The sequence below is a fragment of the Modestobacter sp. SYSU DS0290 genome, assembly GCF_054050955.1.
This window is the reverse complement of sequence record NZ_JBJHAI010000021.1, coordinates 1-57,671: the sequence shown is the minus strand read 5'-3', so window position 1 is coordinate 57,671 and position 57,671 is coordinate 1. Positions and strand designations below refer to the sequence as shown.

At 75.0% G+C, this 57,671-nt stretch carries 53 protein-coding genes (1 of these 53 running past the window's edge); 17 read left to right on the top strand and 36 right to left on the bottom strand.

All coding sequences use genetic code 11. The annotated features are described in order from the left end of the window. The 3 genes from ACI795_RS16200 to ACI795_RS16190 all read left to right on the top strand — a co-directional run. On the top strand, positions 1–450 hold the 3' portion of the coding sequence (locus ACI795_RS16200) for an NUDIX domain-containing protein (protein ID WP_457076568.1). 30 nt of this gene lie to the left of the window's left edge; the window shows 450 of its 480 coding nt (coding positions 31–480); its start codon lies beyond the left edge, outside the window; it ends in the stop codon at positions 448–450. A 608-nt stretch (positions 451–1,058) separates the two neighbouring features. After that, positions 1,059–1,547: a hypothetical protein gene (locus ACI795_RS16195; RefSeq protein ID WP_457076567.1), complete on the top strand. Its 489-nt coding sequence runs from the start codon at positions 1,059–1,061 to the stop codon at positions 1,545–1,547. Continuing rightward, on the top strand, positions 1,544–2,479 hold the full coding sequence (locus ACI795_RS16190) for an MFS transporter permease (RefSeq protein WP_457076566.1): 936 nt from the start codon (positions 1,544–1,546) through the stop codon (positions 2,477–2,479). The genes ACI795_RS16195 and ACI795_RS16190 overlap by 4 nt, the downstream gene beginning before the upstream one ends. Before the next feature lie 29 nt (positions 2,480–2,508). Here ACI795_RS16190 and ACI795_RS16185 read toward each other — a convergent pair whose 3' ends face one another. Then, positions 2,509–2,802 (bottom strand): WXG100 family type VII secretion target, encoded by a 294-nt coding sequence (locus ACI795_RS16185; RefSeq protein ID WP_457076565.1) that lies wholly within the window; start codon positions 2,800–2,802, stop codon positions 2,509–2,511. Positions 2,803–2,954: 152 nt separating this feature from the next. On the opposite strand from ACI795_RS16185, the gene ACI795_RS16180 reads away from it, so the two are divergent. After that, entirely contained in the window at positions 2,955–7,106 is a 4,152-nt protein-coding gene (locus ACI795_RS16180; RefSeq protein ID WP_457076564.1) for an FtsK/SpoIIIE domain-containing protein, read from the top strand. A 33-nt stretch (positions 7,107–7,139) separates the two neighbouring features. Here ACI795_RS16180 and ACI795_RS16175 read toward each other — a convergent pair whose 3' ends face one another. The 4 genes from ACI795_RS16175 to ACI795_RS16160 form a co-directional block, all read right to left on the bottom strand. Continuing rightward, on the bottom strand, positions 7,140–7,652 hold the full coding sequence (locus ACI795_RS16175) for a DUF6912 family protein (RefSeq protein ID WP_457076563.1): 513 nt from the start codon (positions 7,650–7,652) through the stop codon (positions 7,140–7,142). Positions 7,653–7,745: 93 nt separating this feature from the next. Continuing rightward, entirely contained in the window at positions 7,746–9,143 is a 1,398-nt protein-coding gene (locus ACI795_RS16170) for a WS/DGAT/MGAT family O-acyltransferase (protein ID WP_457076562.1), read from the bottom strand. A gap of 96 nt (positions 9,144–9,239) precedes the next feature. Then, positions 9,240–10,517: an AAA family ATPase gene (locus tag ACI795_RS16165; RefSeq protein WP_457076561.1), complete on the bottom strand. Its 1,278-nt coding sequence runs from the start codon at positions 10,515–10,517 to the stop codon at positions 9,240–9,242. Further along, complete coding sequence (locus tag ACI795_RS16160; protein WP_457076560.1) at positions 10,517–11,239, bottom strand: SAF domain-containing protein; 723 nt, start codon at positions 11,237–11,239, stop codon at positions 10,517–10,519. Before ACI795_RS16160 ends, ACI795_RS16165 begins: the two co-directional genes overlap by 1 nt. 196 nt (positions 11,240–11,435) lie before the next feature. Between ACI795_RS16160 and ACI795_RS16155 the strand changes: the two genes are divergently transcribed. Next, positions 11,436–11,669 carry a helix-turn-helix domain-containing protein gene (locus tag ACI795_RS16155; protein WP_457076559.1) on the top strand — a complete coding sequence of 78 codons (234 nt, stop codon included), beginning with the start codon at positions 11,436–11,438 and terminating at the stop codon, positions 11,667–11,669. A 17-nt stretch (positions 11,670–11,686) separates the two neighbouring features. Here ACI795_RS16155 and ACI795_RS16150 read toward each other — a convergent pair whose 3' ends face one another. Beyond that, complete coding sequence (locus ACI795_RS16150; RefSeq protein ID WP_457076558.1) at positions 11,687–12,253, bottom strand: hypothetical protein; 567 nt, start codon at positions 12,251–12,253, stop codon at positions 11,687–11,689. An 86-nt stretch (positions 12,254–12,339) separates the two neighbouring features. On the opposite strand from ACI795_RS16150, the gene ACI795_RS16145 reads away from it, so the two are divergent. Continuing rightward, on the top strand, positions 12,340–13,074 hold the full coding sequence (locus ACI795_RS16145; protein WP_457076557.1) for a LysM peptidoglycan-binding domain-containing protein: 735 nt from the start codon (positions 12,340–12,342) through the stop codon (positions 13,072–13,074). Further along, positions 13,071–13,655 (top strand): Rv3235 family protein, encoded by a 585-nt coding sequence (locus ACI795_RS16140; protein WP_457076556.1) that lies wholly within the window; start codon positions 13,071–13,073, stop codon positions 13,653–13,655. Before ACI795_RS16145 ends, ACI795_RS16140 begins: the two co-directional genes overlap by 4 nt. A 102-nt stretch (positions 13,656–13,757) precedes the next feature. On the opposite strand, the gene secA is transcribed toward ACI795_RS16140, so the two are convergent. Next, positions 13,758–16,871, bottom strand: a complete 3,114-nt coding sequence (secA, locus tag ACI795_RS16135; RefSeq protein ID WP_457076555.1) for a preprotein translocase subunit SecA — start codon at positions 16,869–16,871, stop codon at positions 13,758–13,760. An 89-nt stretch (positions 16,872–16,960) separates the two neighbouring features. Between secA and ACI795_RS16130 the strand changes: the two genes are divergently transcribed. After that, complete coding sequence (locus ACI795_RS16130) at positions 16,961–17,368, top strand: pyridoxamine 5'-phosphate oxidase family protein (protein WP_457076554.1); 408 nt, start codon at positions 16,961–16,963, stop codon at positions 17,366–17,368. A 50-nt stretch (positions 17,369–17,418) separates the two neighbouring features. Next, a complete protein-coding gene (locus tag ACI795_RS16125) occupies positions 17,419–17,937 on the top strand; it encodes a GNAT family N-acetyltransferase (protein ID WP_457076553.1) in 519 nt (172 codons plus the stop codon). 105 nt (positions 17,938–18,042) lie between these two features. Here the strand turns inward: ACI795_RS16125 and hpf are convergent, their stop codons facing one another. The 12 genes from hpf to ACI795_RS16065 form a co-directional block, all read right to left on the bottom strand. Beyond that, positions 18,043–18,771, bottom strand: coding sequence for a ribosome hibernation-promoting factor, HPF/YfiA family (gene hpf / locus ACI795_RS16120; protein WP_457076552.1), 729 nt, complete (start codon positions 18,769–18,771; stop codon positions 18,043–18,045). A 91-nt stretch (positions 18,772–18,862) separates the two neighbouring features. Further along, positions 18,863–19,660: a ComF family protein gene (locus ACI795_RS16115; RefSeq protein ID WP_457076551.1), complete on the bottom strand. Its 798-nt coding sequence runs from the start codon at positions 19,658–19,660 to the stop codon at positions 18,863–18,865. Between the two features lie 96 nt (positions 19,661–19,756). Then, positions 19,757–21,487, bottom strand: coding sequence for an LpqB family beta-propeller domain-containing protein (locus ACI795_RS16110; protein ID WP_457076550.1), 1,731 nt, complete (start codon positions 21,485–21,487; stop codon positions 19,757–19,759). Continuing rightward, positions 21,484–23,211, bottom strand: a complete 1,728-nt coding sequence (mtrB, locus tag ACI795_RS16105; RefSeq protein ID WP_457076549.1) for an MtrAB system histidine kinase MtrB — start codon at positions 23,209–23,211, stop codon at positions 21,484–21,486. The genes ACI795_RS16110 and mtrB overlap by 4 nt, the downstream gene beginning before the upstream one ends. Positions 23,212–23,266: 55 nt before the next feature. After that, positions 23,267–23,974, bottom strand: a complete 708-nt coding sequence (gene mtrA / locus ACI795_RS16100) for an MtrAB system response regulator MtrA (protein WP_457076548.1) — start codon at positions 23,972–23,974, stop codon at positions 23,267–23,269. Between the two features lie 165 nt (positions 23,975–24,139). Continuing rightward, the gene (gene ahcY, locus ACI795_RS16095) at positions 24,140–25,624 is read right to left on the bottom strand and encodes an adenosylhomocysteinase (protein ID WP_457076547.1); all 1,485 of its coding nucleotides are present in this window, start codon (positions 25,622–25,624) and stop codon (positions 24,140–24,142) included. 139 nt (positions 25,625–25,763) lie between these two features. Next, positions 25,764–26,939, bottom strand: coding sequence for a mannose-6-phosphate isomerase, class I (gene manA, locus ACI795_RS16090; RefSeq protein WP_457076546.1), 1,176 nt, complete (start codon positions 26,937–26,939; stop codon positions 25,764–25,766). A gap of 53 nt (positions 26,940–26,992) precedes the next feature. Then, entirely contained in the window at positions 26,993–28,027 is a 1,035-nt protein-coding gene (locus ACI795_RS16085; protein ID WP_457076545.1) for a cation diffusion facilitator family transporter, read from the bottom strand. After that, positions 28,024–29,166 (bottom strand): SIS domain-containing protein, encoded by a 1,143-nt coding sequence (locus ACI795_RS16080; protein WP_457076544.1) that lies wholly within the window; start codon positions 29,164–29,166, stop codon positions 28,024–28,026. The genes ACI795_RS16085 and ACI795_RS16080 overlap by 4 nt, the downstream gene beginning before the upstream one ends. A 30-nt stretch (positions 29,167–29,196) precedes the next feature. Continuing rightward, positions 29,197–29,406, bottom strand: a complete 210-nt coding sequence (locus tag ACI795_RS16075; protein WP_457076543.1) for a Trm112 family protein — start codon at positions 29,404–29,406, stop codon at positions 29,197–29,199. Further along, positions 29,403–30,782: a phosphomannomutase/phosphoglucomutase gene (locus ACI795_RS16070; RefSeq protein WP_457076542.1), complete on the bottom strand. Its 1,380-nt coding sequence runs from the start codon at positions 30,780–30,782 to the stop codon at positions 29,403–29,405. The genes ACI795_RS16075 and ACI795_RS16070 overlap by 4 nt, the downstream gene beginning before the upstream one ends. Before the next feature lie 71 nt (positions 30,783–30,853). Next, a complete protein-coding gene (locus ACI795_RS16065; RefSeq protein WP_457076541.1) occupies positions 30,854–31,204 on the bottom strand; it encodes a DUF3499 domain-containing protein in 351 nt (116 codons plus the stop codon). 143 nt (positions 31,205–31,347) lie between these two features. Between ACI795_RS16065 and ACI795_RS16060 the strand changes: the two genes are divergently transcribed. Together ACI795_RS16060 and ACI795_RS16055 are read left to right on the top strand one after the other, a co-directional pair. Then, complete coding sequence (locus tag ACI795_RS16060; RefSeq protein ID WP_457076540.1) at positions 31,348–31,806, top strand: metallopeptidase family protein; 459 nt, start codon at positions 31,348–31,350, stop codon at positions 31,804–31,806. 44 nt (positions 31,807–31,850) lie between these two features. Beyond that, positions 31,851–33,320, top strand: coding sequence for a hypothetical protein (locus ACI795_RS16055; RefSeq protein WP_457076539.1), 1,470 nt, complete (start codon positions 31,851–31,853; stop codon positions 33,318–33,320). On the opposite strand, the gene ACI795_RS16050 is transcribed toward ACI795_RS16055, so the two are convergent. Continuing rightward, a complete protein-coding gene (locus ACI795_RS16050) occupies positions 33,295–34,161 on the bottom strand; it encodes a hypothetical protein (protein WP_457076538.1) in 867 nt (288 codons plus the stop codon). The two genes, ACI795_RS16055 and ACI795_RS16050, sit on opposite strands and share 26 nt — an antisense overlap. A gap of 160 nt (positions 34,162–34,321) precedes the next feature. Then, complete coding sequence (locus ACI795_RS16045; protein WP_457076537.1) at positions 34,322–34,651, bottom strand: WhiB family transcriptional regulator; 330 nt, start codon at positions 34,649–34,651, stop codon at positions 34,322–34,324. Positions 34,652–34,969: 318 nt separating this feature from the next. Between ACI795_RS16045 and cofD the strand changes: the two genes are divergently transcribed. The 3 genes from cofD to ACI795_RS16030 are packed head-to-tail and all read left to right on the top strand — an operon-like array spanning position 34,970 to position 37,614. Next, the gene (gene cofD, locus ACI795_RS16040; protein WP_457076536.1) at positions 34,970–35,926 is read left to right on the top strand and encodes a 2-phospho-L-lactate transferase; all 957 of its coding nucleotides are present in this window, start codon (positions 34,970–34,972) and stop codon (positions 35,924–35,926) included. Continuing rightward, entirely contained in the window at positions 35,923–37,005 is a 1,083-nt protein-coding gene (locus ACI795_RS16035; protein ID WP_457076535.1) for a coenzyme F420-0:L-glutamate ligase, read from the top strand. Before cofD ends, ACI795_RS16035 begins: the two co-directional genes overlap by 4 nt. 9 nt (positions 37,006–37,014) lie before the next feature. After that, positions 37,015–37,614 carry a dTDP-4-dehydrorhamnose 3,5-epimerase family protein gene (locus ACI795_RS16030; RefSeq protein WP_457076534.1) on the top strand — a complete coding sequence of 200 codons (600 nt, stop codon included), beginning with the start codon at positions 37,015–37,017 and terminating at the stop codon, positions 37,612–37,614. Between the two features lie 13 nt (positions 37,615–37,627). Here ACI795_RS16030 and rfbD read toward each other — a convergent pair whose 3' ends face one another. Then, positions 37,628–38,521 carry a dTDP-4-dehydrorhamnose reductase gene (gene rfbD, locus ACI795_RS16025; RefSeq protein ID WP_457076533.1) on the bottom strand — a complete coding sequence of 298 codons (894 nt, stop codon included), beginning with the start codon at positions 38,519–38,521 and terminating at the stop codon, positions 37,628–37,630. After that, complete coding sequence (gene rfbB / locus ACI795_RS16020) at positions 38,518–39,516, bottom strand: dTDP-glucose 4,6-dehydratase (RefSeq protein ID WP_457076532.1); 999 nt, start codon at positions 39,514–39,516, stop codon at positions 38,518–38,520. Before rfbB ends, rfbD begins: the two co-directional genes overlap by 4 nt. A gap of 103 nt (positions 39,517–39,619) precedes the next feature. On the opposite strand from rfbB, the gene rfbA reads away from it, so the two are divergent. Beyond that, positions 39,620–40,492 (top strand): glucose-1-phosphate thymidylyltransferase RfbA, encoded by an 873-nt coding sequence (gene rfbA / locus ACI795_RS16015; protein ID WP_457076531.1) that lies wholly within the window; start codon positions 39,620–39,622, stop codon positions 40,490–40,492. On the opposite strand, the gene ACI795_RS16010 is transcribed toward rfbA, so the two are convergent. The 8 genes from ACI795_RS16010 to gmd all read right to left on the bottom strand — a co-directional run bounded on the left by ACI795_RS16010 (position 40,477) and on the right by gmd (position 48,738). Then, entirely contained in the window at positions 40,477–41,364 is an 888-nt protein-coding gene (locus ACI795_RS16010) for a DNA-3-methyladenine glycosylase family protein (protein WP_457076530.1), read from the bottom strand. The genes rfbA and ACI795_RS16010 overlap by 16 nt on opposite strands. 38 nt (positions 41,365–41,402) lie before the next feature. Continuing rightward, the gene (locus tag ACI795_RS16005) at positions 41,403–42,176 is read right to left on the bottom strand and encodes an SDR family NAD(P)-dependent oxidoreductase (protein ID WP_457076529.1); all 774 of its coding nucleotides are present in this window, start codon (positions 42,174–42,176) and stop codon (positions 41,403–41,405) included. Beyond that, positions 42,173–43,585 (bottom strand): acyltransferase family protein, encoded by a 1,413-nt coding sequence (locus ACI795_RS16000; RefSeq protein ID WP_457076528.1) that lies wholly within the window; start codon positions 43,583–43,585, stop codon positions 42,173–42,175. Before ACI795_RS16000 ends, ACI795_RS16005 begins: the two co-directional genes overlap by 4 nt. 164 nt (positions 43,586–43,749) lie before the next feature. Beyond that, a complete protein-coding gene (locus ACI795_RS15995) occupies positions 43,750–44,850 on the bottom strand; it encodes a mannose-1-phosphate guanylyltransferase (RefSeq protein ID WP_457076527.1) in 1,101 nt (366 codons plus the stop codon). Between the two features lie 52 nt (positions 44,851–44,902). Further along, a complete protein-coding gene (locus ACI795_RS15990) occupies positions 44,903–45,886 on the bottom strand; it encodes a glycosyltransferase family 2 protein (protein WP_457076525.1) in 984 nt (327 codons plus the stop codon). Continuing rightward, positions 45,883–46,857 (bottom strand): glycosyltransferase family 2 protein, encoded by a 975-nt coding sequence (locus ACI795_RS15985; RefSeq protein WP_457076524.1) that lies wholly within the window; start codon positions 46,855–46,857, stop codon positions 45,883–45,885. Before ACI795_RS15985 ends, ACI795_RS15990 begins: the two co-directional genes overlap by 4 nt. After that, on the bottom strand, positions 46,785–47,756 hold the full coding sequence (locus ACI795_RS15980; protein ID WP_457076523.1) for a GDP-mannose 4,6-dehydratase: 972 nt from the start codon (positions 47,754–47,756) through the stop codon (positions 46,785–46,787). Before ACI795_RS15980 ends, ACI795_RS15985 begins: the two co-directional genes overlap by 73 nt. Before the next feature lies 1 nt (position 47,757). Continuing rightward, the gene (gene gmd, locus ACI795_RS15975) at positions 47,758–48,738 is read right to left on the bottom strand and encodes a GDP-mannose 4,6-dehydratase (RefSeq protein WP_457076522.1); all 981 of its coding nucleotides are present in this window, start codon (positions 48,736–48,738) and stop codon (positions 47,758–47,760) included. Positions 48,739–48,923: 185 nt separating this feature from the next. Here gmd and glf point away from each other — a divergent pair, with 185 nt between their 5' ends. Further along, positions 48,924–50,111 carry a UDP-galactopyranose mutase gene (glf, locus tag ACI795_RS15970; protein ID WP_457076521.1) on the top strand — a complete coding sequence of 396 codons (1,188 nt, stop codon included), beginning with the start codon at positions 48,924–48,926 and terminating at the stop codon, positions 50,109–50,111. Positions 50,112–50,118: 7 nt separating this feature from the next. After that, complete coding sequence (locus ACI795_RS15965; RefSeq protein ID WP_457076520.1) at positions 50,119–52,065, top strand: glycosyltransferase; 1,947 nt, start codon at positions 50,119–50,121, stop codon at positions 52,063–52,065. A 67-nt stretch (positions 52,066–52,132) separates the two neighbouring features. Here the strand turns inward: ACI795_RS15965 and glfT1 are convergent, their stop codons facing one another. From glfT1 to ACI795_RS15940, 5 genes are all read right to left on the bottom strand, one after another. Beyond that, the gene (glfT1, locus tag ACI795_RS15960) at positions 52,133–53,041 is read right to left on the bottom strand and encodes a galactofuranosyltransferase GlfT1 (RefSeq protein WP_457076519.1); all 909 of its coding nucleotides are present in this window, start codon (positions 53,039–53,041) and stop codon (positions 52,133–52,135) included. Next, positions 53,038–53,799, bottom strand: coding sequence for a galactan export ABC transporter ATP-binding subunit Wzt/RfbE (gene wzt / locus ACI795_RS15955; RefSeq protein WP_457076518.1), 762 nt, complete (start codon positions 53,797–53,799; stop codon positions 53,038–53,040). The genes glfT1 and wzt overlap by 4 nt, the downstream gene beginning before the upstream one ends. A 2-nt stretch (positions 53,800–53,801) precedes the next feature. Beyond that, positions 53,802–54,650 carry a galactan export ABC transporter permease subunit Wzm/RfbD gene (wzm, locus tag ACI795_RS15950; protein WP_457076517.1) on the bottom strand — a complete coding sequence of 283 codons (849 nt, stop codon included), beginning with the start codon at positions 54,648–54,650 and terminating at the stop codon, positions 53,802–53,804. 10 nt (positions 54,651–54,660) lie between these two features. Beyond that, positions 54,661–56,652, bottom strand: a complete 1,992-nt coding sequence (locus ACI795_RS15945; RefSeq protein WP_457076516.1) for a DUF6541 family protein — start codon at positions 56,650–56,652, stop codon at positions 54,661–54,663. 107 nt (positions 56,653–56,759) lie between these two features. After that, the gene (locus ACI795_RS15940) at positions 56,760–57,506 is read right to left on the bottom strand and encodes an LGFP repeat-containing protein (protein WP_457076515.1); all 747 of its coding nucleotides are present in this window, start codon (positions 57,504–57,506) and stop codon (positions 56,760–56,762) included. Positions 57,507–57,671: the final 165 nt, after the last annotated feature.

The following is a 57,671-nucleotide window of genomic DNA, read 5'->3' as shown; positions in this document are numbered from 1 at the left end:
GTGCCCTGCGCCGTCCCTGAGGAGCCCTGCGCCGTCCCTGAGGTGCCCTGCGTGGGCGCCGTGGTGCACGACGCCAGGGGTCGGCTGCTGCTGATCCGGCGGGGGCACGCCCCGAGCGCGGGACTGTGGTCGGTGCCGGGCGGGCGGGTGGAGCCCGGGGAGACCGAGCGCGACGCGGTGGTGCGGGAGACGCACGAGGAGACCGGGTTGCGGGTGCGCCCGGTCGCGGTCGCCGGGCGGGTGCGCGTCGCCGGGGACGGCGTGCTGTTCACCGTGACCGACTGGACCTGCGAGCTGACCGGCGGGGACCCGCTGCCGGTGGCCGGTGACGACGCCACCGAGGTGGCGTTCGTCGACGCCGCGGGCCTGGCCGGGCTGGCGGACGCCGGCCGGGTGGCACCCGGCGTGGTCGCGGCCCTGGCCGGCTGGGGACTGCTCCCCCGCGGGTGAGCGGTCAGCGGCTCGGGACGGCCGGGCCGCTCCCCGCCGCGCTGCTCCGCGGCCGCGCGCTCGGGCAGCATCACCTTCCGGCGGAAGACGCAGACCACCGTGCCGTCCTGCTCGTAGCCGGTGGTCCCCGCCTGGACCACGCCGCGGTCGTCCCGGGACCGGGACTCGGTCTGGTCCAGCACGGCGGTCCCGCCGCAGATCGTGTCGCCGTGGAAGGTGGGGGCGAGGTGCCGCAGCGACTCGACCTCCAGGTCGGCGATCGCCGTGCCGGAGACGTCGGGGAGCTCATGCCCAGCAGCAGCGAGTGGACGTGGTCGCCGACGCCGACGCCGACGTCCGCGCCGAAGTCGGTGGTCTCCGCCGCGAAGTGGGCGTCCAGGTGCAGCGGGTGGTGGTTCATGGCGAGCAGGCAGAGCAGGTGGTCCGTGGCCCCGACCTCGAACTCGTCGTAGCACCGGCCCAACTGCGCCTGCTCAGCTCCCGATCGTCGACTCGCTGCGACGGGACGCAGACGCCTCAGGCGCCCCCCGTTGCCCGTGCGGAACGGGAGCGGCCCGCGCGGGGCGACGATGCCCCGTCAGGACGGGCGCCGATCCTACGATGGGCCGGTGCCGCTGCAGTCCGCTCCCGACCTGCCCGCCGAGGGCGAGGTGGTGCGGCTGTCCCCGGCCGGACGACGCGCCCGGCTCGCCGCCGCGGTGGTGGTGCTGGCCCTGCTGCTGGCCGGCACCGTGTGGGGCAACGACGACGAGTTCCCCTTCGGCCCGTTCCGGATGTACTCGACCCGCGCGAACCCGGACACCCCGGTGATCTCCACCCGGGTGGTCGGGCTGACCCCGGCGGGTGCGGAGGTGCGGCTCTCCGGCGGTGAGGTGGGGCTGCGCCGAGCGGAGTTCGAGGGCCAGCTGCCGCGGATCGCCGAGGACCCGGCGCTGCTGGGCCTGCTCGCCGACTCCTACGCCGAACAGCACCCCGACGCCCCCGAGCTGACCGAGGTGCTGGTGGTACAGCGCCGCTTCGAGCTCGCCGGTGGGCAGCAGACCGGTGCCTTCGAGGACCGGGTGCTGGTCTCCTACGACCTGGAGGACGACGCGTGAGCACCCCCAGCTCCGGGCACGGCCCGGTCGAGACGCCGGAGACCTCGCCGACCACCGTGCCGGCGTCGCCGGCGCGGTCGTCCTGGTGGTTCCGGCCCGTGCCGCTGGCCCGGATCGCGGTGTTCCGGGTGATCGCCTACCTGTTCATCCCGGTCGACGTCTTCCTGACCACCGCCTGGGTGCGGGCGCACGCCGACGTGCCCACCGACTGGTACCAGCCGCTGCTGATCGGCCGGCTGCTGCACCTGCCCGCCCCGACCACCACGCTGGTCCTCGTCGTCCAGTGGGCGCTGGTGATCGCGGCGCTGGCCGCGGCCACCGGCCGCGCACCCCGGCTGCTGGGTTTCGCCGTCTTCCTCCTCTACTCGGAGTGGATGGTGATCGCGATGAGCTACGGGAAGGTCGACCACGACCGGATCGCCTTCCTCGTCGCCCTCGCCGTGCTGCCCACGATCGGGGTGGCCCGGTTCCGCGACCGCCGCTCCTCCGAGGCCGCCGGCTTCGCGATGGCCGCGGTGCTGGTGACCGTGATGCTCACCTACTTCCTGGCCGCCTGGGCGAAGATGCGCTTCGGCGGTCTGGACTGGGCGACCGGGTCGACGCTCACCCGCGCCGTGGTGCGCCGTGGCACCGACCTGTCGACGTGGACACTGGACTTCCCGTGGCTGCTGACCGCCGCCCAGTGGGCGATGCTCGTGTTCGAGTTCGCCGCCCCGCTGATGCTGCTGGTGCGCAGCGACCGGGCCCGCATCGGCCTGGTGCTGTTCCTGCTCGGCTTCCACGTGATGGTCTACGCCGGGGTCGGGATCATCTTCCTGCCGCACTGCATCGCGATCCTGTCGATCGTCCCGTGGGAGCGGCTGACCGCCCGCCGCCGGCACGACACCCTCAGCGAGCCCGTGCCACCCGCCCCGGCGGCCGTCCGCAGCTGACCGGCCCCGGCACCACCGGCCGCCGCGCGTCAGATCATGGCGCCGATGCGGGCGGCCATCTCCGCCTCGTGCTGCTGGTAGGCGGCGGCCACGTTGGTGAGCAGCTGGCCCATGCCGGTCAGCGCCTCGCTCAGCCCCTGGCTGGACAGCCGCCACTTCTCGTAGAGCTCGCTGAACTGCACCGCCGCCTGGCTGTCGGTCCACCCCTCGAGCACCGAGCTGTTGATGCCCGCGGACAACGCCGTGTGCCGGGCGGTGGTCTCCCCCGCCTCGGCCTGGCAGCGGCCGGCCATCCCCTGCAACGTCGCGATGTCGACCTTCACGGTTCCTCCTCCTGACCCGGGCACCTCCCGGTGGAGCAGGACGGTAGGTGGCCGGGCCGGCCCCCGTCGGCCGTCGTCCACAGGCCCCGCGGCTGTCCACAGGTCGCCCCGGCCGACCGCCACGGGCCGCTCGCGAGCGGCACGATCTGCCGGTGCCCACGTCAGCCGGCGCCCCGGGCGGGGCGCGGACCAGCAGCCGCAGCTGGACGCTGTGCACCGCCCGGGGGGTCGTCGACGTCGAGGTCTCCGCGCCCGGGGACGCGCTGCTGGACGACGTCCTGCCCGGCCTCGCCGCGGAGCTGGAGCTGCCGGCCGGCGGGCTCTGGTCCGGCTCCGCGGAGCTGCCCGGCGACACGCCGCTGTCGGCCTGCGCGCTGCACCACGGAGCCGTGCTGGGCTGGAGCCGGCCCGCTCCGCGGGACCCGGGCACGGACGGCTCGGGCGCGCTCGAGCTGCAGGTCGCCGGCGGACCGGACGCCGGTCGCAGCCTCCCGCTCGGGCGCGGACGCCTCGTCGTGGGCCGCAGCGCGGGGTGCGGACTGGTCCTCGACGACCCCGACGTGTCCCGTCGGCACGTCGCCGTCACGGTCGCCGAGGGGCGCGTGACCGTCGCCGACCTCGGCTCCTCCAACGGCACGGTGCTGACGACGCAGCAGGGCGCCGTACCGCTGGGCGCCGCCGAGACGACCTGGCCGGTGGGCGAGGCGATCCGGCTCGGCGCGACCACCCTCCGCCTGACCGGTCCCGCCGGCTCCCCGTTGGAGAGCTCCGGCACCGGCGCGGGACGGGTGGTGGTGCACCCGCTCGCGGTCACCCTCCCGCCGGCCGTCCCGGTCACCGTCGAGCGGCCCGCCCCGCCGGCCGAGCCGCCGAGCCGGCGCCTGGGGTGGGTGGCGGTGTCCCTCCCCGCCGTCGGTGGCGTCGCGATGGCCTGGCTCCTCGACACCCCGGCGTTCCTGTTCTTCGCCCTGCTCAGCCCCGCGGTGGCGGTCGCCGGCTGGTGGTCGGACCGGGTCACCGGGCGCCGCGCCGGCCGGCGGGCCCGCGCCGAGCACGCGGTCGCGCTGGCCCGGGCCGAACTCGAACTCGCCGCCGCGGTCACCGCCGACGTGGCCGGTCAGGAGGCACGCCACCCCGACCCGGCCCGGCTCTGCACCGCGGCACGGCGGCGGACCTCGCCCCTGTGGAGCCGGGACGCACACGACCCCGCCGGCTGGGTGGTGCGCCTGGGCAGCGGCCCCGGCCCCACGTCGGTGACCGTGACCGGCCCGGACGGCGGGCGGTCCGCAGCGCCGGCCGACGCCGTTCCGGTCACCCTGGACCTCGGCTCCTGCGCCGGCCTGGCGCTCAGCGGACCACGACCGGCCGTCCTGGGCACGGCGCGGGCGCTGGTGGGCCAGCTGGCCGCACTCTGCCCGCCCGGTGCACTCACCCTCCAGCTGGTCTGCGATCCGGGTCGGCTGGCCGACTGGGCGTGGGCCCGCTGGCTGCCGCACCTGGACACGGTCCTCCTGGCCGGGCGTGGCACGGACGACGGACCCGACGTCCTCCTGCCCGGCGGCGAGGGCCGGGTCCTCACCGTCGTCGACGGCCCGGTGCGCGCCGAGACACGGGCCGCGCTCGTGGCCGCCGCACCGCGAGTGGCCCTGCTCGAGCTCACCGAGCGGCCGGGGGCGGCGTCCGGTGCGCAGCTGACCGTCACCGGCGAGACCGGTACCGCCGGGCGGCTCGTGCTCCCCGGCACCCCCGGCCGTCCGGTCACCCTGGACGCGGTGCGGGAGTCCACCGCGGCGGCGCTGGCCCGCACGCTGGCCGCCCTCACCGCGCCGGCCGACGCGCACGGGGTGCCCGACGGCGCCCGGTTGCTCGACCTGTCCGGCGCACCCGGGGAGGCCGGCCACGAACCGGTGCCCGACTGGGAGCGGTCGCGCACCCGGCTGATGGCGACCGTGGGCGCCACGGCCCGCGGCCCGCTCACCCTGGACCTGGTGGCCCAGGGGCCGCACGCGCTCGTCGCGGGCACGACCGGGTCGGGGAAGTCCGAGCTGCTGCAGACGCTGGTCGCCAGCCTGGCCCTGCACCACCCGCCGGACCGGTGCAGCCTCCTGCTGGTCGACTACAAGGGCGGCGCCGCGTTCGCCGAGGCGGCCGCGCTGCCGCACACCGTCGGGGTGCTCACCGACCTCGACCCCGGATCGACCGCGCGGGCGCTGCGCTCCCTGGCCGCCGAGCTCACCCGGCGGGAGCGGCTGCTCGCGGCGCACGGCGTCCGGGACGTCGGCGAGCTGCCCGACGAGGTCGCGCTGGCCCGGCTGGTCATCGTGGTCGACGAGTTCGCCACCCTGGTCGAGGACCTGCCCGGCTTCGTCAGCGGCCTGGTGGGCATCGCGCAGCGCGGGCGCTCCCTGGGGGTGCACCTCGTCCTGGCGACCCAGCGTCCCTCCGGGGTGGTCAGCCCGGAGATCCGGGCCAACTGCTCGCTGCGCATCTGCCTGCGCACCACCGACGAGGCGGAGGCCCGCGACGTCCTGGGCAGCGCGCTGCCGGCCCAGCTGCCCGCCGACCGGCCCGGCCGCGCGTGGCTGCGGGCCGGTGGCGCGGCACCGGTCCTGCTCCAGGTCGCCCGGGTGTCCACGCCGGCACCGGCCGGGCCGGCGGTCCACGTCCGCCGGCGAGCCTGGCCGGCGCTGCCCGTACCGGCCTCGGGAGGCAGCTCCGCGGACGGCAGCGACCTGGCCCGGATCGCCACCTCCCTCCGACGGCGGACGACGACGGCGGGGCTGGAGCTCCCTCCGCGACCGTGGCTGCCACCGCTGCCGAGCCGGCTGACCGTCGCCGACCTGCGCACCGCCCGGGCCGCGGTCGCCCCGACGGTCCTCCGGATCGGCCTGCTCGACCTCCCCGACCGGCAGGTGCAGCCCCCGTTCGAGCTGGACCTCGCCACCGGTGGCGGCTGGCTCGCGGTGGGTGGGCCGCGCAGCGGGCGGAGCACCGCGCTGGAGACGGTGCTGGGCGAGGCGACTGCCCAGCTCTCCCCCGAGCAACTGCACGTCCACGTGCTCGACCACGGCGGCGGGGCGCTGGCCGCCCGGGCCGCCGGCCTGCCGCACACCGGCACCGTGGTGCGGCGCGGCGACCCCCACCGCAGCGGCCGGCTGCTGCACCGGCTGGCGGCGGAGCTCGACCGCCGCCGGGTGGGTGCCCCGGCGGACCAGCCACTCGTCCTGCTGCTGGTCGACGGCTACGACGGCCTCGCCGCCGAACTGGAGAGCGGCGACCCTGCGGGCGGCGCCGCCGACCTCATCCGCCTGTGCCGGGAGGGCGGGGCGGTCGGGCTGACCGTCGCGGTGACGGCCGACCGCGCGGTCCCCGGGAGCCGGCTGGCCGGTGCGGTGCGGGAGCGCCTCGTGCTGCCGCTGCCCGACCGCACCGACTACGCGGTCGCGGGGGTGCCCGCGCGAGCCGTGCCCGAGCACCGCCCTCCGGGCCGGGCGCTGGTGGGTGAGGGCGCCGTGGAGTGCCAGCTGGCGTTGCCCCGGGACACGGTGCGCTCCTGGCCGCCCCGGGCGGGCACCACCCACGCCCCGGTGCGGGTCACCGAGCTCCCGGCCGATCCCGAGCTGCCGCTGCCCTTCCCGGACGCCGGGCCCCGCTGGCTGCCGGTGGGCCCCGGCGGCGACGAGGGCGAGGTGACCGGGCTCGACCTCGGCGCGTGCGGCGGACTGCTCGTCGTGGGTCCGCCCGGGAGCGGCCGCAGCGAGGCGGTCCGCGCCTTCGGACGGCACTGCCGGGTCGCCGGTGCCCGGGTCCTCGACCTGGCGGCGGCGCCGGGCCGCGGCGACCATCCCGACCCCGAGCAGGACGCCGACGGGGTGCACGAGCTGGACCGGCGCGACGTTGCGGGGCTGCGGGCCTGGCTGGCCGCCCCCGCCCCCGGCACCAGGGTCGTGCTGGCCGACGACGTCACCTCGCTGCCCGACGCCGTGGCCGATGCGCTCGCGGCCGCCCTCGGTCCGCCCACGGCGGACCCCGCGGTCGACGCACCGGCGCCCGGCGAGGTGCTGGTGATCGCCGCCGGCGCCCCGACCGAGCTCGCCGGGAGCTTCCGCGGGCCGGTGGCCGCGCTGCGACGCTCACGCACGGCGCTGTTGCTGCGTCCTGGCCCCGGGGACGCCGAGCTGCTCGGGCTGCGCGTGCCGCGCACGCCCCTCCCGGCCCGACCCGGCTCCGGTTGGCTCCTCGTCCGTGGCGAGCCGGTCCGCGTGCAGGTCGCCCGGCGCCGGGGCCCGAGCCCGCTGCGGTGACCCGGTGCGGTGACCCGTGACCCGGTGCCGGGGTCAGAGCAGCTCGAGCGCCGGCCCGATCTCCTGCGTGGCGTACCAGGCGAGTTCGTGCCCCTCGGCCTGGTCGACGGTGAACTGCGCCTCGTCGCTGCCGAGGTCGGCCTCCAGGACGACGGAGACCGCGGCCCGGACGTCGTCCTCCGCCTCGGCCACGTCGAGGTGCGCACTGGCCACGTCCGCCAGCGTCACGTCGGCGGCGGTCCGGGCAGCGCCGGGGTCGGCGGCGGGGTCCTCGATCGGGGTGAGCGAGGAGTCGGGCACGTCGGCGGCCAGCACGACGCGGCGCCGGGCGGCGGCCGGGTCGACGTCGATCAGGCGGAGGCTGGCCCGGGCCGCGGCCAGCAGGGCGGCGTACTCCAGCTCCTCGTCGTCGCGGAGGCCGTCGCTGAGCTCGTAGTGGCTGCGCAGCTGCGGCGTGACGGCGAACACCGTGAGCGGTCCCTCCAGTCGGCCGTCGTCCAGCAGCCGTCGCAGGACGGTCGTCGTGGCCGGCACGTACACGCGCACCCGGGTCGCCTCCTCAGTCGTGGAACAGCGACCGTAACGTCGCCGGCGGCGCTGCCCGTTCCCCGGCAGGGAGATGAGGCCCCGCGCCACCGGTCAGCCGGCGGCCTCCCGGAGGTCGCCGACCTCCCGCTCGATGAGGTCGGCGAGCACCTCGACGTCGCTGATGCTGTCCCGGTCGGCGTTGAGGCCCACGTACACCGTGCCGTCGTAGCTGGTCAGGCCGATCGCCAGGCCCTGGCCGCGGACCAGCGGGACCACCGGGAAGACCTCGATCACCCGGGCCCCGCCGGCGTACAGGGGCACCTGGGGCCCGGGCACGTTGGTGACCACGAGGTTGAACAGCCGGCGGGACAGCCCGCTGGCGGCGCGGGCGCCGAGGGCGTGCAGCGTCGGCGGGGCGAACCCGGACAGCGCGCTGAGCGTGCCGGCGCCCACCGACTGACCGCGGGGCGCCAGCCCGCGCATGGCGTAGCTGATCCGGGCCAGCCGCACCCGCGGGTTCGGTTCGCCGACCGGCAGGTCCACCAGCAGCGAGGAGACGCGGTTGCCCCCGGCGTCGTCCTCGGTGCGCACCGATACCGGCACCAGGGCACGCACCACCGTGCTGCCCACGACCGGCTCGCCGCGCGACAGCAGCCACTCCCGCAGCGCCCCGGTGACCGTGCTGAGCAGCACGTCGTTGACGGTGCCACCGAGGGACCGGCGCACCTCCCGCAGTTCGGCCAGCGACACCCGGGCGACGGCGAACCGCCGCTGCCGGCCGATCGGCGCGTTCAGCGGGCTGGCCGGGGCCGGCGAGACGGCGGTCCGCGCGGCGGCGGCGAGCACGCCGCTGGCCACCCCGGCCCAGCGGGCGGCGGTGGCGCGCACGTCGCCGACCGCGGTCCGGGCGGTGTCCAGCACCGCCGAGGGCCGCTGCAGGTACTCCTCGACCGCCTCCCAGACCAGCGCGGCCGGCCCCGGCGGGCGCCGCGGCCGCCAGTCGTCGGGCACGGGCACCGTGCCGGCGCCGGCGTGCGGGCTCGGGTCGAGGATGACCTGACCGATGTCGATGGCGCCGAGCCCGTCGACCAGCGCCGGGTGCGTCTTGGTCACCACCGCCGTGCGGTCGCCGACCAGCCCCTCGACCAGGTACATCTCCCACAGCGGGCGGGTGCGGTCCAGCGGCCGGGCGGTGAGCCGGGCGACCAGCTCCAGCAGCTGCGCCTCGGTGCCCGGCCGGGGCAGCGCCGAGCGGCGCACGTGGTAGCTGATGTCGAAGTCCGGGTCGTCGACCCAGGCCGGGTTGGCCAGGTGCCCGGGCACCTCCAGCACCTTCTGCCGGTAGCGGGGCACGAGCGGGAGCCGGGTCCGCACCAGCTCGACGAGGGCCTCGTGGTCGAGCCCGCCGTCGGGGCACTCGAGCACGAGCACCCCACCCACGTGCATGGGCGTCGCCGGCTCCTCCAGGTAGAGGAAGGACGCGTCCAGCGCGGTGAGCCGTTGAACCACGGCGTGACCTCCCTCACTGACGGTCGTCCCAACCTACGCGGTGGCCCCGCCCCCGGCCGGGGTGCCCCCGTCGGCCGGCCCCGGCCGGCGGGCCGCTCAGCGGCGGGAGCGCCGGCGTCCCGCCGGGACCGGCGCACCGCTCAGCCCCGCCGCGAGGTCGCGCAGCGCGCCCCGCAGCGGCGACCCGGGCGCCACCTCGGCCAGGGTCCGGCCCGCGGCGAGGGCGGCGTCGGCCGCCCGCCGGTCGGCCGGCAGGAACCAGTCCACCTCCGCACCGGTGAAGCGGGTGAGCGCCGCGGCGATCTCCCGACGCGGGTCGCCGGCCACCGGGCCACGGCGGAGCTGGTTGACGACCACCCGTGGGCGGACGTCGGGCAGCACCTCCCGCAGCTCGCCCAGGGCCCGGATCGTCCGCTGCAGCGCCACCGGGTCGGCGCCGCTGACGCAGAGCACCTCGTCGGCCGCCTCGAGCACGGCCAGGGTCGCGCCGTTGCGCCGCGGCGCGGCCGTGTCGAAGGACAGCTCCTCGTCCTCCTCCAGGCAGAAGGCGCAGTCGACGACGGTCAACGCGGCCAGCCGCCGGGCCTCCTCCAGCACGACGGTGACCGACTGCGGCCGCAGCTCCGGCCAGCGGTCGGCCCGCGCCAGCCCGGTGAGCACGCGGAGCCGCGGCCCCACCGACCCGGCCAGCCGGGACAGCGCGGGGCCGTCGAGCGTGCCCGCGCCGGCCTGCCGGGCCGCGGCCGCCACGCCCGGCGACTCGTCCAGCAGACCCAGCACCTGCGCCACCACGCCGCCGTAGACGTCGGCGTCCACCAGCAGGGTGGTCACCTCCAGCCGGGCCGCCTCGTCGGCGAGGCCCACCGCGACCGTGGTCCGCCCCGGGGCGCCGGTCGGGCCCCAGACGGCGACCACCCGGCCGCGGCCCGCCGGGCGGGGTGGTTCCTCCTCGTCCGGCCCGGCCGGGCGGAGGGCCGCACGCGGGTCGGCGACGTCACGCCCGGCCGGTGCGCCCCCGGCCACCGCAGCACGCAGGGCCCGGGCGATCTCCTCCGGCGGCGCGTCGGCAGGCAGCACCCGCTCGACCCCGAGCTGGCGCAGCCGGTCACCGGCCCGCACGTCCCCGGGCTCGACCAGGCCGACGACCGCCACCCCGGCGGCGACCAGGCGGGTCACGGCCGCGACGTCCAGCCGCCGGAGCTCAGCGGAGAGCAGGGCGGCCTGGCCGGTGCCGGTGCTGGCGGCCGCCAGCAGATCGGCGACGTCGACACACCGACGGACCACGGTGACGCCGTGGTCCTCCCGGTCCAGAGCGCCGACCAGCTCGGACTCCCAGGCCGCTCCCGTGACAGCGGTGAAGACCTGCAGCGACATCAGCCGGTCGGCCCAGCGCCGGGGGCAGCGTCGGCAGTGGCGTCGACGGAGTTCCGGACGACCACGACCAGCCCGCGGCCACCGATGGCGGCCAGCACCTCCGGAGCCTCGTCGGCCGGGACCGTCACCACCACCTGCAGGGTGCTCGTGGACGCCGACAGCACACCGTCGGACCGGCCGGTCACCGCCTGGACGGGCGCGGCGCCGACCACCAGGTCCACGTCGCCGCCGGTCTCCAGCGACGCGCCCACGGCCGGGTCGGCCACCGCGTAGACGTCGACCAGCTGGCCACGGGCGAGCCCCGGCGGCACGAACCCGGCCTGGACGGGCAGCGCGAGCTGCACCTGCCCGGTCACCTCCTCCAGCGCCGACCGGGGCAGCAGCTCACCGGCGCGGACCGCCCGTGCCAGCACCCGCCCCTCGGGGCGGGTGCTCGCGGCCAGGTAGGAGCCGGCGACGTCGTCCAGCCGCACCGACACCGGCACCAGGTCCTCCGCGGTCAGCACGGTGCCGGCCGCGAGGTCGGCGTCGGCCGACCAGACGGGCACGGTCGCATCGGCGGCGGTGACCACCCGCGCACCGACCAGCACCGACCCGAGGACCAGCAGCACCCCGAGGACGAGGCGCAGGTCCAGCCAGCGCGGTGGGCGCACGCGCCGGACGACCGGGCCGGTCGACGGCGACTCGACGCCGGGGACCGCGGAGGTGGTCGGCGCGCTCATGGACGGGTCGTCCTCCCGGCTCCTCGGCCGTCCGGATCGCTGTCCGGGGCGGTACCGCACGGTGCGGCGGAGGCAGATCATGGCCGAGGGACCGCGGGCCGCGCAGCCGTTGTCCACACCTTCGGGTGGACGATGCGGCTGCAGGTCACCCGACTGACAGACTGACGACCACCTTCGACGGGAGAGCGACCACCTCATGGCGACCCAGCGGTTCTGGACCCTCGACGACGTCGCGGAGATCCTCAACGTCTCCTGGTCGCAGGCCTACGCACTGGTCCGCCGCAAGGAGCTGGGCGCCATCCAGATCGGCGGCCGGGGTCAGTGGCGGGTGGAGAAGGACGAGCTGGAGCGCTTCATCCAGCAGAAGTACGCCGAGGCCCGCGCGGTCGAGCCGGAGGCGGCTGAGACCGAGGTCGACTCGCCCTCCTGACCGGCTGGGCCGCCGGTTCAGACGACGGCCGGCGGCAGGGTCCGCACGGCGGCCACCGCGGACAGCACGACCGCCCGCACCCCGCTGACCGCACCCCGACGGCGCGGACGGTCCACCGCGTGCTCGGCCAGCTCCAGGTGGTCGGCGCCGACGCGGTCCACCGTGCCCGCGAAGACGCTGCCGTCGTCGAGCAGGCACTGCACCGTCGCGCGGTCGCGGGCCAGCCCACGCAGTGCCCGGCGCAGGTCCAGCCGCGACGGCGCCCCACCGGCGGCGACCTCGACGGTCAGCGTCGTCAGCCCGCCCACGGCCCGGACCGCGCGGGTGGCGACCAGCAGCTCCCGCTGCTGGACGTCGACGAGCAGCAGCCAGTCGACGCCGACCTCGACCAGCCGGCCGCCGAGCTCGCCGGCCCCGGCACAGGTCAGCAGCACCTCGGCACCGAGGGCACCGCGCAGCCGCTCGGCCAGCCGCACCTGCCCGACCGCCGCCCGTGACCGGGACGCCGCCTCGGCGTCGAGCTCGGCCACCTCCTGGTCAGCGGCCTGCGCCTCGAGGTCGGCGAACAGCTGCTCCCAGCGCATGGCGGGAGCGTAGCTCGTCCACAGATCCTTGCGTTTGGTTGCATTTGCTTGCAGTAGTGCTGTTTGGTGGACATCCAGGAGGTGTGATGTCCACTCGACGATGGCTGACGACGACGGCGGTGATGGCCGTCATCGCCTGGGCGCTGGCCGCCCTCGGGGCCGATCCGATCGCGCTGCGGGGTGCGCTGGCCGATCCGCAGGGATTCGTCGACGGCGCAGGCGCCGACGCGCTCGTGCTCGTCGGCGTCACCGCGGCGGCCTGGTCGTGCTGGGCCTGGGGCGCCGTCGGCCTGCTGCTCACCGCGCTCTCCACCGCACCGGGCGCGGCGGGATGGATCGCGGGATGGCTGCTCCACGCCCTGCTGCCGGCCGGCGCCCGGCGCGCGGCCGCGCTGGCCATCGGCCTGGGGCTGGTCACCGCGGCGCCCACGGTGGCGTGGCCCGCGCCGACCGACGTCGCGACCGCCGCCGATGCCTCCGACGTCGGGCCGGCGCTGTCCGTGGACTGGCCGCTCGGGCCGGACCCCGACTGGCCCCGGGCCGATGCCCGGCCCAGCACCCCACCCGACGAGCCCTCCGGCGCAGCCGAGCCCCACCGGGCCGCGACGCACGTGGTGCTGCGCGGGGACTGCCTCTGGGACATCGCAGCCGCCTGGCTGGCCCACACCTCCCCCGGCACGCCCGTCACCGACGCCGCCACCGCCTCCGCGGTCAGCGACTGGTGGCAGGCGAACGCCGACGTGATCGGCCCCGACCCCGACCTCCTGCTGCCCGGTCAGGTGCTGCAGGCACCGCCCCTGCCCTCCGAGGAGCTCCGATGAGCGCACCCCAGCACCAGCTGACCCCGCCGGCCCCCAGCGCGGGCGACCCGACCACCCGACCACGACTGCACCTGGCGGTGGTGCGCACGCCGGGGCCGGCGCTGGAGCCCGCAGAGCACCCGGTCCGGCTGCTCCTGCCCGGTCACCGGCACCGGCGGCCGGCTCCGCCGCCAGGTCCGCGCCCCCGCCTGGACCGGCGGCCCCAGCCCCAGCACGCCCCGGAGGAGGTCGAGTTCGGTCCCCGCTGGTCGGGACGGGCCGACCTGCCCGACGCGGTCTCCGCCGGACGTCGGCTGGTCACCCTCACCCTCGAGGCGTTCGCCGGCCGCCGGCCGATGGCGCAGCTGCAGCCCCTGGTGACCCCGGCGCTCTTCACCGCCCTGGCCCAGCGGCGCCGGCCCCGCTGGTGCACCGAGGGGACGGCGCCACTGCTGGTGGGCCGGGTGCACGTCTGCGAGCCGGTCGACGGCGTCGCCGAGGTCAGCGTGGTGGCCCGCCGGGGCGGGCGTGCCCACGCGGTCGCCGCTCGCCTGGAGGGCATCGACGGGCGCTGGCGGTGCACCGCGCTGCAGATCGGCTGACGGCCCCGTCCGGAGGCTCGCCCGAGCGTGCGAGGGTCAAGAGGGACGGGGTCCTTCGTGACGCCCCGCCGACCGGACGGTCAGCGGGGCGTCGTCGACGGATCAGCTGGTGGCGGCCGACCCGTGGCACTGCTTGAACTTCTTGCCCGAGCCGCAGGGGCACGGCGCGTTCCGCGGGGTCTCCTTGGTGCCGGTGACCGTCGCCGACTTGGCCGCCTTCGGCCGGCCGGCGTCCTTCGCCGAGGGGTCCAGGCTCGGGGCGCTGTAGCTCAGCTGCTCCTGCTTCGGCGCCTCCAGGCCCTTGACCGACAGCTCCGGTCCGGTGCTCGCCGCAGCCGGCGCCTCCGGCTCGGCCGGCGCCTCCGGCATCGCCGTGGCAGCCACCGGCGCGGCCTTCCGCACGCGCCGGGCGGAGCTCGTCGTCCCAGCGCCGTCGCCGGTGCCGTCACCGTTGCCGTTCGCGGTCGGCGCCGCACCGTCGCCGTTCCCGGTGGGAACGGCCACCGCACCGTCCCCGTCGGCCGGCCGCGACGCGGGGGTCTGCGCAGGCGGCGAGGTCCGGGCCGGTGCCGAGGCCTGCGCCGCCGTCGCGGTCGCGGCCTGGGCCGCCGCGGCGGCGGCCTGCCGGGCGAGGACCCGCTGGGTGCCGGCCTGGGCGCGGGCCAGCGCCTCGGCCTCGGACTGCGCCTGCTTGGCCCGGGCCTCGGCCTCCTGCTGCTCCTTGGTCTTGACCTCGAGGTTGAACAGGAAGCCGACGGACTCCTCCTTGATCCCGTCGAGCATCGCGTTGAACATGTCGTAGCCCTCGCGCTGGTACTCCACGACCGGGTCGCGGTTGGCCATCGCGCGCAGGTGGATGCCGGCCCGCAGGTAGTCCATCTCGTAGAGGTGCTCGCGCCACTTGCGGTCCAGCACCGAGAGCAGCACCCGCCGCTCCAGCTCGCGCATGACCTCCGCGCCGAGCCCGGACTCCCGCTCCTCGTAGGCGCGGTGCACGTCGGCGAGCAGCTCTTCCTTGAGCACGTCGGCGGTCAGCGCGGCCTGGTCACCGTCGGCCACCCGGTCCAGCAGCTCCTGCCGGTCCAGACCCACCGGGTAGAGCGCCTTGAGCCCGGTCCACAGCTGCTCGAGGTCCCAGTCCTCGGCGTAGCCGATCTCGGTGGCGCCGTCGACGTAGGCGGCGACGACGTCGTCGACCATGCCGCGCACCTGCACGTGCAGGTCCTCGCCGTCGAGCACCTTGCGGCGCTCGGCGTAGATGACGGTGCGCTGGCGGTTCAGCACCTCGTCGTACTTGAGGACGTCCTTGCGGACCTCGTAGTTCTGCTGCTCCAGCTGCGTCTGCGCCGAGCGGATGGCCCGGCTGACCATCTTGTGCTCGATCGGCTGGTCGTCCGGGACGCGCAGCGTGTTCATCATGTTCTCGAGCATCGGCCCGTTGAACCGACGCATCAGGTCATCGCCCAGCGACAGGTAGAACCGGGACTCCCCCGGGTCGCCCTGCCGGCCGGAGCGGCCGCGCAGCTGGTTGTCGATGCGGCGGCTCTCGTGCCGCTCGGTGCCCAGCACGTAGAGGCCCCCGGCCTCGGCGACCTGGTCGTGCTCGGCCTTGACCTGCGCCTTGGCCGCGGCGAGCGCGTCGTCCCAGGCGGCCTCGTACTCCTCCGGGGTGTCCGTCGGGTTGAGGCCCTTGGCCCGCAGCGTCTCGTCGGCGATGAACTCGGCGTTGCCGCCGAGCTGGATGTCGGTGCCGCGGCCGGCCATGTTGGTGGCCACGGTGACCGCGCCCAGCCGGCCGGCCATCGCGATGATCGCCGCCTCCCGGGCGTGGTTCTTCGCGTTGAGCACCTCGTGCGGGATGCCGCGGCGGAGCAGGAACTTCGCCAGCACCTCGGACTTCTCCACGCTGGCGGTGCCCACCAGCACCGGCTGGCCGGCCTCGTGCCGCTCGGCGATGTCGTCGACGACCGCCTCGAACTTCGCCTTCTCGGTCTTGTAGATCAGGTCGGCCTCGTCGGCCCGGATCATCGGCCGGTTCGTCGGGATCGGGACCACGCCCAGCCCGTAGGTCTGGTGCAGCTCCGCGGCCTCGGTCTGCGCCGTGCCGGTCATGCCGGAGAGCTTGGTGTAGAGCCGGAAGTAGTTCTGCAGGGTGATCGTGGCGAGGGTCTGGTTCTCGTCCTTGATCTGCACCCGCTCCTTGGCCTCGATGGCCTGGTGCATGCCCTCGTTGTAGCGGCGGCCGGCCAGCACGCGGCCGGTGAACTCGTCGACGATGAGCACCTCGCCGTTGCTGACGATGTACTGCTGGTCCTTCTTGAACAACTCCTTGGCCTTCAGGGCGTTGTTCAGGTAGCTGATCAGCGGGGTGTTGGCCGCCTCGTAGAGATTGTCGATGCCCAGCTGGTCCTCGACGAACTCCACGCCCTCCTCGGTGATGGCGACCGTCCGCTTGCTCTCCTCGACCTCGTAGTGCCGGTCGCGCTTCATCAGCGGGGCGATGCGGGCGAACTCGCCGTACCAGCGGGCACTGGACTCGGCCGGGCCGCTGATGATCAGCGGGGTGCGGGCCTCGTCGATGAGGATCGAGTCGACCTCGTCGACGATGGCGTAGGCGTGACCGCGCTGCACCAGGTCGTTCTTGGACCAGGCCATGTTGTCGCGCAGGTAGTCGAAGCCGAACTCGTTGTTCGTGCCGTGCGTGATGTCGGCCAGGTACTGCTCGCGGCGCACCGCCGGAGCCTGACCGGAGACGATCGTGCCGACGCTCAGGCCCAGGAACCGCTGCACGCGGCCCATCCACTCCGCGTCGCGGGTGGCGAGGTAGTCGTTGGTGGTGATGACGTGCACGCCCTCGCCGGAGAGCGCGTTCAGGTAGGCGGGCAGCACACCGGTGAGCGTCTTGCCCTCACCGGTCTTCATCTCGGCGATGTTGCCCAGGTGCAGCGCGGCACCACCCATGAGCTGGACCCGGTAGTGCCGCTGGCCCAGCGTGCGCTTGCTCGCCTCGCGGACCACCGCGAACGCCTCGGGCAGCAGCTGGTCGAGGGTCTCGCCATCGCCGTAGCGCGCCTTGAACTCGTCGGTCTTGGCCCGCAGCTCGGCGTCGGTCAGGTCGACGACGTCGACCTCGAGCGCCTCGACCGCATCGGCGATCTTCGACAGACGACGGACGATCTTGCCCTCACCGGCACGCAGGATCTTGGAGAACACCACGACCCCAGCGTAGGCGGCCCGGCCGAGGAGCGGTCCCGACGTGGCCGAACTCCCTACCCAGCACGGGTCCGGCCGTACCGTCTGCGAGCGTGTCCTCCCCCACCCCGCCGCCCCGGCCGCCGTCCTTCGGTCCCGGGCTGGTCGCCCTCCTCACCGAACGCCACCTGGCGACGCTCACCACGCTGCGCGCCGACGGCACGCCGCACGTGGTCCCGGTCGGGGTGACCCTCGACCCGGCCACCGGGACCGCACGGGTGATCACCTCGGGCACGTCGGTGAAGGCCCGGAACGTGCGCGGCGGGCAGGACCGGGTCGCCGTCTGCACCGTCGACGGACGGCGCTGGGCGACGCTGGAGGGGACGGCGGTGGTGCGGGAGGACGCTGCGTCGGTCGCCGACGCCGAGGCCCGCTACGCCCGCCGCTACCAGCAGCCGCGGCCCAACCCCGCGCGGGTGGTCATCGAGATCTCGGTGGACCGGGTGCTGGGCAACGCCTGAACACCTCGGCACGACAACTGGCCGGGGTCCTTTCGCTGACCACCGAGGTGGTGCGCACCGAACGGGTCGTGCTGCGGCCCTACCGGCCGGACGACGTCGACGCGGTGTTCGCTGCCTGCCAGGACCCGGACATCGGGCGCTGGATCCCGGCCGTGGGCCCGTCCTACGGCCGCGCGGACGCCGCGACGTGGGTCACCCGCGAGGCACCGGGTGAACGGCAGGCGGGCACCGGGCTGACCGTGGCGATCGAGGCCGACGGCGAGGTCGTCGGGTCGACCGGCGTGCACCGCATCAACCAGCACCCGCTGGGCCCGGAGGTCGGCTACTGGATCGCGGGGCACGCGCGTGGCCGGGGGTACGCGGCGGAGGCGGCGCACGCGATGGCGGAGTGGGCCATCGGGCTGGGCGCCCCGCGGGTGTACCTGGTCGCCGACGTGGCCAACACCGGCTCGCAGTCCGTCGCCCGCCGGGCGGGCTTCAGCCAGGAGGGCGTGCTGCGGGTCTACCTGCACTACGCCGACGGCAGCACCGCCGACGCGGCGCTGTTCGCCCGGCTGCCCGGCGACTGACGAAGGACGGCGGGCCGCCTCCCGGAGGGGAGACGGCCCGCCGTCGGCCTCCCTGCAGGGGCCCGCCGCGAGCTCGCGAGTGGCGGGGGGCAGGGAGGTCCTTCTTCAGACGGTGGCCGGCTGTCGGTCGGCGGTCGCGACGGTGTCCCCAGCGCTCTCCGCGTCCGCCCCGGCGGTCTCGCTCGCCGGCACCTGCGCGCCGAGCCGGATGAGCCCGTAGTCGAAGGCGTGCCGGCGGTAGACCACCGACGGCTGCCCGGTGTCAGCGCACAGGAACAGGAAGAAGTCGTGGCCCACGAGCTCCATCTCGTAGAGGGCCTGGTCGACGTGCATCGGCGTGGCCGAGTGCACCTTCTCGCGCACGATCCGGCCGGGCAGGTGCTCGTCCAGGTCGGTGACCGCCGGCTCCGCGCCCGCCTCGATGTCGGGTGCCCCGCCACCGAGGTCGGCCGTGTCCGCGGTCAGCAGCTCCTCCACCGGCGCGTCGGAGACGCCCTCGAGGCGCACGCTCGGCGGCGTCCGGCGGCCGTGGTGCACGCGGCGGCGGTCGTTGGCCCGCCGCAGCCGGTTCTCCAGCTTGTTCACCGCGAGTTCGAGCGCGGCGTAGAAGTCGGGGGCGCACGCCTCGGCGCGGGCGACGGGGCCCTTGCCCCGCAGGGTGATCTCCACGCGCTGGCAGTTGGCTGCCTGGCGCGGGTTCTTCTCGTGCAACAGCTCGACGTCGATGCGGATCAGCTTGCCGTCGAAGCGTTCGAGCTGGCCGACCTTGTCCTCGACGTGCGTGCGGAAGTGCTCGGGCACCTCGACGTTGCGTCCACGGACCACGATCTCCATGAGACCTCCCGGTGAGCGGGTGTGATCGAACCGACGCTAGCTGCCTCCCCGGGTTCCCGACACCGGAAACGGTGGTCACCGGGGTCCCAGGTCACCGACGCACGGTGAAGGTCCCTGGTGGGGGCGGGACCCGGGGCCCGGGCGCGCGCCGTGGCGTCGCCGCCACGACCGCCGCCAGCACCGGCGTGTCGCCCGGCGGCCCGGAGCCGGTGCGCAGCGCCCGGGCCGCCTCGGTCAGGGTGGCTCCGCTGCTCACCACGTCGTCGACCACCACCAGCACCCCGGACGGCGCCGGCGGACGCCGCACGACGAACCGGCCGGCCAGGTTCGCCTGCCGCTCCCGGGCACCGAGGCCCGCGCTGTCCGTGGTGCCCCGGCGCCGCCGAAGCAGCGGGACCGTCGCCGCCGCCATCCCGGCGTCGCGCAGCTCGGCTCCCGCCCGGTCGGCCAGCTCGCGCACGTGGTCCCGGCCGCGGGCCCGCACCGCCGCGGCGGAGCTGGGCACCGGCACCAGCAGCACCGGCGCGCTCGGCCCAGGCGGCTGCGCCAGGCCGGTCAGCACCGCGGCGACCGCCAGCGCCAGCGCGCTGCCCAGCGGGTCGGCCAGCTCGGCCCGGCCGTGCTCCTTGAACGCGACCACCGCCGGGCGCACCGGCCCGGCGTAGGCGCCGGCGGCGACCGTCGGCGGGAAGCCCGGCGGGTGCCGCCGCGGCTGGGCGAGCCGGGGCCGGGTCAGCAGCGCCCGGCAGCGGGGGCACAGCACCGGGCCGGGCACCGCGCACCCGGCACAGGCACGCGGCAGCACCAGGTCGGCCAGCGCCCGGGCCGCCTCTCCCAGCAGGCTCCCCGACGGGCTCCCGGAGCCCGTGCCGGCCGGCGTCGCGCCCACGGGCCTCAGGCTGCCCGACCGGCGGCGGGACCGGCGACGCGCACGGCGGCCTGGGGACGGCCACCGGGGCTGGGGACGGCGTCCGCCGCCGGCAGCTCAGAGCGGGTAGAAGGGTGCGGCACCGGCCAGCGGGCCGGCGCTGCGGATCGGGGTCACCCAGGTGCCGCTGACCAGCTGCCAGATCGTGCCGCCGGCGCTGACCAGCAGCGGGCGGCCCGGCGCGGCGGCCAGGCCCGTCCGGTCGCCGGGCAGGCCCGCGGTGGCCAGCTCGGTCAGCGCCCAGCCGTCGACGTCGACCGCCCAGGGGACGGTGCGCTCCTCCCCCGCGTCGGCGGCGAGCACGACCAGCACGCCCGCGCTGCGCCACGCCACGTCGGTGACCTGGCGCAGCGACGGGGTGATCGACCGCAGGTCGCGGACGCTCACCGCCTCCTCGTCGCGGACCACGGTGCCGACGTAGAGCCGGCCACCCTCCGGGCCCTCGAGGACGACGGCCGCCCGGACCCCGTCCGGCGACAGCTGGAACGCCGTCGCGCGGCCCAGGCCGGGCAGCGTGGTCGCGCTGACCGTCTGCGGGGCGCCTCCGGCGGCGAGCCGCACCACCTCGGTGCCGTCGCGGACCGTCCACACCTCCGCGCGGGGCCCCGCGGTGGTCGGCGGGGTGAACCCGGGCCCCCCGAGCACCGGGGCCATCTCCCCGCCGTACGGCCCGGCGAACAGCGTGGCCGGTGCGCCCGTCGGCGACACCGTCGTCGAGACCCCCGCCGTCAGGCCCAGCGCGCCGTCCCGGTCGGTGGTGATCGCCGCGGACTGCAGCCCGTAGGCGCCGGCGCCCGCCGGCCCCGGCGCCGGCTCCCCGTCGGTGGCCCGGCGGAGCGCGCCGTCGGCGAGGTAGTGCCCGACGGCATCGGCCGGCGCGTAGTCCGGGTCCAGACGCACCCAGTCCTCGGTCGTCTGCGCGGCGGCCAGGCCGGTGAGGCCCAGCGGCTGGCCGTCGCGGAGCACCTCCACCGCGCCGAGGCCGGCGCGCACCAGCGTCCAGACCAGCTGGCCGGCCGCGGCCTCCACCGTCGTGTCGGTGACGCCGTCGGGCCAGGTGAGGTCGACCGTCGCCGTCTGGCCGGACACCTGGACGGCGCTGCGGAGCGTCGCCCCCTCCAGCGGGTTCACCACCCCGGCGGCGATCGTCGGCGCCGGTCCGGCGAGGAGCCGCTCCACCAGCAGGTTGTACTGGGCGTCACCGGAGACCAGGTAGCGGGGATCGGGGACGACCCGGCTGAGCGTGGGGTCGAGGAAGAACGCGTCGAGCTGCTCGTAGGTGCGCTCGAAGTCCGGTTGCAACATGACCAGGCCACCCGGCGGGTCGGTGATCCGCCACTCACCCTCCTCCTCGACGAGGGTGAAGGCGCGGTCGTAGGGAGCGTCGCCCGCCACGGTGAAGACACCGCGCTGGTCGACGCTGCCCACCTGGGCCGCGGCCACCTCGACGGTGCCCGGCTGGGTGCGCACCGCGGCGTAGTCCCGGCTGATGATCGTGACGCCGTCGGCGTCGGACCAGGACTGCGCGGCCCCCGCGGCCAGGTACTGGCGGGCCACCGGGTGGTTGCGGGTCGGGCTGGCGCTGGCCTCGATGAAGCCCCGGACGACCTCCTCCGGGGTCGCCCCGGACACCGGCCCGAACGGCTCGACGCCGACGTCCCCGCGGGGTGGCTGCGGCACCTGGGTGATCTGCACGGTCGGCGAGCTGCTCGGCACGGTGCTGCAACCGGCCAGCACCAGGACCGCCAGCAGGCCCAGCAGCGCGGTCCACCGCGGCCGGGCGGTCACCGGGCGTCCTCCGCCCGGCGCGGCATGACCGGGCGCAGCGGCAGCGGGCTGCTGGTCAGCGCCGCGCCCGCGGTCAGCGGCACGGTGAGCCGGAACTGGGCGCCCTGCCCCGGCTGACCCCACACCTGCAGCCAGCCCCCGTGCAGCCGGGCGTCCTCCAGGCTGATCGACAGGCCCAGCCCGCTGCCGCCCACCGTGCGCACCCGGGAGGGGTCGGCGCGCCAGAACCGGTCGAAGACGTGCTGGGCGTCGGCGTTGCTCAACCCGACGCCGTGGTCCCGGACGGTGATCGCCGCGGCGCTGCCCGAGGCGGCCAGGGTGAGCTCCACCGGACGCCCGGTGCCGTGCTCGATCGCGTTGCCCACCAGGTTGCGCAGCACCCGCTCGATCCGCCGGCCGTCGACCTCGGCGACGACCGGCTTGGCGGGGACGTCGACCCGCAGCTCGCAGCCGTGCCGCTCGGCGAGCGCGGTCATCCCGTCGACCGACTGCTGGACCAGCAGCCGCAGGTCCTGCGCCTCGGCGTCCAGCACCGCGGCGCCGGCGTCGTACCGGCTGATCTCCAGCAGGTCCGACAGCAGCACCTCGAAGCGGTTCAGCTCGGCCTGCAGCAGCTCCGCGGAGCGGGCCACCGCCGGGTCGAACTCGTCGCGGGCGTCGTGCAGGACGGCGGCTGCCATCTGCACCGTGGTCAGCGGCGTGCGCAGCTCGTGGGACACGTCGGAGGTGAACCGCTGCTGCAGCTGGGACAGGCCCTCCAGCTGGGTGATCTGGCGCTGCAGGCTGTCGGCCATCGCGTTGAAGCTGGTGGCCAGCCGGGCGAGCTCGTCCTCCCCGCGGACGGCCAGACGCTCCTCCAGGTGCCCCTCGGCGAGCCGCTGGGCGCTGCCCGCGGCGCGCCGCACCGGGTCGACGACCAGCCGGGTGACCAGCACTCCGATGCCCACCACGAACAGCACCAGGGCGGTCCCGCTGATCACCACGGTGCTGCGGATCAGCTCCAGGCTCTCCTGCTCCTGGTCCAGCGGGAAGGCGAAGTACAGCTCCACCCGCTCCCCCGCCTCGGCGTCCGTGGGCACCGGCGCCCCGACCAGCAGGGTCGGCACCGGCTCGCCCTGGTCGTCGGGCACGGGCGCGTAGCGGTAGGCCTGCGAGCCGGCGGCGACCTCCGCCCGCAGGTCGGCGGGGAGCGCCGGGTAGACGTCGCGCCGGCTGACCGCCGGCCGCTCGAACTCGCCCGAGCGGTAGAGCATCACGACGTCGAAGTCGCCGGCGGCGCCACCGCGCTGCTGCAGCCCCTCGACGGTGCGGGCCAGCGCGGAGCGCACGCTGGCGGAGTCACCGGTGGCGATGGCGCTGACCTCGGACTGGGCGAACGGGATGCCGTTGAGCGACTGGTCGATCGCCGCCTGCTCCTTCACGCCCAGCAGCTGGTCGGTGATCTGGCGGAACAGCACCAGGCTGACGACGACCACCACCGCCCCCGCGACCACCACGGTGATCGAGGCGACCCGCAGCTGCAGCGAGGAGCGCCAGGCGTGCAACGCCCGGCGGGCCAGCCGCCAGCTGCCGACCAGCGTCTTGCGGCGGGCCCGCCGGGCCCGGCGACGCAGCCCGCGCCGCAGCCGCTGGGCGGTGCCGGGGGCACCGCCCGGACGCGCGGCCTGCGCGGCGTCGGGTCCGGCCGCCGGCGGGGCCGAGGTGACGGGCGGCACGGTGCTCACCGGCCGGACGGCCCGCTCACGGCGCCCACTGGCTCGCTCCCGCGGCCCGCTCCGCTCACGGGGGGCCGGCCTTGTAGCCGACGCCGCGGACGGTCAGCACGACCTCCGGCTTCTCCGGGTCGCGCTCGACCTTGGCGCGCAGCCGCTGCACGTGCACGTTGACCAGCCGGGTGTCCGCCGCGTGCCGGTAGCCCCACACCTGCTCCAGCAGCAGCTCGCGGGTGAACACCTGGCGGGGCTTGCGGGCCAGCGCCACCAGCAGGTCGAACTCCAGCGGGGTCAGCGCGATCGGCACGCCGTCCCGGGTGACCTGGTGGGCCGGGACGTCGATGGACACGTCACCGATGGACAGGCTCTCGGCCTGCCCGTTCTCACCGCGCCGCAGCTGGGCCCGCACCCGGGCGACCAGCTCCACCGGCTTGAACGGCTTGGTCACGTAGTCGTCGGCGCCGGCCTCCAGGCCCTGCACGACGTCGATCGTGTCGCCCTTGGCGGTCAGCATGATCACCGGCACGGTCGACTGGCTGCGGATGTCCTGGCAGATCTGCAGGCCGTTGCGGCCGGGCAGCATCAGGTCCAGCAGCACCAGGTCCGGCCGGACCTGCTGGAACGTGGCGAGCGCGCGGGCGCCGTCGGACACGAAGGCCGGCTCGTAACCCTCACGCCGCAGCACGATGCCGAGCATCTCGGCGAGGGCGGCGTCGTCGTCGACGACCAGCACGCGGCCGCGACTGGCTCCTGGCATGGGTGCGGAAGGGGGCACGGCGCCATTGTGCGTGACGGAGCGCGGCAATCGTTCCCACCCGCCCGGGAAACCCCCGCCCCTCACCCCGATCGGGGTGAGGGGCGGGTGGTGACGTGCTGGAACGGCCCCCTCGCAGGATCCCGCCGCGAGCGTGCGAGCGGTGGGGGGCGAGGGGGTCCTTCGTCAGTAGCGGTAGTGGTCGCTCTTGTACGGGCCCTCGACGGGGACGCCGAGGTAGTCGGCCTGGACCTTGGTCAGCGTCGTGAGCTTCACCCCGAGCGCGTCGAGGTGCAGCCGGGCCACGTGCTCGTCGAGCTTCTTGGGCAGCACGGTGACGCCGGGGGTCTTGCCCTCGTAGGCGGCGCGGTTGTTCCACAGCTCGATCTGGGCGAGCGTCTGGTTGGAGAACGACGCGCTCATCACGAAGCTCGGGTGCCCGGTGGCGTTGCCGAGGTTCAGCAGCCGCCCCTCGGAGAGCACGATGATCGTGTGGCCGTCGGCGAACCGCCACTCGTCGACCTGCGGCTTGATCGTGGTGCGGGTGACCCCCGGGGTGCGGGCCAGACCGGCCATGTCGATCTCGTTGTCGAAGTGGCCGATGTTGCCGATGATCGCCTGGTGCTTGGTCGAGGCCAGCTGCTCGGCGGAGATGATGTCCTTGTTGCCGGTGGCGGTGATGATGATGTCGGCCTTGCCGATCACCTCGTCGAGGGTGGTCACCTCGTAGCCGTGCATCGCCGCCTGCAGGGCGTTGATCGGGTCGATCTCGGTGACGATCACCCGGGCGCCCTGGCCGCGCAGCGACTCCGCGCAGCCCTTGCCGACGTCGCCGTAGCCGCAGACGACGGCGACCTTCCCGCCGATCATCACGTCGGTGGCCCGGTTCAGGCCGTCGATGAGCGAGTGCCGGCAGCCGTAGAGGTTGTCGAACTTGCTCTTGGTGACCGAGTCGTTGACGTTGATCGCCGGGAAGAGCAGCCGGCCCTCGCGGGCGAGCTCGTACAGCCGCAGCACGCCGGTGGTGGTCTCCTCGGTGACGCCCTTGATGCCCTGGCCGATCCGGGTCCAGTACTGCCCGTCGGTGGCCAGCGTGCCGCGCAGCACGTCGAGGATCACGCCGTACTCCTCGGAGTCGGCGTCGGTGGTGTCGGGCACGACGCCGTCGGCCTCGAACCGGGTGCCCAGGTGGATCAGCAGGGTGGCGTCACCGCCGTCGTCGAGCACCATGTTCGGCCCGACGACGTCCCCGTTCTCGTCGCGGAACTCGAACAGGCGCTGGGTGCACCACCAGTACTCCTCCAGCGTCTCGCCCTTCCAGGCGAACACCGGGACGCCGGTCGGCTCCTCCGGCGTGCCGTCGCCGACGACGATCGCGGCGGCCGCGTGGTCCTGGGTGGAGAAGATGTTGCAGCTGACCCACCGCACGTCGGCGCCGAGCGCCGTCAGCGTCTCGATGAGCACCGCTGTCTGGATGGTCATGTGCAGCGAGCCGGCGATCCGGGCGCCGGCCAGCGGCTGCGCGTCGCCGTACTCGGCGCGCAGCGCCATCAGCCCGGGCATCTCGTGCTCGGCGAGGGAGATCTCCTTGCGGCCGAAGCCGTGCAGGGAGAGGTCGGCGACCTTGAAGTCGCCGTCGGTCAGGACGGGGTTGCCAGTGCTGGCGGTCATGTCGCTCCAGTGTCCGGTCCACCCGGTCGGGTGGGCTGCCGTCGGTCGCTGAGCCCCTGACGATCGGTCAGGAGGACGCGGTGAGCGAGCATGCCGAGGCTTCGGCGGGGCTCGTGCCGTCGTCCAGACTAACGCCCGCTCAGCGGAGGGCGGTGGTGCTCCGGTAGAGCACCGCCGGGCCCCGGGCGGTGACCGGCGCGCCCGCCGGCACGAACGCCGACTGCCCTTGCGCCAGCACCAGCTCGCCGTCGGCCGAGGCCAGCCGCGCGGTGCCCTCGGCGCACAGCAGCAGCTGCGGCCCCGGGGTGGTCAGCACACCGGGGTCGACGTCGACCTGGCACCGGGTGAGGTCGAAGTCGTCGACCGGGACCGGGTAGCGCAGACCGCCGGGGCCGAGCACCGGGTGGATCACCGGGACCCTGCCGTCGGTGAAGTCCAGCACCTCGATCAGCGCCGCGAGGTCGACGTGCTTGCTGGTGAGCCCACCGCGCAGCACGTTGTCCGAGCTGGCCATCACCTCGACGCCGGCTCCGCACAGGTAGGCGTGCAGGTTGCCGGCGGGCAGGAAGACGGCCTCACCCGGGGCGAGCCGGAGGTGGTTGCACATCAGCGAGATGACGACGCCGGGGTCACCGGGGTACTTCTCGGCCAGCGTGGCGGCCCAGCGGTAGGTGTTGATGAACTCCGGGTCGTGCGCGGCCACGAAGGACGCGGCCCGCTCGGCCACCGCCGAGACCAGCGACGTCCTGCGCAGCTCCGACAGCGCCAGCAGCTGCGGGATCGCCGCCCGCAGGCCGCCGTGGGCGAGCGCCGCGATGGTCGGCATCAGCTCGGGCAGCTGGAGCTTCGCCAGGCAGTGCAGCGACTCCTCCACCGGCCGGAAGCCGCACAGCGCCTCGACGGGGGTGATCGCGAGCAGGATCTCCGGCTTGTGGAAGGGGTCCTTGAAGGTCCGGGTGGGGTCGTCGAGCGGGACCCCCGCCGCTTCCTCCGCGGCGAACCCGACCTCGGCCTGGGCGGTCGTGGGGTGCGCCTGCAGGGACAACGGCTGGTCGGCGGCCAGCACCTTCATCAGGAAGGGGAGGCGGTCACCGAACCGGCGTCGCACGGCGGCGCCCAGCATCCCCTCCGGGTCACCGGCGATGGCCTTGTCCAGCGGTCGCCCGTCCGAGAGCACGCTCGGCTGCCCGGGGTGGGCCCCCATCCACAGCTCCGCGTGCGGCTGGTCGGCCGGCGAGGGCTCACCCAGCAGCTCGGGGATGACCGTGTACGAACCCCAGGGGTAATGGCGCACGGCGTTCGTCATCTGCCACATCGCCGGGGACAGTACCTCCGGCGCCCCGCAGTGCCGCCGACCGGCGCCGCTGGTCACCCCTCGTGGCGAGGTCGCCCGACCGGATCGGCCACCTGCGCCCGCCGGATGTCGGGCTCCAGGTAGATGACCCGGGCGATCGGCACGGCGGCCCGGATCCGCGCCTCCGCGTCGTCGATGGCCCGCGCAACGGCGCGGGCGGACTCGTCGTGCCGGACGGCGATCTTGGCCGCCACGAGCAGCTCCTCGGGGCCCAGGTGCTGGGTCCGCATGTGGATCAGCTCGATGCCCCCGTCGGCGAGCGCACGCACGATCGCCCGCCGCATGTCCGGGGTCGCCGACTCACCGAGGAGCAGGCTCTTGGTCTCGGCGGCCAGGATCACCGCGATCACCACCAGCAGGACGCCGATCGCGACCGTGCCCAGGCCGTCGTAGACCCCGTTCCCCGTGACGGTCGACAGCCCCACCCCCAGCAGCGCCAGCGCGAGGCCGATCAGCGCGCCGGTGTCCTCCAGCAGGACCACCGGCAGCTCGGGGGCACGGGCGTGCCGGATGAAGCCCCAGTAGCTCTCCCCCGGCTTCCGGACGGCGTTGGTCTCCTTGACCGCGGTGCGCAGCGAGTAGGACTCCAGCGCGATCGCCACCACCAGGACCCCGATCGCCCAGATCGGGGAGCTCAGCTCCTCCGGGTGCTGCAGCTTGTGCACGCCTTCGTAGATCGCGAACAGGCCGCCGACGCTGAACAGCACGATCGCCACGATGAACGCGTAGATGTACCGGTCGCGGCCGAACCCGAAGGGGTGCTCGGGGGTCGCCTCGCGCTTCGCCCGCTTGCCGCCGACGAGCAACAGCACCTGGTTGCCCGAGTCCGCCACCGAGTGGATCGCCTCGGCGAGCATCGACGAGGCGCCGGTGACCAGGAACGCGACGAACTTGGCGATCGCGATGCCGATGTTGGCCACCATCGCGGCGACGATCGCCTTGGTGCCACCGTGCCCACCGCCCTCGTGCCCACCGCCCTCGTGCCCACCGCCCTCGCTCTCGGCCTGCTCGCCGTGGGTCGGGGTGGTCGTTGCCGGGGTGTCGCTCATGAGCCCAGTGCCCTCTCGTGGTCCAGCGCCAGCGCCAGGTACACGGCGCTGAAGTCCGCGACGGCCAGCTGCCGGGCCACCCGGGCCAGCCGGGGGTGCCGCTCGGGTTCGTCCTCGCCGGCCAGCCGGCTCACCGGCACGTTGTGCTCGGCGGCGATCCGGAGCACCTCGGCCACCGCCTCGCCGGCCGACCGGGGCTCGCGCTCGTGCGCCCCGGTGGCACCGGCGCCGGGGTCCCGGACCGGCAGCAGCCGCAGCCGCCGGCCGGCGTCCTCGACGCGGTCCCGGAAGAAGTCGTCCTGCCCGCCCTCCGGCGCCAGCGGCCCGGCCAGCACCGTGCGCGCGGCGACCCGCTGGTCGGGCAGCCGGAAGGTGGTCGCCGGCACCCCGGCCAGGGTGGCCAGCTGGTCGGCGACCCGGCCGGCGGCGGCCCCGGCCAGCGGCCCCTCGGCGACGATCACCGGCAGCGCGTCCAGCAGCTCCAGCGCCAGCGTCTTGGCCGGGTTGACGAAGGACTCCCGGGCCGGCCCGCACTCGGCGGCGACCGCGTCCAGGGCGTCGGCGACCGGGGCGACGTCGGCTGTGTCGGCCGGCAGCAGCCCCAGCTCGGCGGCGAGCAGGAGCATCGGGGTGAGCAGCGACCACAGCGTGGCGTGCCGGACCCGGTTCCCCGGCAGCGGCACGTAGGGCGCGCGGGCGGTGGCGCAAGCGGCGTGCAGCGGGGCGTCGACGGCGCCGATGCCGACGACGGCGACGCCGCGGCGCGCGGCCTCGTAGGCCGGCGCGACGGCGTACTGGCCTGCCCCGGTCCGGGTGGCGATCACCGCGATGTCCGAGGCGCCCATCCACACCGGGAGCGCCGGGCCCGGGACGACGTCGACGGTGACCGGGCTGGCCGGGCCGAGCAGGCTGCGCAGCACGTCGGCGGCGACCGCGCCCTCGCGGCGGCCGACGACGACGATCCCGCGCGGGCGGCCACCGGCGGTGACCCGGCCCAGGTCGGTCTCCCCGGTCAGCGCCGCGGTCTCGCGCACCTGGGCGCCGGCGCCGGCGACCGCCGGCAGCAGGCCGCGGGGGTCGCGGGCCCGCAGCAGCGCGAGGTCGTCGAGGACCTCCTCGGCCAGCTCCGGGGAGGTCACGCCCGGCCGCCCGTCACCGGCGCCGCCCGGTCATCGACGGCGCCTGGCCTCGTCGAGCAGCAGCACCGGGATGCCGTCGCGCACCGGGAACGCCCGGGAGCAGGTCGGGCACACCAACTCCGCCGCCGCCACGTCCAGGGTCAGCGGGCTGTGGTGGGTGTCCGGGCAGGCCAGGATCTCCAGCAGCGCCGGGTCGATGCCCAGCGTGTCCGCACGCCCACCGGTGCCGCCGTCGGTCATGCCCGCACCGTCCGCAGCACCTCGTCGCGCAGCTCGGCCATCCGCGCCGCGTCCGGAGCCTCCACGTTCAGCCGCAGCAGCGGCTCGGTGTTGCTGGCCCGCAGGTTGAACCAGGAGCCGTCGGGCAGCGAGACGGTCAGCCCGTCCAGCTCGTCGACGGTCGCCCCCTCGCCCTCCTCGAAGGCCTTCCGCACCGCGGCGACCCGCCCGGTGGCGTCGGTGACCGTGGAGTTGATCTCGCCGGAGGCGGCGTAGCGCTCGTACTCCGCGGTCAGCTCCGACAGCGGCCGGGACTGCTCGCCCAGCGCCGCGAGCACGTGCATCGCGGCGAGCATGCCGGTGTCGGCCCGCCAGAAGTCGCGGAAGTAGTAGTGCGCGGAGTGCTCACCGCCGAAGACCGCGTCGGTGCGCGCCATCTCCGCCTTGATGAACGAGTGGCCGACGCGGGTGCGCACCGGCTCCCCGCCGTGCTCGCGCACGATCTCGGGCACGGCGCGGGAGGTGATGAGGTTGTGGATGATCGTCGTCCCGCGGCCCTTGGCCAGCTCACGGACGGCGACCAGCCCGGTGATCGCCGAAGGGCTCACCGGCTCGCCCCGCTCGTCGACGATGAAGCACCGGTCGGCGTCGCCGTCGAAGGCCAGGCCGATGTCGGCGCCGTGCTCGAGGACCGCGGCCTGCAGGTCGACCAGGTTCGCCGGGTCCAGCGGGTTGGCCTCGTGGTTGGGGAAGGAGCCGTCGAGCTCGAAGTACATCGGCACGACCTCCAGCGGCAGCCCGGTGAGCACCACCGGCACGGTGAAGCCGCCCATCCCGTTGCCGGCGTCGACCACCACCTTCAGCGGGCGGATGCCGGAGAGGTCGACCAGCTGCCGCAGGTACGCCGCGTACTCGGCGACCAGGTCGCGGCTGCTCACCGAGCCCAGCCGCTCGGGCCGGCGGTCGAAGACGGCCGCGCCGTCCACGAGCTGCTCGGCCCACTGGCGGATCTGGACCAGCCCGGAGTCCTGGCCGATCGGGGCGGCACCGGCGCGGCACAGCTTGATGCCGTTGTACTGCGCGGGGTTGTGGCTGGCGGTGAACATCGCCCCGGGCATCCCGAGGGAGCCGGCGGCGAAGTACAGCATGTCGGTGGAGCCCAGCCCCGCCTCGACCACGTCGACGCCGCGGGAGAGGACACCCTCGGCGAACGCGCGGGACAGCGGGATCGACGACTCGCGCATGTCGTGGGCGGTGACGACGGCGGTCGCGCCGGACTCCGCGGAGACGAACTCGGCGAAGGCCGCACCGATGGCCCGGGCGACGTCCTCGTCCCACTGCTCGGGGACGAGCCCACGCACGTCGTAGGCCTTGATGATCGACGACAGGTCTGTCACGCCGAGGACCTTATAAGGAGCCCGCCCTCCGCACCCCTCGCCAGCTCGGGACGAGCCTCGGGACGGGGCCGTCAGGGGAGGTTGGGGAGCACCCGCAGGTGGCCGCGGCGGGTGCCGCTGCCGTCGTCGGCGGGGTTGCGCGGCGGCTCGGGGCGGGCCGCCTCGCGGACCGCGTCGGCGAGCGCCAGCAGGTCGTCACCGGTCATGCCGGCGTCGTCGGGGTCGATCTCGTGCCGGACGACCTCCCAGCCCCGCGGCACGGTCAGCCGCTGGGCGTGGAACTCGCACAGGTCGTAGCTGTGCGGCTCCGAGTACGTCGCCAGCGGGCCGACGACGGCCGTGGACTCCGCGTACACGTAGGTCAGGGTCGCCGCTGCCGGTTGCGCGCAGCCACTGCGCGAGCAGCGACGTGACTGCCTCACCACCGGTTCCTCACGTCAGGCACAGTAATCGCGGATCCGCGAGTTGGGGAGCAGGCGCACCGGGACGGCCCGTCGCCCGCACCGGACGCGCCCCCCGGGCGGCACCCCGGCGGAAGCCGGCGGGCCGTAGGCTCTGCCCCGAGATGGACCGCCTCCCCGCCCGCGCCCGACGCGACCGACACGGCCGTGGCCTGCGCGGACGCCTGGTCCCGCCGAGCGTCCCGCTGTCCCGCAGCCGCGCTGAGCAGTTCGACGACCTGGTGCTCGACGCGGTCGAGGACCTGGAGCGCCGGTGGGAGCGGGAGCTGGCCGGGGTGGAGTTCGCGGTGGAGGACGTCCCCTGGGTCGACCACTCCAGCCCCGACGAGGTCGTGCTCGACTCCGACGTGCTGGACGACGGGAGCGTCCCCCTCGCCCGCGTGCTGCCGGCCCGCCGCGAGGGCGGCCGCGAGCACCCGGCACGCATCGTGGTCTACCGGCGCCCGCTGGAGATCCGGGCCGCCGACCGCGACGACCTCGCCGACCTGGTCCGCGACGTGGTGGTCGACCAGGTGGCGGTGCTGCTGGGCCGGGACCCGGAGGAGATCGACCCCACCGGCTGACGCCCGGCCGGTCCCGTCACCCGGCACTGCCATGCTGTCCGGCGATGAGCGCACCGGACCACCGCCCCACCGCCCGACGGGACGCCCGGCGCCCCTGGCTGGCCGGCGGACTGGTCCTGCTCCTGGTCCTCGCGGTCACCGCGGGCGCGCTGGCCCTGCGGCCACGGCAGGCGACCGCCGCCGCCGGCCTCACCGTCACGCCACGGACCGAGTCGGCCGCCGCGGCGGCGGTCCTGCTCGCCGACCGGTACGCCGCCCTGGCATCCGCGCCGGACACCGTGCGCGAGGCGGCGGAGTCCGACCCGGCCCTGTCCGACGTGCCGCTGGCCGATCTGTCCGACGGCCTCGCGGTCGAGCGGGTCGGCGACGCGGCGACCATCACGGTGCGCAGCACGCTGCCCGACCGGGCGGACGCCGTCCGGGCCGCCGACGCCGTCGTCGACGTCCTCGTCGCCGAGGGCGCGGCCGAGGAGCTGGTGGACGTCGCCCGGGTCTCGAGGGCCGCGCCGGAGCGGAGCGGCGGCACCACCGGCACGGCGCGCTGGCTGCTCGTGGGGCTGCTGACCGGGCTGGCCCTCGCGCTGGCGACCGTCGCGCTCACCGCCGGCCGCCGCGGACCGGCCGCGGCCGCCACCGCCCCCGACGGCGCCGGTCCGGCCGGCACCACGCCGTCCCCGGTCCCACCGGACGGCGTGGTCGACGACCTGCCCGGCTTCCTGGAACGGCCACCGGGCTCAACCGCCCCGCCGTCCACACCCCGGAGCGGCAGCTCCGCCGCCACCGCGGTCGCCGCCCCCGCGGGCCCGCCCGCCCGCCCGGGCAGCGGGGGCGTCCGGACCGGCACCGTCGGGGCCGTCGTCCTGCTGCTCGGTGCCGCGGTGCTGGCGGGCACCGGGCGCACCGACGCCGGCTCCCCCGCGACCGCCGCCCGGTCGGTGCCGCTGGCGTTCCCGGAGGCCGTCCCGGCCGAGCCGGACGCCGGCCCGACGACGGACACCGGTGCGGCCGCGGGCTCCCTGGCGTTCGACTCGGTGCTCCCGGGCGGCGACGGGCTGATCGCGCGAGCCGCGTTCACCGGCCTGCTGCTGGAGGAGCGTGCGGTCGGCCTGACGGTGACCACCCCGACCCTGAGCGTCTCCACCGACGGCGACCACGCCCTGGCCCACGTCCGGCTGCCGGTGTGGAACTGCCTGACCGCCGCCCCCCCGGCCGAGCCCGCCGCTGCCGGCTGCGCCCGCGGCCGCACCGAGTACGCCGACCTGGCCGACCCCGGGCTCCAGGTGCGCCGGGACGGCGGGCGGATCGAGCTGACCGGCCTGTTCCCCACCTACACCCGGCCCAACGGCGGCCCGCCCAGCTACACCGGCCGGGCCTACCGGCTGACCGCGACCCTGGCGGCGGACGGCGCGGTCCGCGACGGCCGCGCACCGGCCGGCGGGACGCTGCAGCTCGGGCTGGACAGCGCACCGGCCAGCACGGCGCCGGGGGTCACGGTGCTGGAGTTCCCCGGCTGACCCCTCGCCGGCTCAGGTTGACCACCCCGTGCGAAGCGGTCAGCGCGACCCACGGCGAGCCGAGCTCCCGGCGGAGGCCGCCGACGTCGCTGACACCCCACCAGGGCCAGCGCTCCTCCCCGGCCGGGCCCTGCTCCAGCAGCGTGAGCAGCACCGCCGCCGCACCGGCACCGGCGGGCACCACCGCCAGCTCCAGCCGGCCGATGGCGGCGTGCAGCCGGGCCGCGGCCCGGACGGCAGCGAACTCACGGGACGGGAGGCGGTCGGCGACGGCCGGCAGCCAGCGCTCCACCTGCGCGGGGTCCCGGCTGCGCCACACCTCGGCCACGGTGTCCAGCTCGTCGACGAGCCGGCGACTGCGGCTGGTCGCGAGCTGCGCGTCGGGCAGCGCCGCGGCCAGCCGGCGGACCACCGGGTCCCCCAGCGGCAGACCGGCCAGCCGCAGGGTCCAGGCCCCGCGGATCGAGTCCAGCAGGTCGAGCACACCGTCGGCGAGGACCGCGGCCACCTCGGGGTCGCGGGCGAGCAGGCGGGCCGGTGGCCGCCCCTCGGGGAGCGGTGCGGCGCCGGGACCGGCGCCGAGCAGGCCGACGGCGGTCGCGACACCCCGGCGCTGGCAGGTCAGCAGCGCGAGGCCGTCGGGGCGGGCCCGCAGGTCGGGGGCGACGACCACGGCCCGCGGCCGCACCGGGGGGACCACCCGGACGGACTGCGCGTTGAGGGCAGCGGTCAGCCAGGGGCCGCGGGCGGGAACCGGGGCGGCGACCGCGGCCATCAAGGGCGCGGCGGCGCGGATCTCGCGGACCACGCTGGCCCGGCCGTCGGCGACGCGGGAGTCCACGGCGTCAGTCGACCACACGAGCCGGGATCGGACGGGCGGCCGGGTCCCGGTGAGGGGACGGACCCGGCGGCCGCTGCTGGGAGTCGCCGCAGAGGCGGTCGGCCCCCTTCCAGGGGCCCGCCCCGAGCCTGCGAAGGGTGGGGAGGAAGGGGGTCCTTCCTCAGACGGCGCGGCGACGCAGCCGGCGGCGCTCCCGCTCGGAGAGCCCGCCCCAGATGCCGAAGCGCTCGTCGTTGCTGAGGGCGTACTCCAGGCACTCGGCGCGGACCTCGCAGCCGGTGCAGATCTTCTTCGCCTCGCGGGTGGACCCGCCCTTCTCCGGGAAGAACGCCTCGGGGTCGGTCTCGGCGCACAGGGCACGCTCCTGCCAGCCCTGCTCCTCCCCGTCCAGCCCGGGGAACCCGGGGTCGAACACGCCGGTGACCCCCAGCACGTCCCGCCCGTGACCGGCCGGCGCGGCACCGGCCGCGGCGCTCCGGTACTCGCTCATCCACGACACCTCGGCCATCACGTTGCGTCCCCTCTCGCTGGCTTCCCGTCGCCCACCGGGACCGCTCGTGAGCCGCCGGCGTCTGATGACAACGTCGGAATTACACGCGTGTCGTTGAGTCGAGGTCAAGTCGGGAAGGTGTAACCCCTGGTCGCTCTCGTCACGCCAGTAACAAGTTGTTCGCAAGTGGTCACTGACCACTCGGACACGCCGCCGCTTCCAGCACCATCTGCCCACCGAGACGGACCGGTTTCGTGAAGATCGGGAGCGCGACGGCCGGTGCTGCGGTGCACATCTGCCGAGGAGCACGATGGAGCGGTGCACATCGTGGTCCTGGCTGGTGGCGTCGGCGGAGCGCGGTTCCTGCGCGGTGTGACGAGCGCCGCTCCCGAGGCGCAGGTCACCGCCGTGGTCAACACCGGCGACGACGTGACCATGCACGGGCTGCGCATCTGCCCGGATCTGGACACGGTCATGTACACGCTCGGTGACGGGATCGACGACGACCGCGGCTGGGGACGGCGCGACGAGAGCTGGACGGTCAAGGAGGAGCTCGCCGGCTACGGCGCCGAGCCGACGTGGTTCGGGCTCGGCGACCGCGACCTCGCCACCCACCTGGTCCGCACCCGGATGCTCGACGCCGGGTACCCGCTGTCGGAGGTCACCGCCGCGCTCGCCGAACGATGGCGGCCGGGGGCCCGGCTGCTGCCGATGAGCGACCAGCGGGTGGAGACCCACGTGGTCGTCCCCGACCCGGAGACCGGCCGGCAGCGGGCGATCCACTTCCAGGAGTGGTGGGTGCGGCACCGCGCCGCCCTGGAGGCCCGGGCCTTCGTCCAGGTCGGTGTGGACGACGCCCGCCCCGCACCCGGGGTGGTGGACGCGCTCACCACGGCCGACGCGGTGCTCCTCGCCCCCTCCAACCCGGTGGTCTCCATCGGCACGATCCTGGGGGTGCCCGGCGTGCGGGACGCCCTCCGCGCCGCCACCGGCCGGGTGGTGGGCGTCTCCCCCATCGTCGGCGGGGAGGTCGTGCGCGGCATGGCCGACCGCTGCCTGCCGGTGGTCGGCGTGGAGGTCAGCGCCGAGGGCGTCGGCCGGCACTACGGGGCCCGGGGCGACGGCGGGCTCCTCGACGCCTGGCTGGTGCACACCGGGGACGTCGCCACGGTGCCCGGGGTCGACGTCCGCACGGTGCCGCTGCTCATGAGCTCGCCGGAGGCCACCCGCGCGCTGGCCCGGGCGGCCCTGGACGCCGCCGCGGGCGCGCCGTGACCGGGCTCCCCACCGGGCTGTCGGTGCTGCCCGTCCCCGGGTTGCCCGAGTTCGTGCCCGGAGACGACCTGGCGGGGGCCATCGCCGCCGCCGCCCCGTGGCTGGCCGACGGCGACGTCCTCGTGGTCACCTCCAAGGTGGTGTCCAAGGTCGAGGGCAACCTGGTGCCGATCGAGCCGGGCGCCGACCGGGAGGCCGCCCGGCAGCGGGCGATCGACGCGGAGACCGTCCGCGTCGTGGCCCGGCGCGGCCCGCTGCGGATCGTGGAGACCCGGCACGGCTGGGTGGTCGCCGCCGCCGGCATCGACGCCTCGAACGTCGCCGCCGACGCGCTGGTGCTCCTGCCGGCCGACGCCGACGCGTCCGCCCGGCAGCTGCGCACCGCACTCGCCGACCTGCTCGGGGTCTCCGTCGCCGTGGTGGTGAGCGACACGTTCGGCCGACCCTGGCGGGACGGGGTCACCGACGTGGCCATCGGGTCGGCCGGGCTGCCGGCCCTGGTCGACCACCGTGGCCGCATCGACGCGCACGGCAACCGGCTGGAGACCACGCAGGTGGCCGTCGTCGACGAGCTCGCCGCCGCCGCCGACCTGGTGAAGGGCAAGCTGGCCGGCATCCCGGTGGCCGTGGTCCGCGGCCTGGCGCTGCCCGCGCCGTCCCCCGACACGGGCACCCGTCCGCTGGTGCGGCTCGGCGCCGGCGACCTGTTCCCGACCGGCACCCGCGACCTGGTGGGCGGTCGGGCACCCACGGAGCGGCTGACGCCCCGGCGAGACGGCCCGGCCGCCGTCGCCGCCGCGTTGCGCACCGCCGCCGCGGCGATGCCGGAGTTCCCGGTGGTGCTGCGACACGGCAGCGAGGCGGACGACGCCGTCGACGTGCACCTGGCCGAGCCGTTCACCGCCGCGGCCACGCTCGCCCTGGGCGCCGTCGTCGGCACCGCGCTCGTGCAGCTGGCGGCCGAGGGCTGGGCCACCCGCTGGGAGCCGGTGACCAGTCTCGGCGGGAGCTCACTGGTGGGCCGGTTGCGGATCGGCACTGCGGACCCGCTGCTGGCCGCCGTGGAGCGGCCTCGCTAGCGTCGCCGCGTGCAGATCCGCGAACTGGCCGTCCCCGACAGCTACGTCCTCGACCTCGTGCCGCACGGCGATGACCGCGGCCGGTTCACCGAGTGGTACCGGGCCGACGTGCTGGCCGAGGCCACCGGGTTCGGCCTGACGCTCGCCCAGGCCAACCACAGCGTCTCCGCCCGCGGGGTGCTGCGGGGGGTGCACTTCGCCCTGGTGCCCCCCGGCCAGGCGAAGTACGTCTACTGCCCCGCGGGCCGGGTGCTCGACGTGGTCGTCGACGTGCGGGTCGGCTCCCCCACCTTCGGCGTGCACGACAGCGTGCTGCTGGACAGCACCGAGCCCCGGGCGGTGTACCTCGCCGAGGGCCTCGGGCACGCCTTCGTCTCCCTCGAGGACCGCAGCTCGGTCACCTACCTGGTCTCCACCGGGTACTCACCGGGCCGGGAGTTCGGCGTCCACCCGATGGACCCCGACCTCGACCTGCCCTGGCCCACCGACGTCGAGTTCCAGCTCTCCGCGAAGGACACCGCCGCCCCGACCCTGGCCGAGGCGCGCGAGCAGGGACTGCTGCCGACCCTGGACCAGTGCCGGGCCCGGTACGCGGAGCTGCGCGGCTGACGACCGGCCCGGGTCAGCCCCGCAGGGCGCCCAGCTCGGCCAGGCACGCCCGGAGCGACTCCTGCCACGCGGGGAGGGGCGAGAGGCCGGCCGCGTGCCATGCCGCCGGGTCGAGCACCGACCAGGCCGGGCGCGGCGCCGGCCGCGGGAACTCCGCCGTGGTGAGGGGCAGCACCCGGTCCGGGTCGGCGCCGGAGAGGGCGAACACCTCCCGGGCGAACCCGTGCCAGGTGGTGCTGCCGGCGTTGGTCGCGTGCAGCACGCCGCGGACCGGCGTCCCGGCCAGCTCGACGAGCCCCCGGGCCAGGTCCGCGGACCAGGTCGGGCTGCCGGTCTGGTCGGCGACCACGGAGACGGTGTCGCGCTCGGCCTCCAGCCGCAGCATGGTCCGCACGAAGTTGCTGCCGTGCGCGGCGTACACCCAGGCGGTCCGGACGACGACGGCGTCACCGCCGGCGGCGGCGACCGCCCGTTCGCCGGCCAGCTTGGTCCGGCCGTAGACGGTGCGCGGCGCGGGCTCGTCGTGGACGCCGTAGGGGGTCCGCGCGTCGCCGGCGAAGACGTAGTCGGTGGAGACGTGCACCAGCCGCCCGGCGCCGGCGAGCTCCTCGGCCAGCCAGCCGGGGGCCTCCCCGTTGACCCGCTGGGCGGTGGCCTCGTCGGTCTCCGCGGCGTCCACCGCCGTGTAGGCCGCGGCGTTGAGCACCACCGGGCGGGCACCGCGGGCGACCGCGTCGTCCCGCCAGCGGCCGACCACCCCCCGCACCTGCGCCTCGTCGGTCAGGTCCAGCTGGCTGCGGCCCAGCGGGGTGAGGTCGGAGCCGGCGAGCAGGCGCTGCAGGTCGGTGCCCAGCTGCCCGGCGGCGCCGGTGACCAGCCAGGCGGTCGGCCGGGCGGGGCCGCTCATGCCCGGGCCGTCGCGGCGGCGGCCTTGAGCGGCTCCCACCAGGCGCGGTTGTCCCGGTACCACTGCACGGTCAGCGCGAGGCCCTCCTCGAAGGGCATCCGCGGCGCGTAGCCCAGGGCCGCCGTCTTGGAGAAGTCGACCGAGTACCGCAGGTCGTGACCGCCGCCGCGGGGGTCGACGATCTGCTCCACGGAGCTCCAGTCGCGTCCGGTGGCGGCGAGCAGCTGCTCGGTGAGCTCCCGGTTGGACAGCTCCCGGCCGCCACCGATGTTGTAGATCTCGCCCGGGGCACCCTGCTCCAGCACCAGCTGGATGCCGCGGCAGTGGTCGTCGACGAACAGCCAGTCGCGGACGTTGGCGCCCTCGCCGTAGAGCGGCACGGTCAGCCCGTCGAGCAGGTTGGTGACGAACAGCGGGATGACCTTCTCCGGGAAGTGGTACGGCCCGTAGTTGTTGCTGCACCGGGTGATCGAGACGTTCAGGCCGTAGGTCTTGGCGTAGGCCCGCGCCAGCAGGTCACTGGCGGCCTTGGACGCCGAGTACGGGGAGTTCGGCTCGAGGATGTGCTCCTCGGTCCAGGAGCCGGAGTCGATCGAGCCGTACACCTCGTCGGTGGACACGTGCACCACCCGGCCGACCCCGGCGCGCAGCGCGGCCTCGAAGACCTGCTGGGAGCCCAGCGCGTTGGTGAGGACGAAGTCGGTGGCCCCGCCCCCGATGGAGCGGTCGACGTGCGACTCCGCGGCGAAGTGCACGACGGCGTCGTGCCCGGGCAGCGCGGCGTCGAGGTCCGCGGCCGAGCAGATGTCCCCCTGCACGAAGCGGTACCGCGGGCTGTCGGCGACCGGGGCGAGGTTGGCCAGGTTGCCGGCGTAGGTGAGCTTGTCGAAGACGGTCACCTCCGCGTCCTCGAACCCGGGGTAGCCGCCGGAGAGCATGGTGCGGACGTAGTGCGAGCCGATGAACCCGGCTCCACCGGTGACGAGAACGCGCATGAGCGGCACGGTAGTCAAGGTGGAGGCCCGACACGGTGACCACCTCGTCCGAAAGGGGCGGTCGTCCTCGGCCCGACCGCTGCCACGCCGTACCGTGTGCCGCATGCGAGGGATCATCTTGGCTGGTGGAACGGGGAGTCGGCTCTTCCCCATCACCCAGGCGGTGAGCAAGCAGCTCATGCCGGTCTACGACAAGCCGATGATCTACTACCCGCTGTCGACGCTGATGATGGCCGGCATCCGCGAGGTCCTCATCATCACCACCCCGGACGACCGCGCGTCCTTCTCCCGGCTGCTCGGCGACGGCCGCCGCCTGGGGATGCGCATCGAGTACGCCGAGCAGCCCCGTCCCGAGGGCCTGGCCCAGGCGTTCCTCATCGGCGCGGACTTCCTCGACGGCGAGCCGGTGGCGCTGGTCCTCGGCGACAACATCTTCTACGGCGCCGGCCTCGGCACCGCGCTGTCCCGGCTGCCCACGCCCGAGGGCGGGCACGTCTTCGCCTACCACGTCGCGGACCCGACGGCCTACGGCGTGGTGGAGTTCGACGCGGACGGGCGGGTGCTCTCCATCGAGGAGAAGCCCGAGCACCCCAAGAGCTCCTACGCCGTCCCCGGCCTGTACTTCTACGCCGGGGACGTGGTCGAGGTGGCTCGCGGGATCACGCCCAGCGCCCGCGGCGAACTGGAGATCACCGCGGTCAACGAGCACTACCTGCGACAGGGGCGGCTGACCGTCACCGCGCTGGACCGGGGCACCGCCTGGCTGGACACCGGGACCTTCACGTCGCTGCGCCAGGCCACCGAGTTCGTCTCGGTGGTCGAGGAGCGCCAGGGACTGAAGATCGGGTGCATCGAGGAGGTCGCCTGGCGCAACGGCTGGCTGGACGACGAGGGCCTGCGCGCCGCAGCCGAACCGCTGGCCAAGAGCGGCTACGGCGACTACCTGATGGCTCTCCTGGCTCAGGACCTGCGGTAGTCGGTCGGGGCCATGCGCGGCCCCCGCTTGGGTGGCATGCTGCCGCCCACGCCCAGCAACCGCACCACCCGCTGCCGGTGGCCCCGCCAGGGCTCGAGGAGCTCCAGCATCCCGGCGTCGTCGGTCTTGCGGCCGGCCAGGGACCAGCCCACCAGGTTCTTCAGGTGGTAGTCACCGACGCTCACCTCGTCCGGGCACCCGACGGCGCGCTGAGCGACCTCGGCGGCGGTCCAGACCCCGATGCCGGGCACGGACTGCAACCGGCGGCGGAGGTCGGCACAGCCGTCGTGCGACGCCGCGACCTCCAGGCGGGAGGCCACCGAGGCGACCGCCCGCAGGGCCCGGCGACGGGCGCCGTCCAGCCCGCAGGCGTGCCACTGCCAGTCGGTGACCGCCAGCACCCGCTGCGCCGAGGGCACCACCCGCATGCCGTCCGGAGCCGGGCCCGGAGCCGGCTCGCCGGTCAGGCGCAGCAGTTCCCGGAACGTGCGGTGCGCCTCGATGCCGGTGACCTTCTGTTCCAGGACGGCCGGCAGCAGCGCGTCCCAGACCCGCCCGGTGCGCCCGATCCTGAGCCACGGGGTGACCCGGTGCAGCCGGTCGACCAGGGGGTGGTGGCTGGGGTCGAAACCGTCGAGCCGGTCCTCGGCGCCCAGCCACCGGGGGGCCCAGTCGAGCGCCCATCCGGCACCCGGTCCCCAGCCGAGCACCTGCACGCCGTCCCGCCCGCCGGAGAGCCGCACCGTCGCCGGCCCGTCCGGGGTGGTCGTGGTGCGCCAGACGGCGTCCTCGGCGTAGCGCAGCGTCGGGTCGCCGGTGCCCCGGCGGTCGCGGGAGAGCACCCGGCGCACGTCCAGGGGCCAGTCGGGCACCCAGGTCCGCGCGGCCGCGTGCGCAGGCGCGACCGCTGTCACCGGGGCGCCATGCGCAGCGCGCCGTCCATCCGGACGACCTCGCCGTTGAGATAGCCGTGCCGGACGAGGGTCAGCGCCAGCTCCGCGAAGTCCTCCGGCCGCCCCAGCCGGCGCGGGAACGGGACGTTCTCCGCCAGCGCGACCCGTGCGGCCTCCGGCAGCGCAGCCAGCAGCGGCGTGTCGACGATCCCGGGGGCGATCGTGACCACGCGGACGCCGACCGCGGCCAGGTCCCGGGCCGCCGGCAGCGTCATCCCGACGATGCCCCCCTTGGAGGCGGCATAGGCGACCTGCCCGACCTGCCCGTCGTAAGCGGCGATCGAGGCGGTGTTGACCACGACGCCGCGCTCACCGTCGGGCCCCGGCTCGGTGCGGGCCATCGCCGCCGCCGCCAGCCGGAGCACGTTGAACGTGCCGACCAGGTTGACCGTCACCGTGCGGGTGAAGGCGCCCAGCTCGTGCGGGGCGCCGTCGCGGGCCAGCAGACGGCCGGCGTACCCGATGCCCGCACAGTTCACCGCGATCCGCAGCGGGCGGCCCTTCCCGGTGGCATCGGCCACCGCGGCCTGCACCGACGCCTCGTCGGTCACGTCGGTGCGCACGAAGGTCGCGCCCTCGCCCAGCTCAGCGGCCAGGGCCGTGCCGCGCTCGGCGTCCAGGTCGACCAGGGTCACCGCGGCTCCGGCCGCGGCGAGCGCACGTGCGGTGGCGGCACCGAGCCCGGAGGAGGCCCCCGTGACGATGGCCGCGGTCACGTCGAGGTCCCTCACCGGGCCAGGGTAGCTCCGCCCGTCGACCCCGCGGGGGCGGCAGGTGAGGTGATCGGCCACGCCGCGTCCCCGCGCTCCCGCGGGTCGGGCACGGCGGGCGGGCGGCGGCGCGGGGAGAGGTCGACCACGGTCGACGGACCGGTCCGGACCGGAGGGCGGGGGGACACCGGCGCGGACCTCCGTGCCGCCCGCGGGCGGGCCACCGGCGGGGCCACGCGCTCCGCGCCGGAGGTCGGCACCGCCCGGCCCCGGCCCAGGTGTCCGGCCCAGGTGGCCAGCTGCTGACTGGGCCGTTCCACGGCGTGGTGGAACGCGAGCGCCAGCACCAGGCTGAGGGCGACGCCCGCGCCCATGACGACCGGCAACGAGCGCAGCGACGGGGGCATGGTCGTGGCGACCGACACGACCAGCGGCTCGTGCACCAGGTAGAGCGAGAACGAGACGGTGCCCAGCCACTGGAGCGGCCGGGACTCCCCGAACCGACGGACCCCCGGGCTGCCCAGGAAGCAGAAGACCAGCACGGCTGCGCCCAGGACGACGGCCGCCCGGCCGGCCGGCGCCAGCCAGACCGGCGGCTCGGCGAGCAGCAGCCGCGGCCACCACCGGGCGCCGAGCAGCACCAGGCCGACGGTCAGCACCGCGGCCCAGCGGGCAGGGGCCAGGCGGGCTGCGGAGATCCGGCTCGACACCCGCTGCAGGGCGTCCAGGTCACGGGCCAGCAGGGCGCCGACGGCGAAGACGCACAGGTGGCTGATGGTCTCGTGCCCGTTCGCCGCCGTCCAGTACACCGCCCAGCAGGTCGCCGGCAGGGTCAGCCACAGCGGGGCCACCAGCTCGCGGGCCACTACCACGTACAGCGGGAGCAGGAGGGAGAAGAGCACCTCCAGCCGCAGCGACCACAGCGCCGAGTTCTGCCAGCCCGTCCCGTCGAGCAGCAGGGCGTCGTGCAGCAGGAGCTGCGGGTCCGCCGGGCCGACGTGGGCAGCCATCCACCAGCCCCAGTCGGCACCCCCGGTGCGCGGCACCAGCGTGAGCACGGCGAAGGTCAGCACGACCGCACCGAACACCGGCACGTAGAGACGGACCATCCGCTTGCGGTAGTAGGCGGGCCACCGGCCGGCGCGGGCGCGGCGGAGGAAGGGCTTCACCAGGACCAGGCCGCTGAGCACGAAGAACACCAGGACCGCTTCGCCGCCGGCCCAGAAGAGGTGGACCGGGCTGAAGGCCAGCCACGCGGAGGGGGCGTTGGGGTCCGGCGTCCGGAGCTGCTCCGCGAGCACCGGCGCGGCCAGCGCACAGTGGTGCACGACGACGACCAGGGCAGCCAGGCCACGGAGGCCGTCCAGCGACGCGAGCCGGCCGCTGACGCGGCCCCCGGTCGCCGCCCGGAGGCCGGGGACCTGCTGCACGTCCGCGTGAAGGTGTCGTCCCGCGTCCATGGGGCGAGTGTGCGGGACGAACCAGTCCCACTCAGCTGAACGCGCCGAGCGGAGCGTGAGCTCACGACTGCGCTGTGCGCTCGTCTCCCACTCGTCACACGCGTCGCGCGCACCCCGGGACGAGCCCGCGGACGTCAGCTGAAGCGCGCGCCCGCACGTGACTCGACCTCGCCCAGCAGTTCCTTCACCCGCTCGGCGTCCGACACCGGGCAGACCATGGTGACGTCACGGGTGTGCACGACCACGCTGTCCCGCACCCCGACGAGGGCGACCAGGTGGTCCGGGTCGTCGGAGTAGACGACGTTCCCGGCTCCGTCGACGACGACGCTCAGGCCGCTGATCGCGTTGCCCGCCCCGTCGGACGGCAGCGTCTGCGACAGCGCCGGCCAGGAACCGACGTCCAGCCAGTCGACGTCGAGGTCGACCACGGCGACCCGGCCCGGCTCCGCCGCCGCCGGCTCGAGGACCGCGTAGTCGACGCTGATCTTCGGCAACGTCGGGAAGACCTCGGCGAGCACCGCGTCCCGCTGCGGACCTGCCGGAGCCGCCACGACGCGGGCCAGCCCGGCCGCCGACGCGGGCAGGTGCTCGCGCAGGGCGTCGAGCACCGTCTGCGCCCGCCAGACGAACATGCCCGAGTTCCACAGGTACCGCCCCGAGGCCAGGTAGGCCTCCGCGGTCGCCCGGTCGGGCTTCTCCCGGAACGCCGCGGCCTCCGCCGCCCCGGGCACCTCCGTGGGCGCGCCCTTCTGCACGTACCCGAAACCGGTGGCCGGGGAGGTCGGGGTGATGCCGAGGGTGACCAGGGCGCGCGGGCGGACCCCGATCAGGTCGTAGGCGGTGGTCAGCGCCGCCGCGAAGCGCTCCACCGGGCGGATGACGTGGTCGGCGCTGACCACGGCGAGCTCCGCGTCGGGGTCGACGTCGGCCACCACGGCCGCGGCCAGCCCCACGGCGTTGGCCGTGTCTCGCGCGACCGGCTCGAGCAGCAGCCGATCGTCCCTCAGGCGAGGCAGCGCCGCACGCACCGCATCGGCGTGCCGGGCCGCCGAGCAGACCCAGATCCGGTCAGCGGGGAGCACCGCCTCCAGGCGCGCGAACGCCTCGGCCAGCAGGCTGTGCGCGCCGCCGTCGCCGTCCGCGACCACGTCCAGCAGCTGCTTGGGGCGACCGGCCCGGGACAGCGGCCACAGCCTCGTCCCCGATCCCCCCGCCATGATCACCGCGTGGCGCACAGCCGGTCCTCCCCACTCCCCGAGGGGGCCGCTGACCGGCCCCGTGATCCCGTCACGCCGGCGTCGCGGACGACGACGCCGCCGCGTAGTCACCCCGCCGCAGCCGGAGCGACTGCGCGAAGTCCAGCTGCGGGTCCAGGCCGGCGAGCGCCGCCGGCGCCGGACGCGGCTCCGCCCGGCGGCCCGCCCGCCAGCCGGCCCAGCGCCCCTGGAGGGCCGCGGTGTCCCGGGAGAGCACCAGGTCCCCCGCACAGACGATCGCCTCGGTGACCAGCGCGCGCACGGCGTGCCGACCTCGCAGGACGCCGTAGGCGCGCAGCAGGTAGCCGCGGCCGAAGCCGCCGCGCCGTCGCTGGCTGCGGGAGCCCCGCCCGGCGGTGCCCCCGCCCATGTGCACCCCGCGCGCGGCGACCGTCTCGGTGCTCCCCCACCCGGCGGCGCGGAGCCGGAGCGCGAGGTCCAGCTCCTCGCCGTACATGAAGATGGCCTCGTCGAGCAGTCCGACCTCGTCGAGCGCAGCGCGGCGGTAGGCGGCCGCGGCACCGTAGGGCCCGAGGAGCGCCGGCGCAGGTGCGCTCACCTCCTCCGGCCGCCGTCCCTGGTGGCGGACGAACCCGGCGAGCGTCACGTCGGCCGCGATGCCGAGGGCGTCGACCCTGCCGTCCGGTCGCAGCAGCAGCGGGGCAGCGCTGCCCAGCCGCGGGGCGTCGGCGAAGGGCCGCACCAGTTCGGCCAGCATGTCCGGGGCGGCGTCGACGTCGTTGTTGAGCAGCACCACGATCTCGCCGGATCCCCGGCGGACGCCGGCGTTGCAGGCGCTGGCGAAGCCCCGGTTCTCCGGCAGCGGGACGACCACCACCTCGGGCCAGTCCTGCGCCAGTCGCTGGAGCGTGTCGTCAGGGGAGGCGTCGTCGACCACGATCACCGTGTGCGGCAGCGACTGCTGGCGCAGGTGGCGCAGGCAGCTCTCGGTCATCGCCCAGTTGCCGTGGACGGGGACCACGACGTCGATCGTGGGTACCGCGTTCTCGCTCATCCTCGCTCCTCTCGGCCGTTCCCGACCCGTTCGACCGCCACCGGCCGGACCCGGGCGACGGCGTGGGAGGCCAGCAGCCGCGCCCCGAGCCCCAGCCGCAGCAGGACTCGCAGCGGCGCGTACCGCGGCCCGGCGTAGACACCGGACAGGTAGCGGAGCGCGCTGACGTGGTGCACCCGCTCCATGCGACCGGGCTCGCGCCGCGTCGAGTGGCCACCCTCGTGCACGACGACGGCGGAGGGAGCGTAGACCGACAGCCAGCCCCGCCGGCCCAGTCGCTCCGCGAGGTCGACGTCCTCGAAGTACATGAAGTAACCCGGGTCGAAGCCGCCCACCGCGTGGAAGGCACGCACGTCGACCAGGGCGCACGCGCCCGACAGCCAGCCCGCCGGGCGCTCGCGCGGCGACTCGCGCTCCCGCCGGTAGCGCACCGTCCAGGGGTTCCCGGGCCAGAACCGGCCCAGCAGGGCGTGCCCCACGCCGGTCGACACCCTCGGCAGATCGCGCGCCGACGGGTAGAGCTCCCCGTCCGGGGTGTGGATGGCCGGGCCGACCACCGCCGCCCGCGGCCACCGCCCGGCGACCGCGAGCAGCTCGTCGACGGACCCCGGCCCGAACCGGACGTCGGGGTTGACCACCAGGGCGTGCCCTCCGGTCAGGTCCGCCAGGCCGGCGTTGACCGCCGCTCCGTACCCGACGTTGCCCCCGGTGCGCAGCAGCCGGACGTGCGGGTGCGCGGCGGCGACCCGCTCGGGCACCCCGTCGGTGGAGCCGTTGTCCGCGAGCACGACCTCGACCGGCCGCACGGTCGCCTCGGCCAGGGAGTCGATCAGCGAGACCAGGGCGGCACCGGGTGAATAGGTGACGACGACGACCCGGAGCGGAGCCGGTGCGGCGTTCAGCGCTCCTCCGCCAGGTCTGCGCGCACCATCGCAGCCACCATCTCCTCGAAGCCGACCACCGGTCGCCACCCCAGCTGCTCGCGGGCGCGCGTCGGGTCGCCGACGAGCACTGCGGCGTCGGCCGGGCGCACCAGGGCGGGGTCGCTGCGCACCCACGGCTCCCAGTCGGTGATGCCGACCTCCGCGAAGGCCGCGGCCACCAGGTCACGCAGGCTGTGCGGCCGCCCGGTGGCGATGACGTAGTCGTCGGCCCGCTCCGACTGCACGGCCAGCAGCATCGCCTGCACGTAGTCCGGCGCCCAGCCCCAGTCGCGGGACACGTCGAGGTTGCCCAGGGTCAGCGCGTCCGCCCGCCCCGCGGCGATCGCCGCCACGCCCCGGGTGATCTTCCGGGTGACGAACCGCTCGGGGCGCCGGGGGGACTCGTGGTTGAACAGCACCAGCGAGGTCGCGTGCAGGCCGCGGGCCCGGTACATGCCCACTGCCTGGTGCGCCAGCGCCTTGGCCGCGCCGTAGGGGTTCACCGGGCTGACCGGTGCGGACTCGGTCACCGGCACGGCCCCGGCGCCGGCGAACACCTCGCCGCTGGACGCCTGCACCAGCCGGACCGGGGAGCTCCCCGCACGCGGACGGCGGTACAGGTGCTCCAGCAGGGCCAACACGGCCCGGCCGTTGACGTCCAGGGTGCCGACGGGGTCGTCCCAGGACGCCCCGACGCTCGAGGCCCCGGCCAGGTTGAACACCCAGTCCGGGGACAGCTCGTCCACCAGGGCGGTCACCGTCTCCGGTCGACGCAGGTCGACCGGGTGCAGGTGCAGCTGGTCGGCCAGTGGACGCAGGTGCTGCGGGAGGGCGCCGGGTTCCGCGGACGACGTGGTGCCGTGCACCTCGTGCCCGGCCGCGACCAGTTCCTCGGCGAGGTAGCCGCCGTCCTGGCCGGTGATCCCGGTGACGAGTGCGACCGCCACCTCAACCGGCCAGTGACCGCTGCTCGGCCAGGTCGGCGTCGACCATCATCTCGATGAGCTGCTCGAAGCCGACCTTCGGCTCCCAGCCGAGCACCGTCCTGGCCTTCGCCGGGTCCCCGATCAGCAGGTCGACCTCGGCCGGCCGCATGAAGGCCGGGTTCTGCCTGACGTGGCCGGACCAGTCGTCGATGCCGACGCGCCGGAAGGCCACGTCCAGCAGCTCCCGGATCGAGTGGGTCTCCCCGGTGGCCACGACGTAGTCGTCGGCCTCCTCCTGCTGCAGCATGAGCCACATCGCCTCGACGTAGTCACCGGCGAAACCCCAGTCACGACGGGCGTCGAGGTTGCCCAGCTCCAGGGAGTCCTGCAGCCCCAGGTGGATCCGGGCCACGGCGCGGGTCACCTTGCGGGTGACGAACTCCGGCCCCCGGCGCGGCGACTCGTGGTTGAACAGGATCCCCGAGGAGGCGTGCATCCCGTAGGACTCGCGGTAGTTGATGGTCATGTAGTGCCCGTAGACCTTCGCCACGCCGTAGGGCGACCGGGGCCACAGCAGGGTCTCCTCGCGCTGCGGGACCTCCTGCACCTTGCCGAACATCTCCGAGCTGGAGGCCTGGTAGAAGCGCACCTTCGAAGGGTCGTCGCCGCTGTACAGGCGGACGGCCTCGAGCATGTTGAGCACGCCCTTGGCGGTCACGTCGCTGGTGAGGTGGGCGTTCTCCCACGAGTAGGCGACGAACGAGATCGCGCCGAGGTTGTACACCTCGTCGGGCCGGGCCGCGTGCACGGCGCGGAGCAGGCTGGAGAGGTCCGTGAGGTCACCGAACAGGAGCTTCAGTCCCGGGATGCGGCTGGCGACCTCGACCTTCGGGTTGTTCTGCCCCCGGACCAGGCCGTAGACCTCGTACCCCTTGCCGATCAGCAACTCGGCCAGGTAGAGGCCGTCCTGACCGGTGACACCGGTGATCAACGCGCGCTTCATCCCACAACTCCCTGTACAGGCATTTGGGTCGATGCTCGCACGACGGCCGCACCACCCGCCGCGGCGAGGGGCGGTCGTGCCCTCCGGGTCGGGTGGGGCGGCTGTGGCGTCCAGCGCCGAGTCGGGAGCCGCTGGGCACGCCGACGAGGAGGCAGCACCCAGCCCCGCCGGTATCGTGGGCCAGCGTGACCTCAGCCAGTCCTGACCTCGTCGTCGTCGGCTCCGGTTTCTTCGGCCTCACGGTCGCCGAGCGGGTCGCCACCCAACTGGACAAGCGGGTCCTGGTCATCGACCGCCGCGACCACCTCGGTGGCAACGCCTACAGCGAGCCCGAGCCCGAGACCGGCATCGAGATCCACCGCTACGGCGCACACCTGTTCCACACGTCCAACAAGCGGGTGTGGGACTACGTCGGCCAGTTCACCGAGTTCACCTCGTACCAGCACAAGGTCTTCTCGGTCCACGACGGCCAGACCTACTCGCTCCCGATGAACCTGGCCACGCTGTGCCAGTTCTTCGGCCGCAGCTTCTCCCCCGACGAGGCCCGGGCGATCGTCGCCGAGCAGGCGGGCGAGGTCGACACCGCCGAAGCCGCGAACCTCGAGGAGAAGGCCATCTCGCTGATCGGCCGTCCGCTGTACGAGGCCTTCATCCGCGGGTACACGAAGAAGCAGTGGCAGACCGATCCCACCGACCTGCCGGCCGCCGTCATCGCCCGGCTGCCGGTCCGGTACACCTTCGACAACCGCTACTTCAACGACACCTGGGAGGGGCTCCCGGTCGACGGGTACACCGCCTGGCTGACCCGGATGGCCGACCACCCCAACATCGAGGTGCGGCTGTCGACCGACTTCTTCGACGTCCGCGACCAGTTGCCGCAGGACGCGCCGACCGTCTTCACCGGCCCGATCGACAAGTACTTCGACTACGCGGCCGGGGAGCTCGGCTGGCGGACGCTGGACTTCGAGACCGAGGTCCTGCCGATCGGCGACTTCCAGGGCACCTCCGTGATGAACTACGCCGACGAGGACGTGCCCTTCACCCGGATCCACGAGTTCCGGCACTTCCACCCCGAGCGCGACTACCCGACCGACAAGACCGTCGTCGTCCGCGAGTACTCCCGGTTCGCCGAGACCGGCGACGAGCCGTACTACCCGATCAACACGCCCGAGGACCGGGCGAAGCTGGAGACCTACCGCGAGCTGGCCCGGAAGGAGGCCGCCGAGAGGCGCGTGCTCTTCGGCGGGCGACTGGGCACCTACAAGTACCTGGACATGCACATGGCGATCGGGTCGGCCCTCAGCATGTTCGACAACCGGATCCGCCCCTTCTTCGACACCGGTGACGCCCTCGACGGGCGGCTGGAGGACTGAGCACCTGATGACCACGCCCCATCCCGCCGTCTCCCCGGAGCGGGTCAGCGAACCTTCTGCCGCCGACCTGGCCTCCGACAAGGGCGTCACCCTGCTCCAGCGGGTGATCCTCCCCCGCACCGGCGACCCCCTGAAGGTCCGCTCGCTGTACGTCGACGAGAGCCGGACCCAGCGGGTCAAGTCCAGCTCGCGCACCGACGCCACGGTGGCCGCCGGCAACGAGGTCTCCTTCGCCACCTACTTCAACGCCTTCCCGGCGAGCTACTGGCGCCGGTGGACCGTGCTGCGCAGCGTCGTGCTGGGTCTGCGCGTCTCCGGCCCCGGCCGGGTGGACGTCTACCGCTCCAAGGCCGACGGCAGCATCATCCACGTCACCGGCGCCACCACGGCCGGCGAGGAGCGCGCCCTCGAGTTCGAGCTGGACCTGACCCCCTTCGAGGACGGCGGCTGGTACTGGTTCGACGTCACGGCCGACGACACCCCGGTCACCGTCCACCAGGCCGGCTGGTGGTCCACCGTCGAGCCGACGGCGGAGGCACGGCTGTCGATCGGCATCTGCACCTTCAACCGTCCCGACGACTGCACCGCGGCGCTGAACGCCCTCGCCGGCGACCCGCTGGTCAGGGACCTGATCTCACACGTCATCGTGGCCGACCAGGGCAACCGCAAGGTCGCCGACGCGGCCGGCTTCCCCGCCGCGGCCGAGGCGCTCGGCGACCGCCTGCGGCTGGTGGAGCAGCCCAACCTCGGCGGCAGCGGCGGCTTCTCCCGCACGATGTACGAGATGCTCCGGTCCACCGACGCGACCCACCACGTCCTGCTCGACGACGACGTGCTGCTCGAGCCGGACAGCATCGCCCGGCTGTACAACTTCGCCCGGTTCACCAGGAACCCCATGCTCGTCGGCGGTCAGATGCTGGCGCTGCAGGACCGCTCGGTGCTGCACACCATGGGCGAGGTCGTCGCTCGGGACCTGTTCTTCTGGCGCGCGGCCCCCAACACCGAGTACGCGCACGACTTCGCCAAGGCGAGCCTCCGGAAGTCCCCGGCGCTGCACCGGCGGATCGACGTGGACTACACCGGCTGGTGGATGTGCCTGATCCCCCGGGCGGTCCTCGAGCAGCTCGGCCTGGCGCTGCCGGTCTTCATCAAGTGGGACGATGCCGAGTACGGGATCCGCGCCGGCGAGCACGGCTTCCCGACCGCGACGCTGCCGGGCGCCGCGGTGTGGCACCTGTCCTGGAGCGACAAGGACGACACCTCGGGGTGGCAGGCCTACTTCCACACCCGCAACCGGCTCGTGGCTGCGGCGCTGCACACCGACCACAAGCGCGGTGGCAAGCTGCTGAGGGACACCTTCAAGTTCGACCTGAAGTTCCTGATCATGCTGCAGTACGCGACGGCCGCGCTGCACCACCGCGCCTACGACGACTTCCTGGCCGGCCCGGAACGGCTCTTCCCGCTGCTGCCGACCGCACTGCCCACCGCGCTCGAGCACCAGGGCGACTACCCCGACGGCCGGGTGATCCCCTCCTCCTCGGATCTCCCGCTGCCCTCGATGGGAGCGATCAAGGCGGAGCGGTTCCTGAAGCCGCCGACGACGCCGGTCACGATCGGCCGGACGCTGCTCGGGGCGCTGGTGCACAACCTGCGCAAGCCCCGCGAGGACGCCGCCGACCGCCCGCAGATGAACATCAGCGCCCAGGACGCGCGCTGGTTCCTCCTGTCCCGGCTGGACAGCGCCACCGTCGGCACCGCGGACGGCCGGGGTGTGACCTTTCGCCGCCGCGAGCAGGACACCTTCTGGCGCATGCTCCGGCACTCGGTCCGGATCCACTGGACCCTCTACCGCGAGTTCCCGCGGCTGAAGCAGGAGTACCGGGACCACCTCGGTGAGCTGACCTCACCGGAGAGCTGGGAGAAGGCGTTCGGCACCGGCCAGGCCGGCGGCTGAGCCGACGACGAGGAGGGGCCCCGGACAGCTGCGCTGTCCGGGGCCCCTCCTGCGTGCAGCCGGCGGATCAGGGCCGGCGGAAGCGTTCCCGCCGGCCGTCCCGGACCAGCGCGAGCCACTCCCGCCAGGAGGCGGGATCGCGTCGGGTGACCAGGAAGAACCAGCTGAAGCGCAGCAGCTCCAACGGCCCCAGCCAGCGCATGCCCGGCTGCGCCATCAGGTACCCGCGATTGCGGTAGGTGAAGAAGCGCTTGACGGCGTCGGTCGGGTACTGCGCGGAGAGCCGACCACCGAGGATCGGCGCGAACTCCGTCGTCCCCTCCGGGTGGAGGTACACCGCCGCGGGCGCCGTGCCGAAGGGCAGCCCCGAGCGGACGAGCCTGCGGTGGACCTCCGTCTCGTCACCGCGGAAGAACAGCCGGTAGTCCGGGACGCCGACGACGTCGAGCGCCGCCGCGCTGAACAGGGCGCCGTTGAAGAGCGAGGCGTAGCCAGGCAGCACCTCCACCCCGGCGAAGTCGCTCAGCCGGCGTCGCCAGCGCAGGCCGCGACGCAGCGGGAAGGCCAGCCGATCGGGGTCGGCCTCGTCGGCCACCAGCGGGGAGACCTCCGCCAGCCCGTGCCGCCGGGCCGTGGCCATCAAGGTCTCCAGGACGTGCGCGTCGGCCGGCCGGCCGTCGTCGTCGGCGCACCAGACCCAGTCGGCGCCGAGCGCCAACGCGTGCAGCATGCCCAGGGCGAAGCCGCCGGCCCCGCCGAGGTTGCGCCGGCTGGGCAGGTAGCTGACGGGCAGGCCGCTGGCCCGGGCCACCGGCTCGGCAGACCGGTCCGGCCCGTTGTCGACCAGGACGACGTGGTCGACCGGCCGGCTCTGCGCGGCGATGGCCGCCAGGCTCAGTTCCAGCAGCTCGGATCGGTGCCGCGTCACGATGACCGCGACCACCACCTCCCCGGTGCTGTCACCCGGCCCGCTCACGCGCCGGTGCCCTTGTAGGCCGCGAGCACCTCGTCCAGCGGGCCCTGCTGGCGGATCCGGCCGTGCTCCATCCAGATCCCGGTGTCGCACAGCTCGCGCAGGAACTCGTCGGAGTGCGAGGCGAAGACCAGCAGCCCCGACCGCTCGACCAGCTCACCGAGGCGCTTCTTCGACTTCTCCAGGAAGGCGGCGTCCACCGCGCCGATGCCCTCGTCCAGCAGCAGGATCTCCGGGTCGATGCTGGTGACCACACCGAGGGCGAGCCGCACCCGCATGCCGGTCGAGTAGGTGCGCAGCGGCATGCGCAGGAAGTCGCCCAGCTCCGTGAAGTCGGCGATGTCGTCGACCCGCTGCTCCATCTGCTTGCGGCTCATGCCCAGGAAGAGGCCGCGGATCATGATGTTCTCCAGGCCGGAGATCTCCGGGTCCATGCCGACGCCGAGGTCGAAGACCGGCGCGACCCGGCCCCGGATGTCCGCGCGCCCCCGGGTCGGTTCGTAGATCCCCGACAGCAGGCGCAGCAGCGTCGACTTCCCGGCGCCGTTGTGTCCCACCAGCCCGACCCGGGACCCGTGGTCCAGCTGCAGGGTGATGTCCCGGAGGGCCTCGATGATGGGCACCTTGGAGTCACCCGCGATGTTCCCGCCGACCACACCCATGACCGTCTTCTTCAGCGACCGCGACTTGGCGTCGAAGATCGGGAAGTCGACGCAGGCGTCCTCGGTGGTGATGCTGACCAGGTCGTTCTTCTCTGTCACGTTCACACCCAGTAGGAGACTCGTGCGCGGTAGCGCCGGAGGACCACCAGCGTCAGCGCCCAGCCCAGCACCGTGATCGCGAGCACCACGAGCCAGTACCGCAGCTCCTGGTCCTGTCCCAGCATGGGCCGGCGCAGGATCTCGACGAAGTGCAGGAACGGGTTGAGCTCGGCGAGCCTGGCCCGCTCCGCGATCGCCGGGTTGGGGCTGTTGAGGAAGTCCTGGTAGATCCAGACGATCGGGGTCATGAAGAAGGCGAGCTGCACGATCGACTGGGTGATCGGGGTCAGGTCCCGGAAGCGGGTGGTCACGATGCCGAACAGCAGCGCGACCCAGACCCCGTTGAGCACCAGCAACCCGAGGGCGGGCAGCGCCGCCAGATCGGTCCAGTGCAGCTGCTGGGGGAACACGATCAGCATGACCGCGTAGACGACCAGGTTGTGCAGGAAGAACAGCAGCTGCCGCCAGACGAGCCGGTACACGTGCACGCTCAGCGGCGCGGGGAGGTGCGTGATCAGGCCGACGTTGGAGGTGAAGACCTCCGCGCCCTCGATGATGCACCCGCTGATGAAGCCCCAGATGATGAAACCGACCAGGATGTTCGGCAGCTGGACCGACAGGTCGTTCTGGAAGAGACCGGCGTAGAGGAGGCCCAGCGCGATGGCGGTGATCGCCATGGTGATGGAGATCCAGATCGGCCCGAGGACCGACCGGCGGTACCGCTGCCGGATGTCCTGCCACCCGAGGTGACCCCAGAGCTCGCGGTGCCGCCAGCCGGCGCGCAGGTCACCCAGTGCACTGGCCCAGGACCGCGCGGTCGGGGAGGGCACCGGGCCCGTGGAGCTGCTCATCAGGACATCCTCAGACATCGCCCGGCTCGGCCAGACGGTAGACGCTCACGTCGCGGTTCCGGAACTCGAGCTCGAGGCTGTCGACCTCGTCGAGCTCGTCGAGTCCGGCGGCCCGCTGCTGCCCGACGGCGGTGAAGCCCTCACCGACCACGACCCACTCGACACCGAGCCGCTCGGCGGCGGCCCGGATCTCGGGGTCGTCGTCGATCTCGTCGAACCGTGAGAGCAGGAGCAGCCGGTCGGCACCGATCGCGGCGGGCTGGTACGGCGGGGTGAGCGGGGACTTGAAGACGACGGGCAGGCCGAAGTACGCGTAGGCCAGCGCGGAGCCGTCGTTCGGGTCGTTCAGGATCAAGCCGTCCCCGTCGTGGATCTCGGACAGCTGCTCGTACCCCCGGGCCTCGGTACGGGACCAGGTGGGCCCGTCGGTGTAGCCCAGCGCGACGCGGGACTCGTTGCGAGGACCGTACGCGAGCGCCGTGAGCAGGATCAGCCCGGCGACCAGGAGAGCGCCGAGCACGGGGACGACGCGGCTCCGGGCCGTCGCCGGCAGCGGCGCCCTCTCGGACAGCCGGCGCGCCCCGTCGGCCAGGCCCTGCACCCCGGCGGCGGCGATGAGCACCGCGGGGACCACGAAGATCGCGGCGAAGCGCCACTTGTCGTTCCACCACATCGACGTCAGCCGCAGCGAGAGGTCGTTGTCATAGGCCGAGGCCAGCACGTACTGACCGAGGAAGACGGCGGCGACGGCCAGCAGCATCCGCCCCGGACCCCGGCGACGCAGCAGCACCACGACACCGGCCAGCAGCAGCCCGGCGATCCACCACTGCGGGCGGTCGGCCTCCTGGTTGAAGGTGAGGAGCTGGCCGATCGCCGCGCCCGGCGTCTGCGTGGCCACCCAGTCGACGCCGGTGCCGACGCCCCCGCCGCTCTGGCCGAGGATGCCCGCGGCCAGCGGTGCACAGAGCACGAGCAGGGCGATCCCGGCAGCGACCAGCCCCCCGAACGCACGCAGCCGGGCGCGGGGCTCGCCCAGCTCCACCCAGCGGTCCCGGAGCACCGGCAGGCCCAGCAGCAGCGCGGCGACCACGGCACTGGCGCCGGCGGCCGGCTGGGTCTGCACGACCCCGAGCATCGCCAGCACGGCGGCCGACCCGGTGGCCAGGGAGCCGTGGCGGAGCAGCAGGAGCACCAGGGCGACGGCGCCGGGGACGGCGGCGACCGCGGTCCCGTAGGGCCACAGCGGGCCCCAGAACATCAGGTCGTAGGGGAAGGCGGTGACCGCCGTCCCGAGCACGGCGGCGGCGACGGCCGCGAGCGGACGGCGCAGCACCACCCAGGCCAGCAACCCCAGGCCGGCCGCGAAGACGGCGGGCAGCACGGCGAGCACCGCGTTGATCGCCATCGGCACGTCGAGGCGCCCGGTCTGCACGAGCAGCGCAGCGAGGCCGTGGAAGACGTCGGGGTAGAGGAAGTCGGTGTTCTCCGGCTGCGCCATCGGCGCCAGGGCCGCGGAGTCGATCACCTGCGAGTCGGCGATGAACCGCACCGAGTTGGCATGGAACATGCCGTCCCAGTACTGCTGCGGCTGGGTCAGGCCCAGGGTCGCCCGCACGATCCGGTACGCCGCCAGGCCGGAGACCACGGCCCAGGCGAGCAGCCACGTCAGGTCGAGCGCCGAGGGCCGCCGGCGTCGGTGGCCGGCCCCAGAGGGCACCGCGCCCCCCGCCGGGTCCTGCTCAGCGTCGCCCCGCGTGCGCCACGGCCGGCGCAGGACCAGCAGGACCACCGGCACCGCCAGCAGGACCGGGACGACCGTGCCGACGCTCCAGGGGACGTCGAGCTGCGCATAGAGCACCGCTGCCAGCGCCAGGCTGCCCAGGGTGAGGGCCGGCGCGGCCGCCACGGCCAGGTGGCCGCGCATCCCCACCGCCAGAGCCGAGAGCAGCCCGGGGAGGAAGAGCAGCAGACCAGCAGAGGCGACAGCCGTTCCGGCGCTCACGGAGTTCCACGGTGACTGGGATGACCTCGCCTCACCAGGTCAGGGTAACCAGCCTCGGCCTGCGTCCCAGGCAGGACGAGGGGTCCTCGGCCCCTCCCGCACCACGGTCACCGTGAGACGACTCGGGGACCACCCGTGGGCGTCCACAGGATGCTGCCGCCCTCGAACCGGCCGACGATCCCGCCGTCGACGGCCGCCTCGTCCTCCGTGGGGTAGCCGAGGCTGCCGCGCTCGGCACCGAGCTGCGCGTAGAGCGCGCCGATGGCGCCGGTCACCAGGTGCGCACCCGTCTGCGCCGTCCAGTAGACGGCGCCGCGCTCGTAGGACTGCACGATCCCCCGGCCGTCGGCGAGGGCCCGCTCGTCCGTCGTCGGGTAGCCGAGCAGTCCGGCTGCCGCGCCGTGCCGCTGCCACAGGGCGCCGATCCCACCGACCGTGGGGTGCGCACCCGTCGACGCCGTCCAGTGCACGGCGCCGCCCTCGAACTGCTGCGCGATCCCGCGCCCGTCGGGCAGCCCGGCCTCGTCCGTGGTCGGGTAGCCGAGCCCCCCGGTCACCCCGCCGTGCCGCTGCCAGTGGGCGCCGATGCCCCCGGTCACCTGCATCCCACCGGTCCGCGAGCTCCACCAGAGGTCACCCCCCTCGAACCGCTGCCAGAAGCCGCGGCCGTCACCGGCCGACTGCTCGGCCGACCGCGGCGACCCGAGCCGCCCGGCGTCGGCGCCCAGCCGCTCGTAGGCCACCCGCAGACCGCCGACGACCGGGTGCCCACCCGTGGCCGCGGACCAGTGCAGGTCACCACCGGTGAACCGCTGCCGGAAGCGGCCGGCCGTCCCGGCCTCCTCGCCGGACACCGGGTACCCCAGGCGGGGGGGGGGGGGGGGGGGGGGGGGGGGGGCGGGGGGGGGGGGCGGGGGGGGGGGGGGGGGGGGGGGGGGGGGGGGGGGGGGGGGGGGGGGGGGGGGGGGGGGGGGGGGGGGGGGGGGGGGGGGGGGGGGGGGCGGGGGGGGGGGGGGGGG

Excerpts from the sequence above, each read along its gene's own strand:
- ACI795_RS16165 (WP_457076561.1), bottom strand. The coding sequence starts at position 10,517 with ATGTCGCTGCAGGTCTTCACCGCTGTCACGGGAGCGGCCTGGGAGTCC.
- ACI795_RS16160 (WP_457076560.1), bottom strand. The coding sequence starts at position 11,239 with ATGAGCGCGCCGACCACCTCCGCGGTCCCCGGCGTCGAGTCGCCGTCG.
- ACI795_RS16155 (WP_457076559.1), top strand. The coding sequence starts at position 11,436 with ATGGCGACCCAGCGGTTCTGGACCCTCGACGACGTCGCGGAGATCCTC.
- ACI795_RS16150 (WP_457076558.1), bottom strand. The coding sequence starts at position 12,253 with ATGCGCTGGGAGCAGCTGTTCGCCGACCTCGAGGCGCAGGCCGCTGAC.
- ACI795_RS16145 (WP_457076557.1), top strand. The coding sequence starts at position 12,340 with ATGTCCACTCGACGATGGCTGACGACGACGGCGGTGATGGCCGTCATC.
- ACI795_RS16140 (WP_457076556.1), top strand. The coding sequence starts at position 13,071 with ATGAGCGCACCCCAGCACCAGCTGACCCCGCCGGCCCCCAGCGCGGGC.
- hpf (WP_457076552.1), bottom strand. The coding sequence starts at position 18,771 with ATGGAGATCGTGGTCCGTGGACGCAACGTCGAGGTGCCCGAGCACTTC.
- ahcY (WP_457076547.1), bottom strand. The coding sequence starts at position 25,624 with ATGACCGCCAGCACTGGCAACCCCGTCCTGACCGACGGCGACTTCAAG.
- manA (WP_457076546.1), bottom strand. The coding sequence starts at position 26,939 with ATGTGGCAGATGACGAACGCCGTGCGCCATTACCCCTGGGGTTCGTAC.
- ACI795_RS16085 (WP_457076545.1), bottom strand. The coding sequence starts at position 28,027 with ATGAGCGACACCCCGGCAACGACCACCCCGACCCACGGCGAGCAGGCC.
- ACI795_RS16075 (WP_457076543.1), bottom strand. The coding sequence starts at position 29,406 with ATGACCGACGGCGGCACCGGTGGGCGTGCGGACACGCTGGGCATCGAC.
- ACI795_RS16060 (WP_457076540.1), top strand. The coding sequence starts at position 31,348 with ATGGACCGCCTCCCCGCCCGCGCCCGACGCGACCGACACGGCCGTGGC.
- ACI795_RS16055 (WP_457076539.1), top strand. The coding sequence starts at position 31,851 with ATGAGCGCACCGGACCACCGCCCCACCGCCCGACGGGACGCCCGGCGC.
- ACI795_RS16045 (WP_457076537.1), bottom strand. The coding sequence starts at position 34,651 with ATGAGCGAGTACCGGAGCGCCGCGGCCGGTGCCGCGCCGGCCGGTCAC.
- rfbD (WP_457076533.1), bottom strand. The coding sequence starts at position 38,521 with ATGAGCGGCCCCGCCCGGCCGACCGCCTGGCTGGTCACCGGCGCCGCC.
- rfbB (WP_457076532.1), bottom strand. The coding sequence starts at position 39,516 with ATGCGCGTTCTCGTCACCGGTGGAGCCGGGTTCATCGGCTCGCACTAC.
- rfbA (WP_457076531.1), top strand. The coding sequence starts at position 39,620 with ATGCGAGGGATCATCTTGGCTGGTGGAACGGGGAGTCGGCTCTTCCCC.
- ACI795_RS15990 (WP_457076525.1), bottom strand. The coding sequence starts at position 45,886 with ATGAGCGAGAACGCGGTACCCACGATCGACGTCGTGGTCCCCGTCCAC.
- gmd (WP_457076522.1), bottom strand. The coding sequence starts at position 48,738 with ATGAAGCGCGCGTTGATCACCGGTGTCACCGGTCAGGACGGCCTCTAC.
- ACI795_RS15965 (WP_457076520.1), top strand. The coding sequence starts at position 50,119 with ATGACCACGCCCCATCCCGCCGTCTCCCCGGAGCGGGTCAGCGAACCT.
- wzm (WP_457076517.1), bottom strand. The coding sequence starts at position 54,650 with ATGAGCAGCTCCACGGGCCCGGTGCCCTCCCCGACCGCGCGGTCCTGG.